64 protein-coding genes, 2 pseudogenes and 1 other annotated feature (2 of these 67 only partly in view) are annotated in these 57,461 nt (G+C 43.0%); of the genes and pseudogenes, 56 read left to right on the forward strand and 10 right to left on the reverse strand.

Annotated elements, in window-relative coordinates; translation table 11 throughout:
• From J7E37_RS08150 to J7E37_RS08205, 12 genes are all read left to right on the forward strand, one after another.
• Positions 1-350: the 3' portion of a TetR/AcrR family transcriptional regulator gene (locus tag J7E37_RS08150; RefSeq protein WP_214778839.1), read on the forward strand. The gene continues 214 nt to the left of window position 1, outside the view; 350 of the gene's 564 nt are visible here — the last part of the coding sequence; its start codon lies off the left edge, out of view; its stop codon occupies positions 348-350.
• 104 nt (positions 351-454) lie between these two features.
• A complete protein-coding gene (locus J7E37_RS08155; protein ID WP_214778840.1) occupies positions 455-856 on the forward strand; it encodes an acyl-CoA thioesterase in 402 nt (133 codons plus the stop codon).
• Positions 857-892: 36 nt separating this feature from the next.
• Positions 893-1,672, forward strand: a complete 780-nt coding sequence (locus J7E37_RS08160; RefSeq protein ID WP_214778842.1) for an SDR family NAD(P)-dependent oxidoreductase — start codon at positions 893-895, stop codon at positions 1,670-1,672.
• Positions 1,673-1,711: 39 nt separating this feature from the next.
• The gene (locus tag J7E37_RS08165; protein ID WP_214778844.1) at positions 1,712-2,503 is read left to right on the forward strand and encodes an enoyl-CoA hydratase/isomerase family protein; all 792 of its coding nucleotides are present in this window, start codon (positions 1,712-1,714) and stop codon (positions 2,501-2,503) included.
• A gap of 11 nt (positions 2,504-2,514) precedes the next feature.
• Positions 2,515-3,489, forward strand: a complete 975-nt coding sequence (locus J7E37_RS08170; RefSeq protein WP_215023475.1) for a quinone oxidoreductase family protein — start codon at positions 2,515-2,517, stop codon at positions 3,487-3,489.
• Between the two features lie 15 nt (positions 3,490-3,504).
• Complete coding sequence (locus J7E37_RS08175; protein WP_214778848.1) at positions 3,505-4,503, forward strand: phosphotriesterase family protein; 999 nt, start codon at positions 3,505-3,507, stop codon at positions 4,501-4,503.
• Positions 4,504-4,611: 108 nt separating this feature from the next.
• A complete protein-coding gene (locus tag J7E37_RS08180; RefSeq protein WP_215023477.1) occupies positions 4,612-5,499 on the forward strand; it encodes an MBL fold metallo-hydrolase in 888 nt (295 codons plus the stop codon).
• Positions 5,500-5,560: 61 nt separating this feature from the next.
• Complete coding sequence (locus J7E37_RS08185) at positions 5,561-7,039, forward strand: class I adenylate-forming enzyme family protein (RefSeq protein WP_251009557.1); 1,479 nt, start codon at positions 5,561-5,563, stop codon at positions 7,037-7,039.
• Positions 7,040-7,063: 24 nt separating this feature from the next.
• Complete coding sequence (locus J7E37_RS08190) at positions 7,064-7,957, forward strand: R2-like ligand-binding oxidase (protein ID WP_215023479.1); 894 nt, start codon at positions 7,064-7,066, stop codon at positions 7,955-7,957.
• Between the two features lie 39 nt (positions 7,958-7,996).
• Complete coding sequence (locus tag J7E37_RS08195) at positions 7,997-9,526, forward strand: aldehyde dehydrogenase family protein (protein WP_214778854.1); 1,530 nt, start codon at positions 7,997-7,999, stop codon at positions 9,524-9,526.
• A 34-nt stretch (positions 9,527-9,560) separates the two neighbouring features.
• On the forward strand, positions 9,561-10,775 hold the full coding sequence (locus J7E37_RS08200) for an iron-containing alcohol dehydrogenase (protein WP_215023481.1): 1,215 nt from the start codon (positions 9,561-9,563) through the stop codon (positions 10,773-10,775).
• Between the two features lie 87 nt (positions 10,776-10,862).
• Positions 10,863-12,077: an acyl-CoA dehydrogenase family protein gene (locus tag J7E37_RS08205; RefSeq protein WP_214779334.1), complete on the forward strand. Its 1,215-nt coding sequence runs from the start codon at positions 10,863-10,865 to the stop codon at positions 12,075-12,077.
• 92 nt (positions 12,078-12,169) lie between these two features.
• Here the strand turns inward: J7E37_RS08205 and J7E37_RS08210 are convergent, their stop codons facing one another.
• A complete protein-coding gene (locus J7E37_RS08210; RefSeq protein ID WP_215023483.1) occupies positions 12,170-13,219 on the reverse strand; it encodes a M42 family metallopeptidase in 1,050 nt (349 codons plus the stop codon).
• Between the two features lie 146 nt (positions 13,220-13,365).
• On the opposite strand from J7E37_RS08210, the gene J7E37_RS08215 reads away from it, so the two are divergent.
• The 21 genes from J7E37_RS08215 to selB all read left to right on the forward strand — a co-directional run bounded on the left by J7E37_RS08215 (position 13,366) and on the right by selB (position 34,790).
• Entirely contained in the window at positions 13,366-14,265 is a 900-nt protein-coding gene (locus tag J7E37_RS08215) for a superoxide dismutase (RefSeq protein ID WP_215023485.1), read from the forward strand.
• A 175-nt stretch (positions 14,266-14,440) separates the two neighbouring features.
• Positions 14,441-14,752, forward strand: a complete 312-nt coding sequence (locus tag J7E37_RS08220; RefSeq protein WP_215023486.1) for a DUF3892 domain-containing protein — start codon at positions 14,441-14,443, stop codon at positions 14,750-14,752.
• Positions 14,753-15,019: 267 nt separating this feature from the next.
• Positions 15,020-16,195, forward strand: a complete 1,176-nt coding sequence (locus tag J7E37_RS08225; protein WP_215023487.1) for an acyl-CoA dehydrogenase family protein — start codon at positions 15,020-15,022, stop codon at positions 16,193-16,195.
• A gap of 48 nt (positions 16,196-16,243) precedes the next feature.
• Positions 16,244-17,008: a beta-ketoacyl-ACP reductase gene (locus J7E37_RS08230; protein ID WP_215023488.1), complete on the forward strand. Its 765-nt coding sequence runs from the start codon at positions 16,244-16,246 to the stop codon at positions 17,006-17,008.
• A gap of 17 nt (positions 17,009-17,025) precedes the next feature.
• The gene (locus J7E37_RS08235) at positions 17,026-17,475 is read left to right on the forward strand and encodes a MaoC family dehydratase N-terminal domain-containing protein (protein WP_214778869.1); all 450 of its coding nucleotides are present in this window, start codon (positions 17,026-17,028) and stop codon (positions 17,473-17,475) included.
• The gene (locus J7E37_RS08240; RefSeq protein ID WP_214778871.1) at positions 17,472-17,879 is read left to right on the forward strand and encodes a MaoC/PaaZ C-terminal domain-containing protein; all 408 of its coding nucleotides are present in this window, start codon (positions 17,472-17,474) and stop codon (positions 17,877-17,879) included. Before J7E37_RS08235 ends, J7E37_RS08240 begins: the two co-directional genes overlap by 4 nt.
• A gap of 273 nt (positions 17,880-18,152) precedes the next feature.
• Entirely contained in the window at positions 18,153-19,298 is a 1,146-nt protein-coding gene (locus J7E37_RS08245; RefSeq protein WP_215023490.1) for an acyl-CoA dehydrogenase family protein, read from the forward strand.
• Positions 19,299-19,347: 49 nt separating this feature from the next.
• Positions 19,348-20,553 carry an acyl-CoA dehydrogenase family protein gene (locus tag J7E37_RS08250; protein ID WP_215023492.1) on the forward strand — a complete coding sequence of 402 codons (1,206 nt, stop codon included), beginning with the start codon at positions 19,348-19,350 and terminating at the stop codon, positions 20,551-20,553.
• Between the two features lie 13 nt (positions 20,554-20,566).
• Positions 20,567-21,340 (forward strand): SDR family oxidoreductase, encoded by a 774-nt coding sequence (locus tag J7E37_RS08255; RefSeq protein WP_215023494.1) that lies wholly within the window; start codon positions 20,567-20,569, stop codon positions 21,338-21,340.
• Positions 21,341-21,355: 15 nt separating this feature from the next.
• The gene (locus tag J7E37_RS08260) at positions 21,356-22,525 is read left to right on the forward strand and encodes a thiolase family protein (protein WP_215023496.1); all 1,170 of its coding nucleotides are present in this window, start codon (positions 21,356-21,358) and stop codon (positions 22,523-22,525) included.
• A 30-nt stretch (positions 22,526-22,555) separates the two neighbouring features.
• Complete coding sequence (locus tag J7E37_RS08265; RefSeq protein WP_215023498.1) at positions 22,556-23,611, forward strand: phosphotransferase family protein; 1,056 nt, start codon at positions 22,556-22,558, stop codon at positions 23,609-23,611.
• 34 nt (positions 23,612-23,645) lie between these two features.
• Positions 23,646-24,359, forward strand: a complete 714-nt coding sequence (locus J7E37_RS08270) for a 2-phosphosulfolactate phosphatase (RefSeq protein ID WP_251009558.1) — start codon at positions 23,646-23,648, stop codon at positions 24,357-24,359.
• 34 nt (positions 24,360-24,393) lie between these two features.
• Positions 24,394-25,347, forward strand: a complete 954-nt coding sequence (locus J7E37_RS08275; RefSeq protein ID WP_215023500.1) for an alpha/beta hydrolase — start codon at positions 24,394-24,396, stop codon at positions 25,345-25,347.
• An 18-nt stretch (positions 25,348-25,365) separates the two neighbouring features.
• Positions 25,366-27,042, forward strand: a complete 1,677-nt coding sequence (locus tag J7E37_RS08280; RefSeq protein WP_215023609.1) for a long-chain fatty acid--CoA ligase — start codon at positions 25,366-25,368, stop codon at positions 27,040-27,042.
• 44 nt (positions 27,043-27,086) lie between these two features.
• Positions 27,087-27,950, forward strand: coding sequence for a branched-chain amino acid ABC transporter permease (locus tag J7E37_RS08285; RefSeq protein ID WP_192472044.1), 864 nt, complete (start codon positions 27,087-27,089; stop codon positions 27,948-27,950).
• The gene (locus J7E37_RS08290; protein ID WP_215023502.1) at positions 27,950-28,975 is read left to right on the forward strand and encodes a branched-chain amino acid ABC transporter permease; all 1,026 of its coding nucleotides are present in this window, start codon (positions 27,950-27,952) and stop codon (positions 28,973-28,975) included. Before J7E37_RS08285 ends, J7E37_RS08290 begins: the two co-directional genes overlap by 1 nt.
• A gap of 2 nt (positions 28,976-28,977) precedes the next feature.
• Positions 28,978-29,742 (forward strand): ABC transporter ATP-binding protein, encoded by a 765-nt coding sequence (locus J7E37_RS08295; RefSeq protein WP_215023504.1) that lies wholly within the window; start codon positions 28,978-28,980, stop codon positions 29,740-29,742.
• Complete coding sequence (locus J7E37_RS08300) at positions 29,693-30,442, forward strand: ABC transporter ATP-binding protein (protein WP_251009559.1); 750 nt, start codon at positions 29,693-29,695, stop codon at positions 30,440-30,442. Before J7E37_RS08295 ends, J7E37_RS08300 begins: the two co-directional genes overlap by 50 nt.
• A gap of 88 nt (positions 30,443-30,530) precedes the next feature.
• On the forward strand, positions 30,531-31,730 hold the full coding sequence (locus J7E37_RS08305; protein ID WP_214778892.1) for an ABC transporter substrate-binding protein: 1,200 nt from the start codon (positions 30,531-30,533) through the stop codon (positions 31,728-31,730).
• Between the two features lie 282 nt (positions 31,731-32,012).
• A complete protein-coding gene (coaW, locus tag J7E37_RS08310) occupies positions 32,013-32,819 on the forward strand; it encodes a type II pantothenate kinase (protein WP_215023508.1) in 807 nt (268 codons plus the stop codon).
• Positions 32,820-32,906: 87 nt separating this feature from the next.
• Entirely contained in the window at positions 32,907-34,790 is a 1,884-nt protein-coding gene (selB, locus tag J7E37_RS08315; protein WP_215023510.1) for a selenocysteine-specific translation elongation factor, read from the forward strand.
• Positions 34,791-35,018: 228 nt separating this feature from the next.
• Here selB and J7E37_RS08320 read toward each other — a convergent pair whose 3' ends face one another.
• The gene (locus J7E37_RS08320) at positions 35,019-35,528 is read right to left on the reverse strand and encodes a DUF3231 family protein (protein WP_215023611.1); all 510 of its coding nucleotides are present in this window, start codon (positions 35,526-35,528) and stop codon (positions 35,019-35,021) included.
• A 145-nt stretch (positions 35,529-35,673) separates the two neighbouring features.
• Here J7E37_RS08320 and J7E37_RS08325 point away from each other — a divergent pair, with 145 nt between their 5' ends.
• A complete protein-coding gene (locus J7E37_RS08325; RefSeq protein WP_215023512.1) occupies positions 35,674-35,856 on the forward strand; it encodes a hypothetical protein in 183 nt (60 codons plus the stop codon).
• Between the two features lie 55 nt (positions 35,857-35,911).
• On the opposite strand, the gene J7E37_RS08330 is transcribed toward J7E37_RS08325, so the two are convergent.
• On the reverse strand, positions 35,912-36,115 hold the full coding sequence (locus J7E37_RS08330; RefSeq protein WP_215023514.1) for a YbbN family protein: 204 nt from the start codon (positions 36,113-36,115) through the stop codon (positions 35,912-35,914).
• Between the two features lie 237 nt (positions 36,116-36,352).
• On the opposite strand from J7E37_RS08330, the pseudogene J7E37_RS08335 reads away from it, so the two are divergent.
• The 6 genes and pseudogenes from J7E37_RS08335 (at position 36,353) to J7E37_RS08360 (ending at position 40,704) form a co-directional block, all read left to right on the forward strand.
• A pseudogene (locus tag J7E37_RS08335) lies at positions 36,353-36,949 on the forward strand (class I SAM-dependent methyltransferase).
• A 115-nt stretch (positions 36,950-37,064) separates the two neighbouring features.
• Complete coding sequence (dnaN, locus tag J7E37_RS08340; RefSeq protein ID WP_215023516.1) at positions 37,065-38,186, forward strand: DNA polymerase III subunit beta; 1,122 nt, start codon at positions 37,065-37,067, stop codon at positions 38,184-38,186.
• A 26-nt stretch (positions 38,187-38,212) separates the two neighbouring features.
• The gene (locus J7E37_RS08345) at positions 38,213-38,923 is read left to right on the forward strand and encodes a class I SAM-dependent methyltransferase (RefSeq protein WP_214778900.1); all 711 of its coding nucleotides are present in this window, start codon (positions 38,213-38,215) and stop codon (positions 38,921-38,923) included.
• 28 nt (positions 38,924-38,951) lie between these two features.
• A complete protein-coding gene (locus J7E37_RS08350) occupies positions 38,952-39,353 on the forward strand; it encodes an HIT family protein (protein WP_251009560.1) in 402 nt (133 codons plus the stop codon).
• Positions 39,334-39,804 (forward strand): NUDIX domain-containing protein, encoded by a 471-nt coding sequence (locus J7E37_RS08355; RefSeq protein ID WP_215023518.1) that lies wholly within the window; start codon positions 39,334-39,336, stop codon positions 39,802-39,804. The genes J7E37_RS08350 and J7E37_RS08355 overlap by 20 nt, the downstream gene beginning before the upstream one ends.
• Before the next feature lie 294 nt (positions 39,805-40,098).
• A complete protein-coding gene (locus J7E37_RS08360) occupies positions 40,099-40,704 on the forward strand; it encodes a LysE/ArgO family amino acid transporter (RefSeq protein WP_215023613.1) in 606 nt (201 codons plus the stop codon).
• 61 nt (positions 40,705-40,765) lie between these two features.
• On the opposite strand, the gene J7E37_RS08365 is transcribed toward J7E37_RS08360, so the two are convergent.
• Both J7E37_RS08365 and J7E37_RS08370 read right to left on the reverse strand, forming a co-directional pair.
• A complete protein-coding gene (locus tag J7E37_RS08365; protein ID WP_215023520.1) occupies positions 40,766-41,203 on the reverse strand; it encodes a hypothetical protein in 438 nt (145 codons plus the stop codon).
• Between the two features lie 98 nt (positions 41,204-41,301).
• On the reverse strand, positions 41,302-41,439 hold the full coding sequence (locus J7E37_RS08370; protein ID WP_214778904.1) for a hypothetical protein: 138 nt from the start codon (positions 41,437-41,439) through the stop codon (positions 41,302-41,304).
• Positions 41,440-41,639: 200 nt separating this feature from the next.
• On the opposite strand from J7E37_RS08370, the gene J7E37_RS08375 reads away from it, so the two are divergent.
• The 4 genes and pseudogenes from J7E37_RS08375 (at position 41,640) to argS (ending at position 45,102) form a co-directional block, all read left to right on the forward strand.
• Positions 41,640-41,840 carry a hypothetical protein gene (locus J7E37_RS08375; RefSeq protein ID WP_215023522.1) on the forward strand — a complete coding sequence of 67 codons (201 nt, stop codon included), beginning with the start codon at positions 41,640-41,642 and terminating at the stop codon, positions 41,838-41,840.
• Positions 41,841-41,852: 12 nt separating this feature from the next.
• Positions 41,853-42,110 carry an OsmC family protein gene (locus J7E37_RS22470; protein WP_353050001.1) on the forward strand — a complete coding sequence of 86 codons (258 nt, stop codon included), beginning with the start codon at positions 41,853-41,855 and terminating at the stop codon, positions 42,108-42,110.
• A 525-nt stretch (positions 42,111-42,635) separates the two neighbouring features.
• Complete coding sequence (locus J7E37_RS22055) at positions 42,636-43,112, forward strand: GNAT family N-acetyltransferase (protein ID WP_214778908.1); 477 nt, start codon at positions 42,636-42,638, stop codon at positions 43,110-43,112.
• A 39-nt stretch (positions 43,113-43,151) separates the two neighbouring features.
• Positions 43,152-43,365: a binding site (T-box leader), on the forward strand.
• 40 nt (positions 43,366-43,405) lie between these two features.
• Positions 43,406-45,102: pseudogene (gene argS, locus J7E37_RS08390) on the forward strand (arginine--tRNA ligase).
• A 37-nt stretch (positions 45,103-45,139) separates the two neighbouring features.
• Here argS and J7E37_RS08395 read toward each other — a convergent pair.
• The gene (locus J7E37_RS08395; RefSeq protein ID WP_214778912.1) at positions 45,140-45,436 is read right to left on the reverse strand and encodes a HesB/YadR/YfhF family protein; all 297 of its coding nucleotides are present in this window, start codon (positions 45,434-45,436) and stop codon (positions 45,140-45,142) included.
• 328 nt (positions 45,437-45,764) lie between these two features.
• Positions 45,765-46,916, reverse strand: a complete 1,152-nt coding sequence (locus J7E37_RS08400) for a TIGR04053 family radical SAM/SPASM domain-containing protein (protein WP_251009561.1) — start codon at positions 46,914-46,916, stop codon at positions 45,765-45,767.
• A 260-nt stretch (positions 46,917-47,176) separates the two neighbouring features.
• Here J7E37_RS08400 and J7E37_RS08405 point away from each other — a divergent pair, with 260 nt between their 5' ends.
• The 8 genes from J7E37_RS08405 to J7E37_RS08440 all read left to right on the forward strand — a co-directional run bounded on the left by J7E37_RS08405 (position 47,177) and on the right by J7E37_RS08440 (position 52,078).
• Complete coding sequence (locus tag J7E37_RS08405; RefSeq protein ID WP_214778916.1) at positions 47,177-47,647, forward strand: hypothetical protein; 471 nt, start codon at positions 47,177-47,179, stop codon at positions 47,645-47,647.
• Between the two features lie 132 nt (positions 47,648-47,779).
• A complete protein-coding gene (locus J7E37_RS08410; RefSeq protein WP_167832543.1) occupies positions 47,780-47,983 on the forward strand; it encodes a DUF1657 domain-containing protein in 204 nt (67 codons plus the stop codon).
• Positions 47,984-48,042: 59 nt separating this feature from the next.
• Positions 48,043-48,246, forward strand: a complete 204-nt coding sequence (locus J7E37_RS08415) for a DUF1657 domain-containing protein (RefSeq protein ID WP_214778918.1) — start codon at positions 48,043-48,045, stop codon at positions 48,244-48,246.
• Between the two features lie 11 nt (positions 48,247-48,257).
• The gene (locus tag J7E37_RS08420) at positions 48,258-49,118 is read left to right on the forward strand and encodes a DUF421 domain-containing protein (RefSeq protein WP_214778920.1); all 861 of its coding nucleotides are present in this window, start codon (positions 48,258-48,260) and stop codon (positions 49,116-49,118) included.
• Between the two features lie 103 nt (positions 49,119-49,221).
• Positions 49,222-49,656: a hypothetical protein gene (locus J7E37_RS08425; RefSeq protein WP_215023524.1), complete on the forward strand. Its 435-nt coding sequence runs from the start codon at positions 49,222-49,224 to the stop codon at positions 49,654-49,656.
• A 378-nt stretch (positions 49,657-50,034) separates the two neighbouring features.
• Positions 50,035-51,051, forward strand: coding sequence for a C40 family peptidase (locus tag J7E37_RS08430; RefSeq protein WP_214778924.1), 1,017 nt, complete (start codon positions 50,035-50,037; stop codon positions 51,049-51,051).
• A 264-nt stretch (positions 51,052-51,315) separates the two neighbouring features.
• Positions 51,316-51,672: an STAS domain-containing protein gene (locus tag J7E37_RS08435; RefSeq protein ID WP_041965776.1), complete on the forward strand. Its 357-nt coding sequence runs from the start codon at positions 51,316-51,318 to the stop codon at positions 51,670-51,672.
• A gap of 4 nt (positions 51,673-51,676) precedes the next feature.
• Positions 51,677-52,078: an anti-sigma regulatory factor gene (locus J7E37_RS08440; protein ID WP_214778926.1), complete on the forward strand. Its 402-nt coding sequence runs from the start codon at positions 51,677-51,679 to the stop codon at positions 52,076-52,078.
• Positions 52,079-52,277: 199 nt separating this feature from the next.
• On the opposite strand, the gene J7E37_RS08445 is transcribed toward J7E37_RS08440, so the two are convergent.
• Positions 52,278-52,412 (reverse strand): BA3454 family stress response protein, encoded by a 135-nt coding sequence (locus J7E37_RS08445; protein WP_214778928.1) that lies wholly within the window; start codon positions 52,410-52,412, stop codon positions 52,278-52,280.
• 192 nt (positions 52,413-52,604) lie between these two features.
• Between J7E37_RS08445 and J7E37_RS08450 the strand changes: the two genes are divergently transcribed.
• Both J7E37_RS08450 and glsA read left to right on the forward strand, forming a co-directional pair.
• Positions 52,605-52,754, forward strand: a complete 150-nt coding sequence (locus J7E37_RS08450; RefSeq protein WP_214778930.1) for a hypothetical protein — start codon at positions 52,605-52,607, stop codon at positions 52,752-52,754.
• Positions 52,755-53,074: 320 nt separating this feature from the next.
• Positions 53,075-54,001: a glutaminase A gene (glsA, locus tag J7E37_RS08455; RefSeq protein ID WP_215023526.1), complete on the forward strand. Its 927-nt coding sequence runs from the start codon at positions 53,075-53,077 to the stop codon at positions 53,999-54,001.
• A gap of 322 nt (positions 54,002-54,323) precedes the next feature.
• Here the strand turns inward: glsA and J7E37_RS08460 are convergent, their stop codons facing one another.
• Both J7E37_RS08460 and J7E37_RS08465 read right to left on the reverse strand, forming a co-directional pair.
• Positions 54,324-54,698, reverse strand: coding sequence for a hypothetical protein (locus J7E37_RS08460; RefSeq protein ID WP_214778934.1), 375 nt, complete (start codon positions 54,696-54,698; stop codon positions 54,324-54,326).
• Between the two features lie 5 nt (positions 54,699-54,703).
• Positions 54,704-55,894, reverse strand: coding sequence for a ParM/StbA family protein (locus J7E37_RS08465; RefSeq protein WP_215023528.1), 1,191 nt, complete (start codon positions 55,892-55,894; stop codon positions 54,704-54,706).
• 203 nt (positions 55,895-56,097) lie between these two features.
• Here J7E37_RS08465 and J7E37_RS08470 point away from each other — a divergent pair, with 203 nt between their 5' ends.
• Together J7E37_RS08470 and J7E37_RS08475 are read left to right on the forward strand one after the other, a co-directional pair.
• Positions 56,098-56,871 carry a CsxC family protein gene (locus J7E37_RS08470; RefSeq protein WP_214778937.1) on the forward strand — a complete coding sequence of 258 codons (774 nt, stop codon included), beginning with the start codon at positions 56,098-56,100 and terminating at the stop codon, positions 56,869-56,871.
• A gap of 321 nt (positions 56,872-57,192) precedes the next feature.
• On the forward strand, positions 57,193-57,461 hold the beginning of the coding sequence (locus tag J7E37_RS08475) for a CsxC family protein (protein WP_214778939.1). It continues 508 nt past the right edge of the window; 269 of the gene's 777 nt are visible here — the first part of the coding sequence; the start codon lies at positions 57,193-57,195; its stop codon lies beyond the right edge, outside the window.

The following is a 57,461-nucleotide window of genomic DNA, read 5'->3' on the forward strand; positions in this document are numbered from 1 at the left end:
CAAGCAAGCAAAAATTGTTTGACATCGTTTATATGCTGATCAGCAGCATTAAGTCAAAAGGGGCATCCGCAAAAATCTTTTTCAGGGAAATGCGTCACTTAAGTGATGACAGGCTGGCACAGATTGTCGCAAAGCGTGATCAATTCAGATCGAATGTGGAACGGCTGATTCGCGAAGGAATTGACAGCGGCGAGTTCCGAAAAGATTTGAATCCCATCATCGTCACCTTTGGCATACTTGGTGCCGCAAACTGGAGCTACCAGTGGTTCAATCCAATGGGAAAGGTATCTGACCGGGAAGTGGCCGAGATTTTTGTCGAAATGATCCTGAAGGGAATCGAAGTCAATTGAAGAAATATGTAGGGAGAGGCTTATGAAAGCCAAGCCTCTTTCTTTATTTTTTACATACCAACCGGTTAGTACGAAGAAATTCCGAATAGAAAGTGGGGAGACAAATGCAGGAAATCCAGGTACAGGCACGATTTGGCGAGACGGACGCGCTAGGACATATTAACAATACCAGTTATTTTGTCTATCTGGAGGAGGCAAGGATCCGCTTTTTTGAAACATTGGGCTACCGCATGGAATTGAACGACTGGAAATTCATTTTAGCTTCCACCAAATGTGATTTTGTCAGCCAGGGGTATTTCGACCAGCTGTTGACGGTAAAAACATTTGTATCAAGAATTGGTTCGAAAAGCTTCCAGCTAGAACATGACATTGTCTGCACGCAGACGCAGCAGTTGATTGCAAAGGGCAATGCAATCATTGTGTATTATGATTTTACAAATCAACAGAGTCAGGTTTTACCCGAATTGCTAAAAGAAGGGCTGAAAAGCTATTTGCTGCCCGCATAAATAACAGAATATTCCGTATATACAGGAGGTGTCGGAGTGAGATTCCAAGAAACAGTGGTTCTTGTTACAGGAGCGGGGAGCGGAATCGGAAAAGCGACAGCCGCTCGGTTTGCCAGTGAAGGGGCAAAAGTAATATTGGTTGGGCGGACGAAATCTAAGCTTGAGATGGCAGCAAAAGAAATAAATGAATTGCATGAGCTTCCTAGGGCTGAAATCTTTCCTGCTGACGTAACAGATGAAGATGATGTCAGCGAGTTAGCATATTACATGGAGGAGCAATTTGGCGACCTGCATGTCCTTGTGAATAATGCTGGAGGTTCTGTCCACTCAAAAATCATGGACACCTCAGCCAGTGATTGGGACTTTGTACAAAATACGAATTTAAAAAGTGTTTTCCTGGTCTCGAAAACGCTTGGGAAGCTCATGGCAAAAAGTTCAGAGAAGGAGGGAGATTTTTCTCAAAACCGTTCAATCGTCAATGTAGCCAGTTTATCCGGACACCAGGCAGGTGCGCATATCCCCCATTACAGTGCTGCTAAAGCTGGTGTCATCAATTTTACAAAATCAATGGCATTGGAATTGTCTCCTTACGGGATAAGAGTCAATTCAGTATCACCTGGTTTTGTGGAAACTCCCCTGACTGAGAAGGGGATGAAGAATGAACAATTTGTTAAAGCAATCAGAAGAAATACAGCTCTAAGGCGAGCTGGCAATCCCGATGAAATCGCGAATGTGATTGCTTTTGTCGCATCAAGTGAAGCTTCTTACATGACGGGTTCAGACATTCTCGTTGATGGCGGCTGGTTGATTAAATAGGTTTATGATTCTATTAAAATCTGAGAAAGGGTGAACGCTATGACGAATGTTAAGACGAGTGACCATTTAATCATCAACAAAAATGGGGCAGTACTTTCCTTGACCTTAAACAGACCAGAAAGCTTGAATTCCTTCAGCCCGGAAATGATTCTTACACTGACGGAGGAATTAAGAGAGGCACAGAACAACCCAGAGGTAAAGGTAATCGTTTTGTCCGGTGCCGGCCGGTCGTTCAGTGCTGGCGGCGATGTAAAAACAATGGGCGAGGCACAAGCGACAGGCGTATATGACCATATCGGAAGGCTGAATGAGTGTATTCTTGCCATGAAAGCTACAGAGAAGCCAATCATTGCAGCAGTTCATGGTTTTGCTGCGGGTGCAGGATTCAACCTTGCCCTTGCTTGTGACTTGATTGTCGCTGCCGATGACAGTAAATTTGCGCTGAGCTTCTCGCAGGTTGGCCTCGTCTCTGACGGCGGTGGTTCCTATTTTGTCCCAAGACTAGTTGGACCGCATCTGGCAAAACAATTCATGTTCACTGCAGAACCAATTCCGGCAGAGCGATTATACCAGTTGGGCGTAATTAACTATCTCAAACCTGTAACAACTTTACAGGAAGAAACACTGAAGCTTGCCACTCAGCTGGCAAATGGGCCGACCAGAACATATGGGATGATCAAGAAGCTGGTTGACCATTCAATGACAGCAACTCTGGAAGAAATTCTTGAGCAGGAACGTATCACACAGACCATGATGGTATCAACTGAAGACCATCAAGAAGGCATTGCAGCCTTCAAGGAAAAAAGAAAACCAAAATTTACAGGCAACTAAGGAGGCAATTCATGAAAGCAATCCAACTGAAAGAATATGGCGGTCCGGAGGTTCTCCTATTGGCAGAGATGGAAAGACCAGTACCTACAGATCATCAAGTATTAATTGAAATCCATGCGATCGGAGTCAATTATGCGGACACAGCAAGAAGAGAAGGACTGTATGTCATTCCTACTAAACTGCCGTTTATACCTGGAGCAGAAATTGCGGGAATTGTAGTTGAAACAGGAGAATCCGTAACAAATGTTCAGGCCGGCGACCGCGTTGTTACCTTAATCGAATCTGGAGGTTACGCTGAATTTGCCCTTGCTGACAGCCGCGGGCTCATTCCTTTGCAGGACCATATGGAATTTGAACAGGCAGTCGCTCTCCCGCTTCAAGGTCTAAGCGCATATCACATACTGAAAACGATGGGACGGCTGGAAAAAGGTGAAACAGTGCTAGTCCATGCAGCAGCTGGAGGAGTAGGCACTTTGGCTGTCCAATTAGCAAAGCTATCAGGTGCAAGCAAAGTAATAGCAACCGCTAGCACTAATGATAAACTCTCTTTAGCCGCTGAAATGGGAGCTGATGTACTTGTCAATTACACTGAACAGGGATGGGAAGAAAAGGTTTTGGAAGCAACCGGCGGTAAAGGTGTGGATGTTGCCCTAGAAATGGCAGGAGGGGAAATTTTCAATAAAACGTTGAAATGCCTTGCCACGTTCGGTCGGCTGGTTATCTATGGAGTTGCCAGCGGGGAGCAGAGCCGCTTTTATCCATCATCCTTAATGGCCAGAAACCAGTCAGTCATCGGGTTTTTCCTGCCGCAAATCATGAGAAAGCCGGCGCTGATCCAATCAAGTATGGCTGAAATGCTTGGATATTTATCGAAGGGCCAATTAAAACTGACAATTGGAGGCGTTTATTCGCTTGAGCAGGCAGCAGAAGTCCATCGCCTTTTGCAATCACGGCAGACGAAGGGAAAACTGATTCTAAAACCTTAATAAGGGGTGTGCTGAATGGCAAGTATTAATACGGTAACTGGTCCTATTAAAGCGGAGCAATTGGAGAAGACGCTTATTCATGAGCACTTTATCTTTGGGTATCCTGGCTTCCAGGGTGATGTGACATTGGGTGGATTTAATGAAGAATCAGCTCTCGAAGAGGCAATCAACATTGCCAGGTACATGCAGAGCTTTGGGGTAAAGACAGTCGTGGATCCGACCCCAAATGAATGTGGAAGAAATCCAGAGTTTTTAAAGAAAGTCTCGGAAGCTACCGGTCTCCAGATTATTTGTGCCACTGGCTATTATTACGAAGGGGAAGGAGCAACCCCTTATTTCAAGTTCAGGCAGGCATTGGGCACCGCGGAGGAAGAAATCTATCAAATGTTCAAGAAAGAGTTCACCGAAGGTATCTCAGGTTCGGGCATTAAGCCTGGAGTGATCAAACTGGCGTCCAGCAAAGGTGAAATCACAGAGTATGAAAAGATGTTTTTCCGCGCGGGCGCCCGTGTACAACAGGAAACAGGCGCAGTAATCCTCACCCACACCCAGGAAGGAACAATGGGTCCTGAACAAGTAAGGTTACTGATTGAACACGGAGCAGATCCTGGAAAAATCATCATCGGCCATATGTGTGGAAATACCGACCCCGAATATCATAAACAGGTTCTGGACCAAGGCGTCCGGATTGGCCTGGACCGTTTCGGCATCCAGGGTATGGTAGGTGCACCTTTTGACCATGAACGGGTACAGACTCTGCTGGCATTACTGACTGAAGGGTACGAAGATCAAATTTTACTTGCACATGATACCGTGAATATCTGGCTCGGCCGCCCGCCTGTTATGCCGGAGCAGGCCGCGAAGATTATGGAAAACTGGCAGCCAGGCCATATTTTCAACAATATCTTGCCACAGCTTAGAGAAAATGGAGTGTCAGAAACGCAAATTGATAAGATGCTCGGCGGAAATGCTGTTGGACTTTTCACTGGGGCTCCGGCAAAGGTAGTATCCTAGAAACAGTTCTCAGAGCTGATTCAAGATTCTAGTAGAAAGGGGCGATGACCTATCCAAACAATTATACCTCTTACGCTGGATTCGCCTTTTTCTGAAGGGATCGTGGTAGTGTATGCCGTTCTTGGTGAAACAGCAACACTTATAGATACAGGCAATCCAGGCGAGAAATCCTTTTACCAGCTGAAATCACAATTAAGAGAGCATAATCTCAGTTTTAAAGACTTTGACCATATAATCGTGACCCATATGCATACGGACCATTGTGGAGGAGTCAGCCTGATCCAGCAGGAAGCGAGCCTTCCCGTGTATGTACATGAGCTTGCAAGGCCAGTGATCACTGGAGGAGAACCAGAGTTTAATAGAATCAATCAGTTTTTTAGTGATTTTCTAAAGGAATGTGGTGCTGACCCTACTGTTCATCAGCATGCACGGAAATACAAAGAAGAAATCTGGCAGAATGTCCAATATGTCAATGAAGGCGATGAAGTACACATAGGAGGAAGACCCTACAGTGTGTTGCATGTTCCCGGACATAGCCAGACAGATATCCTTCTGATTGATGAGGAGCAGGGGATTACATTTGTCGGTGACCATATCATTCCCGAGCTGGCCGTCAACGCCTTTATTGAGCCTCCGGTACCAGGGGGAAAGCATCGTCCGTCTCCATTGATTCAATACAGGGAATCCCTGATTCGGTCAAAGGGGAGAAACCTGGGAAGATGTTATTCAGGACATGGACTTCCCTTCACACAGCACATTGAGCTCATTGGTAAAAGATTGGCTCAGCAGGATGCACGCTGTCAGCAAATACTTCAGGTTTTAAATGAGCGTGATAAAAAAGTTTTCGAGATTTGCCAGGAGGTCTACCCGCACTTGAAGGGGGAAATCGTTTTTCTTGGGCTCTCACAAATACAGGGGCATCTGGATTTGATGGAATCCCGAAATGAGGTGATGAAAGAGGTACAGGATTCAATTGTTTCTTATAAGCTGATCTGATAGTTGCCAAGGCTTCTTATACTTTTAACAGGAGAGGATTAAATGAAGCTGAAAGAGCTGCTTGAAAATAATATCAGTAAATACGGGGAATATCCATCAATATACAAACATTGAAACGAGGCAGTACGCTGACCGGATAGCGAATGGTCTCCAAAAGCTCGGAGTGGGAAAAGGCGACCGAATTGTCGTCTGTATGCCAAATAACCCAGAAGTGATATTTTCCTATCAGGGCATTACCAGAAGCGGTGCCATCATTGTTCCAATTATGTTCACCCTTCATCCGAAAGAAATTCAGTACATCATTAAAAATTGTGAAGCCAAAGTTGTCATTGCCTCTTCCTATACAGCAGAAAATTTGAAAAAGGCGTTAGAAGCCCTGGAAGTCAAACCAACCCTGGTCGTTACAGATCTTCCTGGTAGTAATGATTTTTTAAACCTCTATGATCTGATGTCTTCGGAATCAGCTGACTCCGAGGATGATTCTGACGAAAACGAAACCGCCGTGATTTTATATACCTCAGGAACGACTGGAAATCCGAAAGGCGTTCTATTGACCCACAAAAATCTCTACACCAATGCAGTCAACTCCGCAGCCCATAATGAAACCGAAAGAGGCGTTACGATTGGCGTCCTTCCGTTAGCGCATGTATATGGTCTTACCATATCGAATACGTGCTATATAACGGGAAGTTCAGTTGTTGTTTTCGCCCGGTTTGATCCAGAAGAAATTTTCAAAGCTATTGAGACTTATAAAGTAAAAGCTTTCTCCGCAGTCCCTGCTATGATTCATGCAATGGTTGGCAGCCCAAAAGCCGACCAATATGATACATCCTCCCTTGAGTGGATTGGCTCAGGGTCCGCACCGCTGCCTATCGCGCTCCTGAACGGTTTTACCCAGAAGTTCGGCGCGAAAGTATTTGAGGGTTATGGATTATCAGAAGCAGCCCCAATCGTAACAGCGCATAATAAAAAAATTGAAATAAAACCAGGTTCAGTCGAAATACCGATTCCAGGGGTCAACATAAAAATTGTTGATGATCAGGGAAGTGAAGTCCCTGCAGGAAAGGTTGGCGAATTGATTGTCTCAGGTGACAATGTTACCCGGGGATACTACCAGAATAGTGAAGAAACAAACAAGGTAATCAAGGAAGGCTGGCTTTTCACCGGTGATATGGCCAGAGTTGATAACGAAGGCTATCTCTATATTGTCGACAGAAAAAGGGATTTGGTGATCAGGGGCGGCTTCAATGTATATCCTCGTGACATTGAAGAGCTGCTGAACGCCCATGAGTCTGTCTCGGAAGCCGCGGTTGTCGGTATACCTGACGAAGTGATGGGCGAGGAAATTGTTGCATGTGTCGTGAAAAATGCGGGCGCATCACCAACAGAAGAAGAACTGATCCTTTACTGCCAGGACAATCTGGCCAAAAACAAAACACCGAAGCGGATTGTTTTTATGGAAGCTATGCCACGGAACGGAGTCGGCAAGATCCTCAAGACCCGTCTAAGAGAAACAACTGCTACTATCATCACAAAATAAGCGATTTACCGAGGAGGAGTGCAAGTGGAACAAAGAACAATATTAACAACCAGCAAGCGGGGGTTGCAGACGGACTCATTCCCATTCCGTCTCTATCAAAAAGCGAAGAAATTCGGCATCTGGAACCCTGCTGACATTGATTTTACCCAGGACCAACAAGACTGGAGGCAGCTTGACGCCGAACAGCAAAATGATATTCTGCGCCTGATTTCACAGTTCCAGGCTGGTGAGGAAGCCGTTACCCTCGATTTGCTGCCGCTGATCATGGCCATTGCTAAGGAAAACAGGCTGGAGGAGGAAATGTTTTTAACCACCTTCTTATTTGAAGAAGCCAAGCATACAGAGTTCTTCCGGCTTGTCCTGAATGCGCTGGGTGAAACAGGTGACCTATCAGGACACCATACAGCTACGTATAAAACGATTTTTTATGAAATCCTGCCGACTGCGATGGACAGGTTGCTTTTAGACCAATCACCTGAAGCTATTGCCGAAGCAGCGACTGTTTACAATATGTTCGTTGAGGGAGTCCTTGCTGAAACAGGCTACTACTCATTCTATCAAAATCTTGAAACACTCGGTTTGATGCCAGGACTGCTCAGGGGGATTGGGAATTTGAAAAGAGATGAATCCAGGCATATTGGCTATGGGACCTTCCTGCTGCAAAGATTGATTTGTGAGCATCCACATTTATACGAGTTTGTTGAAGGTAAAATGCAGGAATTGACCCCGCTTGCCATCCGTTTGAACCAGGAGGGATTCAAGGGGAAGGATGTAAGTACTTTCGGAAATCAGATCGAAGATACAATGAATTTTACAATGAAACAGCTTTCTGTCCGGATGGAAATCCTCTCCCGTGCAAGGGGCAAGCGGATTGAAGAGATTTATAGAGTTACAGAAACCGAGATGGGTGTTCTATAAAGAAATAACCAATTTAAAAGAGATAGAGGAGGAAGCAAAATGACTGTAAATCTCGATGTAAAAACGTTCCCGTTATTCATTAATGGAAAATGGGAGGCGGCGAGCAGCCAGGAAACATTTGATGTTTATAATCCGGCGACTGGAGAACTGGTGGCACGAGTGGCAAAAGGGAATGCAGCCGATGTGGACAGGGCCGTTGACGCAGCACGTAAGGCATTTGATGAAACCGACTGGAAGGATATGAAGCCAAAGGACAGATCGAAAGTGCTTTATGCAATTTCCTATCAAATAGCTGCCCATGCAGAAGAATTGGCTTACCTTGAAGCGGTCAGTTCCGGCGGTACGGTGAGGAGAATTGGCGCAAATGATATTCTGCAAATGGTCGATTTGTTCCAGACATTAGCCAAGTTCGTTGAAGAATATGAATTCTCGGAAACGCTGCCAAGTCCGCCATTCCCGGGACCGGCACATAATTTTATCTGGCGCGAACCAATCGGAGTTTGCACAGCGATTACTCCTTGGAACCTGCCAATGGTGATCGCTACATGGAAAATCGCTCCAGCTTTGGCAATGGGAAATGCGGTTGTCGTCAAGCCGGCAAGCTACACTCCTTTATCGACTTTGAAGCTGGCTGAAATCATTTCACAGGTCGTCCCTCCTGGAGTCATTAATGTCGTGACTGGCCCTGGTGCTGAAGTTGGGGAAAAGCTGGCAAGTCACCCAAAAGTTGATAAGGTTGCCTTTACAGGGTCGACTGAAGTGGGCCGAAAGGTGATGCAGCTGGCCGCAGGGACAATTAAGAACACAACACTTGAGCTTGGCGGTAAGTCACCTAACATCATTTTGGAGGATGCTGACTTAAGCATCGCACTGCCAGGAAGCTTATTTGGAGTGTTCCTCCACTCGGGCCAGCTTTGTGAATCGGGCACGAGACTGTTTGTTCCGGATCATTTGCATGATGTGATCGTTGAAAATCTTGTCAAGCTGGCTGGGAAAATCAAGCTTGGCAATCCACTTGACCCTGCAACTGATGTGGGACCGGTCATTTCCAAAAAGCAAAAAGAAACGATTTTATCTTATATTGAAGCAGGAAAAGCAGAAGGAGCCACCCTAGTTTGCGGCGGAAACGAAGCTATGGTTGCTGGCTGTGAAAATGGACATTTTATTCAACCAACAATCTTCACAAATGTAACCAATGACATGAAAATTGCCCGTGAAGAAATCTTCGGTCCGGTCTTGTCTGTGATTCGATATACAGATGTTGATGAAGCAATCAAAATGGCGAATGACTCGATCTACGGTCTAGCTGCCGGCGTATGGACCAGGGATGTGAATAAAGCTTATGAGGTTGCCCGCAAGCTGCAGGCAGGTGTGGTCTGGATCAATGACTGGCATATGCTGCGCAATGATGCCCCATTTGGCGGATACAAGCAGAGCGGAATCGGCCGCGAAATGGGCAAGCATTCACTGGATGCCTACACTCAAGTCAAGCATGTGCATACCTCGATGGTTCCTGAAGCACATAAGCGAACATGGTATGGACTGCTTTTATCCAATACAGCTGAATAAACGATTTTCAAAAAATTCATATGAGGTGAAAAGGATGCAAACGACAACATTATCACAGTTCTCCCTTCGTTCAGCAATCTACAGTGGAACAAACTCTCGTGCAATGGTACCTGATTTGTTCAAGGGCTTAGGGTCTAAAAGAGTTGTTCTTTTTAGCGACAGGGGTCTGGAAAAAGCCGGAGTAGTAGATAAAGTCGCACAGATTTTCGAGTTGACAGGTAAAGGTACTGGACCTGAACTTGCTGGGATTTACGTCGACATTGCCCAGGATGCTGAAAGCCGTTCGGTGAATGAAGCTCTCCGGTATGCGAGGGAAGTGGGGGCTGACGGATTGCTCGCTGTCGGAGGCGGCAGCGTGCTTGACACAGTTAAGGGAGTAAAGTATGCCATGCATAAAGGGCTAACCGACATCAAGGAAGCGATCCCCGGCGGCTTTTTATTCGAGCAATTCCCAAAGGCAACCCATATCCCCATCCCGCACATTGCCATTCCGACAACTGCGGGAACAGGATCCGAGGTGTCGCCGATCGCGGTCATTTACAATGAGGACATCCAGATGAAAGGCAATATCATCAATCCTTTCCTCAGTGCGGACATTGCAGTGCTTGACCCTGACTTGACAGTAGGACTGCCGCCGGCAATCACGGCTTTTACCGGCTTTGATGCCCTCACACATGCAATCGAGGCATTTGCATCTCCGAGTGCTACAGCACTGACAGATGCCCATGCCTTGCATGCAATCAGGCTGATTGAAAAAAATCTTCCGATCGCAGTAGCAGAAGGTTCCAATCTTGATGCGAGAATGGAAATGCTTCAGGCCAGCTTAATGGGAATCACCGCCTTCAGTTTTGCCTTGAATGCCATTCCTGTCCATAACTTCGCCCATGCATATGGAGCCTTGTTTAGAATCCCTCATGGACTGGCAAATGCCATTTTCCTGCCTGTGGTGATGGAATATGTACCAAGCTTGTATCTTCCAAAGGTAAAAGAGCTAGCCTCAGCATTGCGGGTTGACTTTGATGCTCATGAAGAAAATGAGGACGTACTGGCAAAAGTGATTGAAAAGCTGCGCCTTCTTCAGCATAAGACTGGATTGCCATCGGACTTTACAGAATTCAATTTAACCGAGGAAGACCTTGAGCGGGTTGCGGGTGCCGTTGCCAGGGACCCTGCAGCCGTATCCTTCCCGATGCCAAAAGAACTGATCCAGGCTGTCGGCCAGCAGGTCGTCCCATTAGGTGTAAAATAAAATGGATATAAGAGGGGAATCCGTCTTTGATTCACCCTCTTTTTACAGTTTTCTAACAGCTAAAGTTTATAAAGGAGTGGTTAGATGATGAATTTTGATTTTACTGAGGAGCAAGAGCTATTAAGAAAAACGGTCAGGAGCTTTGTCGATAAGGAAATCATGCCTTATATAAAAGATTGGGATGAGAAACAGCATTTTGAAACAAGTATTTTAACAAGGCTTGCCGACCTGGGACTCATGGGTGTCTGTATACCAGAACAATATGGCGGCAGCGGCATGGATTATAATTCCCTTGCGATCGTATGCGAGGAACTTGAGCGCGGCGACACGGCCTTCAGGACAGCGGTATCGGTGCACACCGGGCTGAACAGCATGACCTTGCTACAGTGGGGGAATGAGGAACAAAAGCATAAGTACCTGGTTCCTCAGTCAAAAGGACAGAAGGGTGGAGCGTTCGGGCTTACCGAACCAAATGCAGGTTCTGATGTAGCCGCCATGCAGACAACGGCGCGTGACGCAGGAGATCACTACGTACTCAATGGATCAAAAACATGGATTTCATTATGTGATGCAGCAGACCATTTTCTGGTGTTTGCCTATACGGATAAAAGTAAAAAACACCACGGCATTTCTGCCTTTATTGTGGAGAGAACCTGGGAAGGATTTTCATCCAAAGCGATAAAAGGAAAGTTGGGTATTAGGGCCGGAAATACCGGTGAAATTTTCTTTGATAATGTAAAGGTTCCAAAAGAAAATTTGCTGGGGCAGGAGGGGGATGGGTTTAAAATTGCAATGTCTGCCTTGGATAATGGCCGCTTTACTGTTGCTGCGGGGGCTTGTGGCACAATTATGGCGAGCCTTGAGGCTAGTGTGAAGTACTGTCATGAACGAAGCACTTTTGGCAAAGAGATCGGCAGACACCAGCTCGTCCAGCAGATGATCGCCAAGATGGAAGCAGGATTGGTACAATCACGATTGCTCGTTTACCGTGCCGGCTGCCTTAAAAACCAGGGCAAGAGGAATACCCGGGAAACCTCGCTTGCCAAGTGGCAGGCATGCGACTATGCCTATGAAGCCGCAAATGATGCCGTCCAAATCCACGGTGCATATGGTTTCTCCAACGAATATCCGGTTGAACGGTATTTAAGGAACGCCAAGGCACCTGTCATTTACGAAGGAACACGAGAAATCCACACAGTCATGCAAGGAGAGTATGTATTAGGATATCGAATCGACAAGCCCTTGTCCAATATGCTTCCAGCCTGGCCGTTTGAGTCCGTTACCGAAGAGGCCGTGAAATAAAGAAACGGGAGAGAGTGAGAAGGTACCTCAGCTTTTACCAATATCTCATACAAAAAAGGTGATCACTTCATTGCAGTGATCACCTTTTACTCTTATAAAATCATGTCAGATTGGACGTAGTGGTACAGGAGTTTCGCTGTGTTTTCGATCGAATCCTTATGTGTTCTTTCGAAAGCGTGGGAAGAGTCAATACCCGGCCCGATAAGGCCATGGATGATATCATGTCCTGAACGGATAGCGGCAGATGCGTCTGATCCGTAGAATGGGTAAATATCGAGTTTGTAGCCGATTTCATTGTCGATTGCAAGCTGAGTCAGCCTTTTCCTCAGCTCGTAATGATATGGGCCACTTGCATCCTTTACGCAGATGGAGACTGTGTACTCATCGGTAGACTGGCCATCACCCATTGCTCCCATATCGACCGCCAGATACTCAACGGTTTCCGGCGTGATATTAGAATTTCCGCCATAGCCAATTTCTTCGTTATTGGATATCAAAAAGTGTGTTGTATAAGGAAGTTCGATGTTTTCTGTCTTAACTTGTTTGATCAACTGAAGCAGGATCGCGACACTTGCCTTATCATCAAGATGACGTGATTTAATGTATCCTGATGGTGACATTCGAACACGCGGATCAAAAGAAACAAAATCTCCTACTTCAATTCCAAGTGCCCTCACGTCATCCACGCTATGTACTTTTTCATCAATTCGAACTTCCATATTGTCCTGGTTGCGTTCTGCTTTGCCTGCATCCTTGTAGACATGCACAGATGTCTGGTGCATTAAAATCGTTCCAGTAAACTTTTTGCCGCTTGAAGTTTCAATTTCACAATACTCGCCTTCAATCGAGTTATACTTGAAGCCGCCAATCAAATCAAGCTTTAGGCGCCCGCTTGGCTTAATTTCTTTTACAATCGCTCCGAGAGTATCAACATGGGCTGTCAGCATTCTGTGGTTCTGCTGGTCCTTGCCAGGAAGAGTGGCAATCAATCCGCCTTTGCGGTTTCGTTTCGTTTCAACCTGTAGTTCTTTTAAATAATTTTCTACATATGTAATGACTTCATTCGTATTTCCTGAAGGACTTGGGATGCTGACCAATTCCTTTAATAAACTCAACGTTTCCTCTGTATAAGGATATGCCATAATCAAACTCCTCTCATAATAATCTTAACATTCATATTATAAACTTATTACCTGAATCAAAGGAAACATTTATCTTGTTTTACTGTAATCACCTATCAGTTCTGTTCATATTTTGATTATGGATGCAGTTTTGGGGAGGAGATAAAATGAACGGGTATTGGTACAAATATTCATTGCTGCAATGGTGCAGCGAGATGGAAGCGAGATTGGGTTCATATAAAGGGCAGCTCAGGGGATCGGGTGATGAGGCCATATTACAAAAATGGAAGGAAAACCTTCTGACATTGAAACAAGATGCGCAACACTCAGTCGATGACGAAGCACTGTATGCTCAGGCGAGAAACTTATATGACGAACTGGACAGTTATTTGGGTGGGTCTGACTTGGAAAGTGAGCGCCAGCAAGGCCAGAGACTTCAGCCTGTCCCTATAGGCGGCCACAGACTTCCTCCGTTGCCTTATGCTTATGATGCGCTTGAGCCTGTGATTGATCAGGAGATAATGAGACTTCACCATTTAAAGCACCACCAGAGCTATGTGAATGGATTGAACAAGGCTGAAAAAGAAATGCAAAAGGCAAGACAAACTGGGGATTTTGGTTTGATTAAACACTGGGAAAGAGAAGCAGCCTTCAATGGGGCTGGACATTATCTTCACACAATCTTTTGGAGCATCATGAGTCCAAATGGCGGCGGCACCCCAAAAGGACAGCTCGGAAAAGCGATCAACGACTCATTCGGCAGCTTTGATGCATTCAAAAAGCATTTTTCAGAAGCAGCGAAAAATGTTGAGGCTGTTGGCTGGGCAATCCTGGTTTGGTCACCGCGTTCCCATAGGCTGGAAATCCTCCAGGCAGAAAAACACCAGAATTTATCACAATGGGATGTTGTCCCTTTACTTGTCCTGGATGTTTGGGAGCATGCTTATTATCTGCAGTATAAGAACGAGCGGGCTAAATATGTTGAAAACTGGTGGAAGGTAGTCAATTGGAAAGAAGTCGAGCAGCGGTTCAATAAAGCCCGAACATTGGCATGGCAGCCTTTTTGAGGAGTGACTTATTGTCACCCTTTTTTTGTCTAGCTCTTCTGTTAAAGCCCAATGTTGTTATAAAGCCCTGTTGATTAGTGGACGGCGCAGAAAATCAACAGTCGATTTAAACAGAGCCTTTTGTATAAAAAACTCCTTATGGCGAACACTAAACATATGTTCGGGAGGTGTTTTTATGGAAAGTAAAGACTTTAACCAGATTTACAATGATTATAAGGAGCAAAGCCAGGAGCAAGCGGAACTGGAAGCCAACACACCACAATCAGGAAAAGAACAAATCGTTGCCGTCCGTAAAAATGATGATGGGGACCTGATTGCTTTTAAAACAGAAAGCGGAAGAGAGCTTGATTATATTTCCGCCCTTACTGAGGCTAAAGCGGGGAAACTGGCCCATGTGGATGTATTCCATAAATACGGCCGTGATATTCTCAGAAGCGAGCCTGATGGAATTAAAGAAAACAACCTCGATCATTTACCACATTTCTAGCAGGGAGTATTCCCTGCATTTTTTATTTTTAAGTAATTTATAAGATGATTTAGTTATGGATAACTACAGGTAGTTTTTCATAATCCAGCTCCAGCGCTTGTCGAGGCTGGACAAGGCGCTTACGCTTTTTGTATAAATAACTTGATTTTTCAGAAATTTCACTCTAAAATAAAACTAACATACCAACCGGTAGGTATGTAATGAGAAATCCAGACATATATTTTTAATAGACTTTCAGAATTGAAGAATACGATGGGAGTGACTTGAATGCATTTACGCCTTACAGAAGAACAAAAAATGGTGCAAAAGACCATTCGCCGATTTGTAGAAAAAGAATTAGTGCCGCTCGAAAATGAAGTGTTAAGAAATGAAAGAGAAGGACGTCCAAGCCTTCCTCCCGGAAAAATGCGTGAACTGCAGCTGAAAGCTAAAGAGGCGGGATTCTGGGGAATCAATACACCGGAACAATATGGCGGTGCAGATTTGGGCCAGATGATGATGGCCATCGTCCTGATGGAAGTTTCTAAAACGTTCGTGCCATTCCAATTTGGCGGTTCAGCAGACAACATTCTTTATTATGGAAATGAAGAGCAAAAGCAGAAGTACCTGATTCCAACCATCAATGGTGATAAAAAATCGTGCTTCGCGATGACAGAACCTGGGGCGGGGTCGGATACAAGAAATATAAAAATGACAGCTGTGAAGGACGGGAATGAATGGGTCCTGAATGGTGAAAAGACGTTCATAACAGGCGGAAACGAAGCAGACTTTGTCATGGTCATTGCGATCACTGATAAAGAAAAACACCGTGCCACAGGCCGTGACGGGGTAACCTGTTTTATCGTCGACCGTGAAATGGGCTGGAAATCAGAATTCATACATACGATGGGCGAATGGGGACCGGCGGGGCTGGTATTTGATAACGTCCGCGTACCAGAGGAGAATATCCTGGGCGAAGTCGATGGCGGCTATAAACTGGGATTGGAATGGATCGGATTCGCAAGATGGGTTGTTGGCGCCAGGGCGATCGGTGCCGCTGAGCGCTTGCTGCAAATGGCCATTGATTATTCCAAAGAGCGGATTACCTTTGGCAAACCGATTGCTGAAAGACAAGCTATCCAGTGGATGATTGCCGATTCAGCTGTGGAAATCGAAGCGGCAAGATGGCTCGTGCTTAATGCGGCTTATACACTTGATGCCGGTGAAGATAACAGACATATGGCATCGATGGCAAAATTGTATGGCTCAAATATGGGCAACAGAGTTGTCGACCGAGTCATGCAAATTCACGGCGGTATGGGCTACACAAGGGAATTGCCAATCGAGCGCTGGTACCGTGAAGCCAGACTTTGGAGAATTTACGACGGCACGGATGAAATACAGCGGATGATCATTGCCAGGGACCTATTGAAAGGGCATGTGAAGATTGGCCAGTTTGTATAACGGACAAATGAAAGCGTTAACAGTTCGATAGATAGAGGAGGAAATAGAATGGCAAGAAGATTTGAGGGAAGAGTTGCTTTTGTGACGGGAGGCAGCAGAGGAATCGGAAAAGGGATTGTTCAGCTTTTCGCCGAGGAAGGAGCAAAGGTAGCTTTTATTGACTTGAATGAGGAGGCATTGGCGGAAACAACAAACGAGTTGCGTGAGAATGGATATGACGTTTACTCCAAGGTAGCGAATGTGACGGACTCCGAGCAGGTTGAACAGGCAATGAAAGAAGTGCATGACACTTTTGGCTCTGTCGACATCCTTGTGAACAACGCCGGCGTTATCCGCGATAACCTGCTTTTTAAAATGACGGATTCCGACTGGCAAACCGTCATGGACGTTCACCTTAAAGGTTCATTCAATGCAGCGAAAGCAGCTCAGAAGTATATGGTTGAACAGAAATATGGCCGGATTATCAATATTTCCTCAACCTCCGCACTTGGAAACAGGGGCCAGGCAAACTATGCAGCTGCCAAGGCAGGTCTCCAGGGTTTCACTAAAACTCTTGCAATCGAACTTGGCCGTTATGGAATAACAGCCAACTCGGTCGCACCTGGGTTTATTGAGACAGAAATGACGAAGGAAACTGCAGCTCGCATCGGAATCTCATTCGATGACCTGATTAAACACAGTGTCGCTGGCATTCCGGTCGGCAGGAGCGGAAAACCTGCGGATATCGCCAACGCAGTCGCGTTCTTTGCTGATGAAAAATCGTCCTTTGTCAACGGCCAGGTCATTTATGTAGCTGGCGGTCCAAAAAATTAATGTGAGGTGACAAGTCAGTGTTCAAAGAGCATATTGGCAAACAATCCAATAAAGTAAAAAACTTTGTGGAACGCGGCGCTGTCAGGAAATTTGCCGAAGCCATCGGAGATCTGCATCCCATTTTCATTGATGAGGAAACAGGCAAAAAGTCACGATATAACAGGAACATTGCGCCGCCTACATTTCCAAGGGCTTTCGATTACGGAACAATACAGGGGCTGAATCTTCCTAATAAAGGTCTGATCCATGGGGAACAGACTTATCACTACGAGCGACCATTGCTGGTAGGTGAAGAAATAATCTGTTACTCGGTGGTCAAAAATTATTTCGAAAAGAAAGGAACCCAGGGTGAAATGGGCTTCCTGGTATTAGAAAGCTTTGGTGAAGACGAAATGGGGAAACTAGTCTTTTCCTCCACGCAAACGGTCATTATCACAGAAGCGGTAAGGAAGGTGCTGATCGGATGAGCAGTTTAGCAGGATTGAAGGCAGGAGAATCCCTGAAGGAGGTTCAGCTAGATCCGGTCGACCGGATTACCCTGATTAAATATGCCGGTGCTTCAGGAGATTACAATCCAATCCATACAATCGATGAAGAAGCGAAAAAAGCGGGGCTGCCGGGAATCATTGCTCACGGCATGTGGACAATGGGGAACCTGGCAAAGCTTTTCACCGAATTTTATGAGGAAGGATTCATTCAAGATTATACAATTCGTTTTAAAGGAATGGTCTTCCTGAATGACGTCGTCACTCTCAAGGCAGAACTGGCAGAGGAAAATGAAAACACCCTTAGGTTCAACGTTAGAGCAGTCAATCAAAATGGCAATGAAGTCATTAAGGGAGATGTCCTGTACCATCGGTATGCTTCTTAATAACCAAAACCCGGCATAGAATTGCTGGGTTTATTCCTATAGCGGAGGCTTGGATGCCATTTAGGAATATAACGGGATTTTTGAAAATAGTTTTCAGGATTAAAACAAAAATTTCAGGAATAAAGCCCCGAGTTTCAGGAATAAACACATATTTTCAGGAATAAAGCCGCGAGTTTAAGGAATAAACACAAATTTTAAGGAATAAAGAGGTTAGATTCTGTCCTAAACCCCTATTTCAATAATGAAATAGCAGAAACGAGGTGTTGAACCCAAGTGAACTTTGATTTTGACGAGGATTTACTGACGTTAAAAAGAAATGTCCGTGATTTCATCCAGAGTGAGATCGAGCCTGTTGCGATGAAAATCGAAGAAGAGGAAAAAATCCCGGAAAACATCATCCAGCTTTCCAGGGAAATGGGCCTTTTCGGATTAAGCATACCGGAGGCATACGGCGGGCTGGGTATCGGCATGGTGGAGAAATGTGCATTGTATGAGGAAATCGGCCAGACGCACAATGGCTATACGACTTTGATTGGTGCCCATACTGGGATCGGCACAGTCGGGATTGTCGAGCTGGGCAATGAGCAGCAAAAGCGAAAATATTTGCCTGCTATGGCCAGCGGAGAGAAAATCGGTGCCTTTGCCCTGACAGAACCTGATGCCGGTTCGAATGCAGCTAATTTAAAGACGACTGCTGTGAAAAAAGGCGATATATATGTGCTGAACGGTTTGAAGCACTATATTACGAATGCATTAGAGGCAAGTGTATTTACAGTGATGGCAGTGACAGACCAAGAAAAAGGAGCGAAAGGAATCACTTCGTTTATCGTCGAAAAGGACTTTCCTGGCTTCAAGGTCGGAAAAACGGAAAAAAAGATGGGCCTAAAGGGATCCCATTCTGCTGAATTGGTGTTCGAGGATTGCGAGGTTCCGGTTGAAAATGTTCTTGGGACTGAAGGGCATGGTTATGTAAATGCCTTGAAAATACTGGCCAATGGAAGGGCAGGCCTCGCGGCGCGTAATCTGGGGTCCTCCCAAAAGCTCCTTGACATGTCTGTTGCCTATGCCAAAGAGAGGATCCAATTCGGGAAGCCGATCATCATGCATCAGGCAGTAAGCCATATGCTGGCGGAAATGGCTGTTGAAATCGAAGCACTCAGGTCTTTTACATACCGAGTTGCCTGGATGGTTGATTCCGGACAGAAGGTCATCAAGGAAGCTGCCATGTTAAAGCTATATGGATCCGAGGTTTACAACAGGGTCGCCGATAAAGCAGTGCAGATTCACGGCGGTCTCGGTTATATTTCTGATTATCCGGTCGAAAGATATTTCCGTGATGCACGAATCACAAGAATTTATGAGGGCACGTCGGAAATCCAGAAAAACATTATCACTGCTCAGCTGGAAAAAGAATATTAGTACTTGAACATACCTACTAGTTAGTATGAAAAAGAAAGAGGTGGTATGGATGAATTTTAACCATACGGAGAAGGTCAAGGAATATCAGGCCAGGCTGACTGAGTTCATGGATGAATACATTTATCCAAATGAGAAGGTGTATAAAGACCAAATTGACAAAAAAGACCCCTTCTCCAAAGTTCCCCCAATCATGGAAGAACTTAAGGAGAAGGCGAAAGAAAAAGGGCTCTGGAATCTGTTTTTACCAGAGAGTGAATACGGTGAAGGTCTAACCAATCTGGAATATGCACCACTATGTGAAATCATGGGAAGGTCAAGTATTGCGCCAGAGGTGTTCAACTGTGCTGCGCCTGATACCGGCAATATGGAAGTCCTTGTACGTTATGGAACTGAAGAGCATAAGGAGCAATGGTTAAAGCCTCTCCTGGATGGCGAAATCAGGTCCTGCTTCTCGATGACAGAGCCTGACGTCGCTTCCTCCGATGCAACGAACATCCAGGCAAGCATCATCCGTGATGGAGATGAGTATGTCATTAACGGAACGAAATGGTGGTCTTCAGGTGCTGGAGATCCACGCTGCAAGATTGCCATTGTGATGGGTAAAAATGACCCCGATGCCCCGAAGCATGAGCAGCAATCTATGATTCTTGTTCCTCTTGATACAGCGGGAGTAACGATTAAAAGGATTCTGCCTGTATTCGGATACGACCACGCCCCTCATGGACACGCGGAAATAGAATACAAGAATGTGAGGGTGCCTGCCTCCAATATGCTATGGGGGGAAGGAAAAGGATTTGCGATTGCCCAGGGCCGTCTTGGTCCAGGCAGAATCCATCATTGCATGAGAACGATCGGTGCGGCTGAACGGGCACTTGAAGAGATGTCAAAACGGGTTCTGCAAAGAACTGCATTTGGTAAAAAGCTTGCCGATCAGGGCGTCATACAGGAGTGGATCGCGGAAGCAAGGATTGATATCGAGCAGGCGAGACTCCTTACTTTAAAGGCAGCCTACATGATGGATACAGTCGGCAACAAAGATGCCAAGGCCGAAATTGCGATGATCAAAGTGGTTGCGCCTAATATGGCCCTCAAAATCATCGACAGGGCGATCCAGGCATTCGGAGCGGCAGGTGTAAGCGATGACTTCACGCTCGCAGCTGCATGGGCGAATATCAGGACTCTAAGATTGGCGGATGGTCCGGATGAAGTACACAAACGAGCGATTGCAAGATACGAACTGAAAAAATACTTGTAAGGAGGATTCATCAATGCATGTATCTGAACTATTTTCACTAAAAGGAAAAGTAGCGATTGTCACAGGCGGAGGCAGGGGTCTCGGGGAGCAAATCGCTATTGGATTCGCAGAGGCAGGTGCGAATGTGGTCGTTTGCTCAAGACGTGTCGAAGCATGCGAAGAAGTTAGCGGGAAGTTGAAGGAAATCGGAGTTGACTCGCTTGCTTTGAAATGTGACATCACCAACCCGGAAGATGTGAAAAAAGTAGTAGAACAGACCGTCGAGAAATTCGGCAGGATCGATATCCTTGTCAATAACAGCGGAGCTTCCTGGGGAGCGCCGGCGGAGGAAATGCCGCTTGAAGCATGGCAAAAGGTCCTGAATGTCAATGTGACAGGAACGTTCTTAATGTCACAGGCGGCGGGAAAAGTGATGCTGGAGCAAAGGTCAGGCAAGATCATCAATATTGCTTCGGTTGCAGGGCTGAAAGGGTCCAATCCCAAAGTTATGGATGCGATTGGATATAACGCAAGCAAAGGTGCTGTCATTACTTTTACAAAGGACCTCGCAGCAAAATGGGGACCGCGAGGAATTTTCGTTAATGCGATTGCACCAGGTTTTTTCCCGACCAAGATGTCAAAGGGTCTGCTTGAAAAAGGCGGCCAGGCAATTCTTGAAGGAACACCGCTGCGGAAATTCGGATCTGACACTGACCTTAAGGGTGTAGCAGTATTCCTGGCAGCACCAGCATCGGATTATATTACCGGTGATGTACTGGTAGTCGATGGCGGAACACATGTACTGTAAAAGGAGGCAGCATCCATGAACAGAGATGCAGTGATTGTATCTGCAGTCAGGACAGCAATCGGGAGGCAGGGTGGAGCACTTACTTCGGTACCTGCCCATGTGTTTGGGGCAGAGGTTATCAAAGAGGCAATCAGGAGGGCAAACGTTCAGCCTGAAATGGTCGAGGATGTCATCATGGGGAATGTCATCAGCGGAGGCGGGAACCTTGCCAGGTTGACTGCTCTGCAAACAGGACTTTCACTTGAATTGCCTGCCTTGACGATCGACCGCCAGTGCGGATCAGGTATCAATGCAGTCAATCTTGCAGCCCAGGCAATTAGGGCAGGGGCGGGTGATATCTATGTTGCTGGCGGCATTGAAAGCATGAGCAGGGCACCTTATTTAATGGATAAACCGGAAAGACCTTACAGCCCTGTGCCGCCAGGTTTCAGGAAGTCCCAGCTGTCACCGAAAGAAATCGGCGATCCGCCAATGGGAATCACAGCTGAAAATCTAGTAACAAAATATTCAATCAACAGGGAAGAACAGGATCAATTCGCGCTTAAAAGCCAGCAAAAAATGGCGGCAGCGATGGCTGAAGGCCGGTTTGACGAACAGATTGTCCCAATCACAATACCAGTCCGAAAAGGTCCACCAGTTATTTTTAACAAGGATGAGCATCCGAGACCGCAAACGACTTTGGAAGCCCTGGCCCAACTTAAGCCAGCTTTTTTACCGAATGGGTCGGTCACAGCCGGAAGCAGTTCTGGCTTGAATGACGCTGCGGCAGCGTTAATTGTTATGTCAAGAATGAAAGCACAGGAATTAGGTGTTAAACCAATGGCGGTCGTGAGGGAGCAGGCAATAGCCGGGGTGGATCCAAATATCATGGGCATTGGACCGGTACCTGCAGTCAGAAAAGTACTTGAAAAGTCTGGTCTGACTCTTGATGACATGGACATCATCGAGATTAACGAAGCATTCGCTGCGCAGGTGATCGCCTGTGACAGAGAGTTAAACATGAATCATTCTAAAGTCAATGTCAATGGCGGGGCAATTGCCCATGGACATCCATTGGGAGCAACAGGAGCGATCTTGATCACAAAAGCGGCTTATGAGCTTGAGCGAAGAGGCGGACGTTACGCCCTCATCACTGCTTGCATTGGCGGCGGCCAGGGAATCGCCACAATCATAGAACGCGAATAAATATTTCATCTAAAAGGAGGAATGGTACTTATGGCTTCTGATACGATTCCAATCAGACAAGGGGAAGAACTTGATACCAGAGCGATCGAAAATTACTTAAGGGAGCATTTACCGAATCTTCCTGAAGTAAACCTGTCGATACAGCAATTCAGCTTTGGAAAATCAAATTTAACCTACCAGCTGAAGATGGGTGACTGGGAGGCGGTTTTACGGCGTCCCCCGCTTGGTCCTGTGGCACCAAAAGCGCATGATATGGAAAGAGAATATAAAATCCTGAAAGAGATCAGCCCTCATTTCGATGCTGCTCCGGAACCTTTTCTATTTGCTGATGAAAGTGTCATCGGAAGTCCATTTTTTGTGATGGAGAGAAAGCGCGGGATTGTCCTTGACACTGATTTTCCTAAAGGCATTACGCCTGGCAGAGAGATATGCAGGTCTTTGTCAGACACAATGGTCAACCACCTTGTAGAGTTGCACAGCATTGATTATACAAAGACAAGGCTTACGGAAATGACAAAACCCGACGGCTTCATGGAAAGGCAGGTCATAGGGTGGATTCGCCGGTATGAGCGAGCGGAAACGGATATCGTTCAAGGCGTTGAGCAGTTAAAGCAATGGATGCTGAAGAATGTGTCTGAATCTGAAACGCCGGCAATTATCCATTATGATTACAAATTGAACAATGCCATGTTCAATGAGGAAATGACCGAAATGGTTGGATTATTCGACTGGGAGATGACAACTGTAGGTGATCCGCTAGCTGATTTGGGTGTTGCGATGAGCTATTGGATCGAACCCGACGACTCCGATCTTTTGAAAAAAGGGTTGGGAAAGCCTCCGGTCACGGTAACACCCGGGTTCATGACTCGTGATGAATTTTTGGAGCATTACGCAAGAAAAAGCGGCAGGGATCTGACTAACATGAATTTTTATCAAACATTTGCTTATTTCAAGCTTGCAGTCATTTGTCAGCAAATCTATTACAGGTGGAAAAAGGGACAGACGAAGGATTCACGGTTTGCACACCTTGATAAGTTTGTCAGCAGCCTGATCCAATATGCCCTTTACACTGCAGAAAAAAAATGACAGAAAGGGCTGAAGGATGATGAAGGTCCACCTTTTGCTAAAAAAAGAGGACATCGATAAACAGAAAATGGCTGACAACAAAATCGCTGTTGTTTTCGATGTACTGCTGGCAACATCTACTATCGCGTCAGCACTTCAGTTCGGCGCGAAAGAAGTAATCCCAGTCCTGGATGGAAAGGCTGCTGAACAGGAAGCTGCCGGCAGGGATAAAGACAGTTTCGTTCTCGTTGGTGAATACCAAGGAAAAACGATCGACGGGTTCCTTTCTCCAAATCCTCTGGAATTGAAAGAAAAAATTGACGGGAAATCTGTCATACTATCTACCACCAATGGGACGGTCGCGCTCAAGAATTCTGCAGAAGCCAACGCAGTATATGCTGCGTCCCTGTTGAACTGCAAGGCAGTTGCCAACCATATTATAAAAAGATATCAGGGTGAGACGATCGTAATTGTCTGCTCAGGTTCTTCCAATGAATTTAATGTAGAAGATTTCCAGGGAGCGGGCTGCTTTATTGACGCCCTCATCAAGCAATTCGGCGGCGAGTTCTTTCTAACTGATTCAGCCTATGCTGCGTACAGTTTCTACCATGGGCACAATCAAAATAGTGATGATATTTTAAAAGCCTCCCGAGTTGGACGGATGCTGAGCAAACATGGGTTTGAAAAGGAGCTTGAATTCGTTTCCCAGCAAAATATATTTAAAAAGGTTCCTATGCTTATAGATAAAAAACGGATCATCGCGGTATAAAATGATAGCGTTTACATAAAGAGGAGGAGAGTATATGCAATTAAAACCTGAAGTAAAAGCGCTTCTCGAAGCATTCGCCAACAACCCTGTTCCGCCACTTGAACAGCTGCCATTGGAGGAAGCCAGAAAGGGATTTGAACAATCTGCTAAACAAATGAGCAGAGCTGAAAAACAGGCAAAAACAGAAGACCGGAAGATTACTGGATTTAACGGAGAAATAAAGATCAGGATCTACAACCCTGCGGAAACTGGAGAGTCGAAGCTGCCAGCCATTGTTTACTACCATGGAGGCGGCTGGGTGATCGGCAACATTGAAACACATGATGCCCTCTGCCACACCTTATCAAATGAAGCTGAATGTATAGTCGTTTCTGTGGATTACAGTCTTGCACCTGAAAGCAAATTTCCAGTAGCAGTTGAAGATTCATATCTAGCTGCTAAATGGGTGTTTGATAACGCTGAAGAGCTGAATATCGATGAAAACTTTATCGCAGTCGCAGGTGATAGTGCAGGAGGAAATCTTGCAGCTGCTGTCAGCTTTCTTTCAGTAGAAAGGCAGACACCGTCGATTGCTTACCAAATGCTGTTTTACCCGTCTACAGGCTTTGAATATACGCCATCTTATGAAAAATACGGCGAAGGCTATTATTTAACAAAGTCCACAATGAACTGGTTCCGTGAACAATACCTGAACACACCAGCCGATACACAAAACCCTCTTGCCGCACCTTTGCTGATTCCTGATGATGTAACTGAAAAACTTCCGCCAGCTTTTATTATGACAGCAGAGCTTGACCCTTTATGCGATGGCGGTGAACACTTTGCCATGAAACTGAAAAATGCCGGAGTAGAAACAGAATATGTGTGCGTTCCAGGAATGCTCCATGGTTTCCTGGGAATGACTGAATTTCTGCCAGACGGCAAGAAATCAATCAAAGATGCAGCAGAAGCCTTTAAGAACAGAAGATCCCTTAAACCAGTTGAGTAAAAAAAGGAGGAATGAATGATGCCTAATCTTCATTTTGAGCATTGGCCGAAAATCTCTAAATCTCTGAAATTGCCAGAAACATCACTCTATGAAAATTTAAAAGTCAGTGCAGCGAGATATCCTGATCAGAGTGCGATCTACTATTATGGCAATGCAATTTCCTATAAGGAGCTCAATGAGGAAGTCAACGCCCTTGCAGGCTTCCTTCAGCAGAAGCTGGGAGTTGCAAAAGGGGAAAGAGTCCTGTTATTCATGCAGAACTCCCCGCAATTTGTGATCGGATTCTATGCTATTTCAAGAGCCGATGCAGTCGTTGTGCCCATCAATCCCATGCTTACTGCAGAAGAGCTGAGCTTTTATATCAAGGATTGCGGCATCAAATCCGCACTCGTCGGCCAGGAGCTTTATGACAAGGTCGAGCCGCTCGTAGGAACAACTCCATTAAATAATGTGGTGGTTGCGGCTTATTCTGATTATAAAGGGGATGGTTTCAACGGAACAGTGCCCCCGGAGGCAGAGGCAGCAAGAAAAACTTACGGCCAGTCGGGACATTTCCATTGGAAGGAAGCCATCGAGGCACATTATGAACCTGAAAAGCATACGACCGGGGCAGATGACCTTGTTGTGCTGCCTTATACTTCTGGAACAACCGGGCTGCCAAAAGGCTGTATGCATACGAACCGAACTGTGCAGGCGAATACAATCGGCGCATATCACTGGTCTAGTTCTACCACAAGTTCTGTTCATTTAACCACTCTGCCATTGTTCCATGTTACCGGAATGGTCCACAGCATGCATATGCCGATCTATTCAGGCAGCACAATGGTGCTGATGACAAGATGGAACCGCGAGGCAGCAGTTGAATTGATTCAATCGCAGGGATGCACGCACTGGGTGGCAATTGCAACAATGATCGTCGACTTCCTTGCAAATCCTAAACTAAAAAAAGAGGATATCGCAACGTTAACCTCGATATCAGGCGGCGGTGCAGCGCTCCCAGAGGCTGTTGGAGAAAAACTGTACAAACTTACAGGCCTGAGGTTTGTGGAAGGCTACGGACTTTCAGAAACAATAGCCCAAACCCACTTCAACCCGCCTGACAGGCCTAAGATGCAATGCCTTGGAATCCCGTCTTTTGATGTCGATGCAAGAGTCATTGAACCGTCAACCGGAAAAGAACTTGGGGCAGGAGAGATTGGTGAAATTGTTGTGAATGGCCCTCAGGTAATGGTTGGCTATTACAACAGGGAAGATGAGAACAGGAATTCATTTCTAAACATAGACGGCAAAAAGTTTTTCAGGACAGGGGACATAGGCCGCTTCGATGAAGAAGGGTACTACTTCATGGTCGACCGCGTCAAAAGGATGATCAATGCCTCCGGTTATAAGGTATGGCCAACTGAAGTGGAATCGTATCTTTACAAACATCCGGCGATACAGCAGGCGGTGGTTGTTGGTATCCCAGATCCAAGAAGAGGGGAATCCGTGAAGGCCTTCGTCATACTAAATGAGGGGTACGATGGTGCAGTAAGTGAAGATGAAATAATTGAATGGTCCAAACAGCATATGGCGGCGTACAAATATCCGCGTGAGGTCGAGTTCCGGTCACAGTTCCCAATGACAAGCAGCGGCAAGATATTATGGCGTAAATTACAGGAAGAAGAACGGGAAAAGGCTGAAAAGCAGGTCAGGTAAAAAAACCCGTCCAAGGCAGCTATCAAATTTTAAGGAGGATCTTGATGGAGATTTTGGTTCAACAGCTATTCAATGGGCTTACCATAGGAAGTGTTTATGCACTGGTGGCCCTTGGGCTGACTCTAGTTTACGGTATCCTTCATATCCCGAATTTCGCCCACGGTGCCCTGTATATGATGGGTGGTTATATCACATTGATGATGATGGTCCAGTATGGCCTTCATTATTGGCTGGCAATCCTTGTTTCTGTCATTGTTGTCGGACTTATTGGCGTGCTGATGGAACGATTGGTTTTTTACCCATTACGGCACGCACCGCCGATACACGACAAAATTGCGGCAATTGGAATTCTGTTGTTTCTGGAAGCTTTTGCTCAGTATGTCTGGGGAGCGGACTATCAAACAATGCCAACTCCCTATGGCCAGGTCATCCAGTTATTCGGTTTGACCTTTACTATGCAAAGACTGCTCATCATCATTGCGGCGATAGCTGTGATGGTTCTGCTTTATCTTTTCCTGAAAAAGACGTATACAGGGGCATCCATCATCGCCATGTCACAGGACCGTGACGGAGCTAACCTTGTGGGCATTAATACCAACCGGGTCGCGATGCTGACGTTTCTGATATCCGGAGGGCTTGCGGCGATTGCCAGCTCTCTGGCTGCGCCTATCAATCTGGTTTTTCCCGGCATGGGACAGCTCGTCATCTTAAAAGCATTTGTTATCATCATTCTTGGCGGTATGGGCAGCATTCCAGGAGCCATCATCGGCGGTTACATTCTAGGTTTCAGCGAAAGCCTGGGGGCAACGTATATATCAAATGATTATAAAGATATTATCGCGTTCATCCTGCTGGTGATCATTCTATCAGTAAAACCAACAGGTCTCTTTGCAAAGGGGGGACACTAGTGGTGAAGATTATCAATAAACGGAATATCATTCTGGCCCTTGTGGTTTTTGCCGTCGTTTTTCCATTTGTGACGCAAAATGACTATTTCATCCATATTATGACTCTCTCTTTCATCTGGATGATTGGTGTCTACGGCCTTAATCTATTGGCCGGATATACAGGGTATCTATCATTGGCACATGCTGGTTTTTTTGCTGTTGGTGCGTATTCCCTGGGACTTTTGACAGTAAAAGCGGAGATGAATTTCTGGCTGGCTTTTGTTCTCGCCCTGATCATCACCAGCATTCTTGGATTTTTGGTTGGATTGATTGCACTAAGGACAAAAGAGCACTTCTTTGCCATTTATACGCTTTGTGTAGGGTATATCCTTTACCTTGTCATTGATAAGTGGGACAGCTTAACAGAGGGCGTCCGAGGACTTATTGGGATTCCGGCACCGTCAAATATCGGACCGATTTCCTTTGAAACACCCTTATCACAATATTACCTTGTCCTCGTCATCCTGCTTGTTGTCATCCTGATTGTTTACCGAATTGTGCATTCCCTTACAGGAAGGACTTACATTGCAATACGCAATAGTGAGGATCTGGCGCAAACCATCGGTATATCCACTATGAAAAATAAACTTGAAGCATTCGTACTCTCAACTTTTTTTGCAGGATTATCAGGAGCACTCTATGCTTCATTCATCCGCTTCATCGGCCCTGATATCGGCAATATCGTCATCACATTTGATTTGCTGACCTACCTGTTGATTGGCGGAATCGGCACGCTTTCAGGTCCCATCGTGGGGACTGTTTTGGTCGTCTGGATATCACAGCAGCTGCAATTTCTCCAGGATTACCGCATGCTTATTTTTGGGCCGATTCTTACACTGCTGGTGATCTTTTACCCCCGAGGTATTGCAGGTTCGATTGCTGGATGGAATGCAAAACGTGCTGAGAAAAATCTTGCACAAGCCCAGCTGGACGAACGGTTTTCACAAAGCACAATTGCTGCAGAAAATCAGGTGAAGGAGGGATAAGGATGTTCCTTGAAACTAAGAGTCTAACAAAGAAATTTGGCGGGTTAACAGCAGTTAATAATGTTGATTTTTCAATTGAAAAGGGTAAAATCAATGCCATCATCGGACCTAATGGTGCCGGAAAGTCTACTTTTTTTAATTTAATCAGCGGCTTCCACCCTCCGAGTTCAGGCAGCATTATGCTGAAAGGTCTGGATATCACCAATATGCCTCCTAATAAAATAGCTGAATTGGGAATCGCGCGCACCTTTCAAACAACCAATCTGTTTGAACAGTCCTCTGTACTTGACAATGTAATCGTCGGTCACAGGTTAAGAACAAAATCAAATTTGCTGGATGCGGTTTTTAGATCAAAGAGGTTGAAAAGAGAAGAAGAACAATGCCGCGAAAAAGCTCTTGAAGTGATTCGTTTTACCGGTCTGGAAAAGGTTGCCGGGAAATTGGTTGGCAGCTTGACTCAGGAAGAGAAAAAGCGGACGGCCTTTGCGCTGGCCCTCGCGACAGAACCAGAGATTGTTTTTCTTGATGAGCCTGCGGCCGGCGTCAACCCTGATGAAACCGAGGGGCTGGCTCAATTAATGAAGAAAATGGTTGATATCGGGATTACTGTCTGTCTTATTGAGCACAAAATGCAAATGATCATGAAGCTGGCAGATAAAATCATGGTTCTCAACTACGGAGAGAAAATCGCTGAGGGTACAGCGGACGAAATCAGGAATGATCCCGTTGTCATCAAGGCTTACCTGGGAGGGAGCGCCAGTGCTTAAACTGCAGGATGTTTCAGTAAAATATGGAAGCTTCACAGCTGTCCATCATGTTCAACTTGAGGTTCATCCTGGTCAAATCGTTGTTTTACTAGGGGCAAACGGGGCAGGGAAAAGCACTATTTTCAAGACGATCAGCGGGCTGCACAAACCATCTACTGGAAGTGTCGAATATGAAGGCGAAATCCTTAACAAACGCTCTCCTGATAAAATTGTCCAATCAGGCATTGTCCAGTGTGCAGAAGGACGCAAACTGTTCCCTTCAATGAAAGTAGAGGAGAATTTGAAGATGGGAGCCTATGTCCATAGAAAGCACAAGAAAGGGATAAAGCAGTCGATGAAACACGTATTTGAACTTTTCCCTATTTTAGAAGAGAAGCAGGATGATATGGCTGGTTCACTTAGTGGGGGACAGCAGCAAATGCTTGCGATTGGCAGAGCGCTCATGGCAAAACCGAAGCTGATGCTTCTCGACGAACCTTCGATCGGACTCGCTCCGTTGATTGTTGAACAGATGTTTGATGTAATTAAGACCATCAATCGGGAGGGCACCACGATTCTGCTTGCGGAACAAAATGCCAATGCTGCGTTGAAAATTGCCGATAAAGGATATGTTTTTGAAAATGGGGCTATTGTGCTGGAGGGTACTTCAGAGGAGCTGTTCGCAAATGATGAGATTAAGAAAGCTTATATAGGTGCTTAATACAACTTCTGTCTATAGGGAGGTGGTTGCGAAGCGGTTTATGATGATATTTCTGAATATTAAGAAAACAAATTAAGGGGGAAAGCAAATGAAGAAGTCTAAACTGTTATTAGTCTTAAGTGTGATGTTTGCTTTGATTTTCAGCCTTGCCGCTTGCAACAACTCGAAAAAAACAGATACAGGAGGAACAGATGCTGAAGCTCAATCAGGAGAAGGAACGATTAATATTGGATATACAGGACCGTTAAGCGGACCTGCAGCCTTTTACGGAGAACGTACATTGAATGGCGTAAAAATGGCAGCCGAAGAAATTAACAATGCTGGCGGAGTCGAAGTAAATGGCAAGAAATATAAATTCAATGTCGTCTCCCTGGATGACAAATATTTGCCAAATGAAGCTGGAGCGAATGCCAAGAGACTGATGCAGGAGAACAAAACGCCGATTATTTTCACACCGCACAGTGGCGGAGTAGCCGCAATGCAGGTGTTTAACCAGCAGGAAAAATTCATCATTGGCGCCTATACAAGTGAACCTAAGGTAACAGAAGGCGGCAATAAATTAACGGTCAGAATACCTCCTCGTTATGATGGCTATCTTGAGCCATTTACAAATTATACAATGGAGAAATTCGGCAAGAAAATCGCCTTCCTTCCGACTGCTTCACAATACGGGAAGGATTGGGCAGAAAAGCTGCAGCCTCACTGGGAAAAGGCGGGCGGTAAAGTCGTGTATAACTCTTCGATCGACTTCGCGAAGGATACTGATTTCTTCACGATCATTACAAATGCACTGAAGGAGAAGCCTGATGTATTATTTATTGGCGGACCGTCCGAGCCAACTGCAAAAGTTGCCAAACAAGCGAGAGAACTTGGCTTCAAAGGCGGATTCATTGTCATGGACCAGGCAAAGTTCGATGAAATGAAGAAGGTTACCGGCAGCTACGATGTCCTTAATGGAGCAATTGGAGTTATGCCGCTTGTTGATTCTGACAGTCCAGGTATTCCAGAATTCGTGAAGAATTATCGTGCCAAGTATAATGAGGACCCCGGTTCAGAAGCTGGCTTGAATTATATCGCGATGTATGTTTTTGCGGAAGCGATAAAAGCGGCAGGCTCTGTAGACGACCCTGAAAAAATCATGGCGCATATGCAGGATGGCCTGGATAATCTGCCAGAAGACAAGAAAGTATATGTCATTCCAAAGATTGACCCGAACGGCGGATTTGAAGGCGAACTGATTGTTGCAGCGATTGAGGACGGAAAAGTCGTTCCGATCAAGGCTGAATAAAAAGTACTCCAAGGACCGACAGGAGTGTTAGCGGCTAAATTGTTACAGGTCTCCTGCCAGTTTATTATCATTACAACCCATAATACTGGCATGGTACTCGCAATTAGCACGATCTGCTGGTCAACCCGTTTTTGTTTTATAGCTAATGAGCGGCAAGACAGCTAATGCTAGAAGCGGCAGTTTAAAAGGAACTGCCGCTTTTTCATTGATTTCAGGTTTTCCGGAGTCTTACAATAGGAAGTAAAATAAACCTTGGGTTATATTCCTGAAAGGAGATTCCTCATGAATCATAGTATTGGCATAGACGCTGGAGGAACTTTAATAAAAATAGCTTATGTAGAAAGGGGCAGAATGCATTTTCGAAAGCAGTCGGTCAGTGAAATGGATGATGCTTTTGAATGGTTGAAAATTCTTTCCTCAAACAAGACAATCGTCCTGACAGGCGGGAGAGCAGGTAAAATTAAAAAAGATTTTTTTCCTGAAGCAGAGATTGTCGATGAATTTACGGCAGCATGTGAAGGTGCGAATTATTTAATGATGAAAGAAGGCTTGAATATTGGCGAAAAGTCCCTGCTTATAAATATAGGTACAGGCACTTCATGGTTTAAAATTGAAGGGGAACATTACGAGAGGGTTTTTGGCAGCGGAGTCGGCGGTGGTACTTTTATGGGATTTGGAAAACTTTTAGCCGATTGTAGTGATTTTCCAAGTCTAGTGAGTTTGTCTGCATCAGGAGAAAGAGGAAGCGTGGACCTGCTGGTGAAGGATATTTACCATCCAGAAGAACCCCCGATTCCTGGCGATTTAACTGCGAGCAACTTCGCAAAGTCAGAAGCAGTCATCTCAAGCTCCTCGGCTGATAAAATGGCCTCAATTTTGAATATGGTTGCAGAAACCATAACACTCCTAACTGTACAAACAGCAGCTAATCACGAAACAAAAAAAGTCATTTTCATAGGAAGTACGCTGGCAGGAAATAAGCCATTGCAGGAAAGCCTGGATTTTTATTGTAAAATGTCAGGTCTCGATCCGTTTTTTCTGCAAAACGGGGAATTCAGCGGAGCAATTGGAGCAATGCTGAACAAGTAGCCCGATTTGTTCAAATTTTCATTGCTTGAACTATTGTTATTTTAAAGTTAGAGTTATTTTATACATATTAAAAGAAGGTGTCAGCATTTGAGCAAGAGGTATTTTACCATCGGGATGGCTGGACATATTGACCACGGGAAAACGTCACTAACTAAAGCGCTGACGAACGTGGACACCGACCGCCTTAAAGAAGAAAAAGAACGGCAAATTTCCATTGAACTTGGCTTTGCGCCATTATATGAAGATGAGGAACTTCAAATTTCCGTCGTGGATGTGCCCGGACATGAGCGTTTCATCCGCCAGATGATTGCCGGTGTTGCTGGAATCGATCTTGTAGTACTGGTAGTTGCAGCTGATGAAGGTGTCATGCCTCAAACAAGGGAACACCTGGATATTCTAGGGTTCCTGGGAATACGTTCAGGTATTATTGCAATTACCAAGATTGACCGGGTTGAAGAAGAATTCGTTGAACTTGTGAAGGACGACATCCTTGGTGAACTTGAAGGCACAGTATTTGAGAATGCCCCTTTTATGATGGTTGACAGTCTATCTAAAAAAGGAATCCATGAATTAAAAGAATTGATCATAGAAACGCTGAAAGAGCAGGATATGCGTGATGCCAAGGGGGCATTCCGGCTGCCGATTGACCAGGTATTTACGGTCAAAGGACAAGGTACCGTTGTCCGAGGGACTGTTTACGAAGGGACAGTTGAAGAGGGGCAGTTGTTAAAAGTCCTGCCATCCGGACTTGAAGTCAAAGCGCGTCAGCTGCAAGTTCATCATCAGCCGGCAAAAACCGCATATGCAGGGCAGAGGGCAGCCATCAATCTGTCCGGTGTTTCAAGAGATGATCTGGAACGTGGTGAAGTCCTTGTTTCATCTGAACATTTTATCGTAACGAATACGATTGATGTCGCAATCAGAGTGGTTGAGGACCTTGAGCATTTGGTAAAACAAAGGACGCCTATTAAGTGTCATATTGGCACGGCTGAAGTAATGGGCCGGATAGTCTTTTTTGACCGAAATGAACTAAAAGAGGACAATGGGGAAATCCTTTGTCAGCTGCGTCTTGAGGAAAAAATCGTCACGAAGCGTGGAGACCGGTTCATCGTCCGCAGGCCAAGTCCGCAGGAAACGATTGGCGGCGGATGGGTAATTGATCCGCGTGGAAATAAATATCGATTTGGTCAGCAGACGATTCAAGAGCTGGAGAAAAAGAAGGCAGGCACTCCTATTGAACGAATTAACGCCGCTTTATATGAAGCGAAGAGTTTATCTGTCGAGGAACTGATAAAGCGAACTGCTCTTGATGAAGGATCGATTTTGGCCAATATGAGTGATGATCAATTCGTCCAGATTTCGAATAAGGAATACGCTCTTGCAGCTGTTGTCGAAGTCATTGAAGAAGATATCAAGGACCGGCTGGAAGATTATCATCAGGAAAACCCTATGAGAGCTGGGATAAACAAAGCAGAATTGCTACAATCACTGCAAAAATCTTTTTCTAAAACCCTGCTGGAATTCATTATCGATAATGGAATCAACAAGGGGTTATTTAGAAGGAAAGAACAGTATATTTACCTGGCAAACTTTGTACCCCATGTCCCGAAAAACTGGGAGAAGCGTACAGAGAATATGCTTAACGAACTAAAGTCAGATGGCCTAAAAGTTGCTTATCTGAACGATTATATAAAAAATGCCGGAATCCCGGATTCCATAGCAGTTGAGTTGAAACGGTTCCTAGAAGACCAGGGTGAGATTGTCCTGCTTGATGATCAATATGCCTGGTACGGAGCTCTTTTTGCGGATGCAGTTGAGAGACTAAGAAAACATACAGGGGATGAGTTTGAGGTATCCCAGGCTAAGGAAGCAGTGGAGTTATCGAGGAAATACATGATTCCTTTCCTGGAGCGTCTCGATGCACTTGGATATACCAGGCGAGTCGAGAACAAGAGGGTATGGAAGAAATAATTCAGGTGATTTAACATTGGTTGTTGCCCTTAGAGCATTCCTGCAAACACAGCCTTCAAGTTGTAGTCATCTTTTCGAGGCAGCTGCTAAATGCTATTAAAGCAGCCGTAGTTTTGTCCGTACCTGAGTAGACTTCGGACAACTTAAGGTCAATCATTTTGTTCAATCTTAAACAGCAGATCCTCAGGGATCTGCTGTTTTCCTCATGTTAAAGTTACAAAATATTATTTAACTCTCTGTGGATTTAACTTGCAATGGAGGAGGTATTAGCCAACCTTTAGTTTTATTCAATTTGAGCATCTTAGCTCCGAATGTCGCTTTGGCCATATGGAACTGCCCATACATTACTGCAATGTCCTCCCTGATGGCTTGACCAATCATCGTGCTGGCAGCAACTAAGCCTTCTGCAACATCCTTCGAAACAGCTGCCGCAATTTCAGGATCACTGAATCTTGCCCCAGGAGGGATATCTTCCAGGTGGGCAACCGGGCGTTCCGGCAGCGCAGGAGGAAGGCCAATCCCATTTGCTTTAAGTAATTCCTCAACCTGCTTGTTTTCATCCTGCATTGTTTCAATGGCTTCCTGAACAAGCTTTTTCAGATCCTCATCACCGATATGATTGATAAACGTCTGGTAAGCTGCAATTAGTCCGTGATTGACGGATAGATGGCTCCATGTGCCGTATACCTCACCATAATGCATTGGTTCATCTTTAGGATTACCGCTTAATATACCCATGATTGCACTCCTTATCGTTTCTATATTCATGTTATTTCTCCTTATGAAAGGAAGTTGGTCCCATTGATTATTTTGGTTTACACAAAGGTATTTATACCTTAATCCAAATGGAAATTTATACATGTTGTAAATGCAGTCAATTTTAATGGATGATATCCAGCCGGAAATCGAGAAGATTATTCTAGAGGGTAACAATGGGGAGTATAATGCCGAAATCATAACAAGCAATAGCAGGAAATACTGGTACCATCAATCTGATGTTGTAAATGCCCAAAGCTTTGCGACTAAAAATCTCTGCATATTCAACAGAAGGAAAATTAATATATAAAGATTACCTAGGCTTGGAAGAATGAAAAGGAGCTTGGTTTTTCCCAAGCTCCTCCTCATTCACCGAAAAAACCTTCATAAATTTTGCTGAGGTCTTCCCTTAGCTTTTCAACCTGGACAAACCTGGCTTCCCTTAAATACTCTCGCCCATCTGCATAGAGGACGAGCACGGGAACGGTGAAGGCCATCAGGAAACCCGCAATTTCTTCGACCTTTCCAGCATTGACCAGACCGGTTTCAATTTTCGGAAAATCTTTCATCACTTCCTCAACCTGAGGAAGCAAACCATGGCAGACGCTTCAACTGTCGGTTAATACATAAATAAAGCTTAACTCATTGTCACTAATCAAGCTTTTAACCTCGTCCATCGACATTAATTCTTTCAACTTATTCCACCTCCTTATCTTTTTTACCCAATAAAAAATAGGTTAGCCTTATGTTCTTTAATCATACTAAAAAAAGGGTATTGGGTATAATAATTAGGAAGGAGTGAGAGTATGGAAAATTCATGGCATGAGCGTTTTAGCTCTGAACAATATGTTTATGGTGAAGAGCCGAACCTTTTTATAAAAAAGCAGGCAAACAGGCTGGAGAAGGAAAAAAAAGTGGTATGCTTCGCGGAAGGAGAAGGCAGGAATGCTGTTTACCTTGCCAGACAAGGTCTTGAAGTTACAGCCTATGATTATGCGCTGAATGGCTTAAAAAAAACTGAAGCACTGGCTGATCGTTATGGAGTCGATATCACAACAAAACAAAAAGATTTAATCCAAGATTAGGTCCCAGTTGAGGAATTTGATGCAGCCATTATGGTTTTTGGCCATTTTTCCAAGCAAGACCAAAAAACAGTATTTGATAAATTAGTATCTGCTGTTAAACCTGGAGGCATAGTGATGCTTGAAGTGTATTCCGAGGACCAGGTAAGATATGGTACAGGCGGTCCAAAAAAAATAGATATGCTATACGATCCAGCAGACCTTTTACAATGGCTGAAAGGGTTTAAAATAATGCATTTCTTTTACGGAGAACAGGAACGAGTTGAAGGTCAATTGCATACCGGAGTAGGCCATGTGATCCAGGTTATTTTGGAAAAATAAAGATTTTTACATTAAGCGATTCTTCTAAAAAGAAGGTCGCTTTTTTCTGTTTTTACAAGGATTTTCCAAAGATTTGTCGAATTAACTATAAAGGTGGAATGAAGGGAAAAAGGTCATGAAATTTAAAATTGATAGAGACAGTTTTTATGAAGCATTATCTGAATTAAGCAGAAGTATATCAGCTAAAGCAGAACCGCAAATCATGAATGGGATGAAAATGACAGCTCATGCTGAAGGGTTGACTCTTATTGTCAGCAATCATTTATTTTTTGTTGAGAAAACCATCCCGTTCGGGGCTGAAGGGAAGTTGACTGTTAATGAAACAGGAAGCGTTGTGGTTCCTGCCAAATATTTAGTTGAATTGGTGAAAAAGCTGCCAGAAGAACTGACGGTCGAGTTAATTGATCTGCATAAACTATCAATCAAGACTGAGGAAATCTCTGTAGTGTTGAGCAGTTTCGACGTTGAGGCATATCCTAACACTCCAGTACTGGTCCATGGTAAGAGTGTCAAAATACCTGGCCTTCTTTTAAAAGAAATGATAAGCCAAACGGCGTTTGCTGCTTCGTCAATTGATACCCGCCCAGTTTTGACCGGGTTGCTGGTCACTTTACAGGAAAACAAAATCATCTGTGCAGCCACTAATTCCCACAGATTAGCGATGAGAGAAAGCGAAGTTGAAATTGATATCGAAGGTTCCTATGTGATACCGCTAGCATCAGTTAAAGAATTTATGAGACTATTCAACAGTGCTAATGACTTGATTACTGTATATGTTAGTGAGAATTATCTCGTATTTAAAACTCTTAATCTGGCAATGTACACAAGATTAATTGAAGGAAATTATCCTAATCTTAACAGTCTCATCCCAGCACATCCAAAGACAATGATTACAGTCCACACATCCAAATTTTTAAAAGGAATCGACCGCGCCAGTTTATTTAACCGGGAATCAAGGAACAACAACGTTAAATTGGAATTAATAAATGGAAGCACCGTTAAGATTACCTCCTATTCCCCGGACTTTGGAAAAATTGAAGAAACACAGCAAATCATTGAATTATATGGTGATAAGGAATTATCACTATCGTTGAACAGCACCTTTTTAATCGATGCGCTAAAAGCTTTTACGGAAGAAGAGGTTACGTTGAACTACTCGGGGTCGATGAGGCCGATATTGATCAAGCCAAATAGCAACAAGCGTCACTTCCACCTTATTTCACCGGTGAGAGGATAAATAACAGAGTATTGGGGAGGTATGTTATGAAAGAAACAATACATAGTTATGAGGATTTATTAACAATGCTAGATCATCTTCTGAAAGAAGAAAGTCAATTTAATTGGGATAATTTTTACTCTGACCGAGAAAGAAAAGTACCTTTTTTTGAAAACCATCCCGACGAGAATTTAGTGGAATATATCGAAATGAAGAGACTTGTGGCGGGCAAAGTGCTGGACTTAGGCTGTGGACCCGGAAGAAATGCAATCTATCTGGCCAGGAATGGCTTTCAAGTGGATGCAGTCGACCAATCTTCAGAAGGACTGGAATGGGCTAAAGAAAGGGAAAAAGAACAAAAGGTACAAGTGAATTTTATTCAACGAAATATTTTTGAAATGGAAATTGAAGAAGGTACATATGATCTTGTCTATGATTCAGGGTGCTTCCACCATATCCCGCCACACAGGAGGATGAATTACATAGAGTTGGTTAAGAGAGCTTTAAAGCCTGGTGGTTTATTCGCGCTAACCTGCTTTGTCGAGGGGGGTGAGCTGGGCGGAGCAGCTATTTCTGATTGGGAAGTGTATAGAGGTAAAAGCATGCGAGGCGGTTTAGGATTTACTGCTGAAAAACTTACGAGGATTTTTCACGAATTCACAGCGGTTGAAATCCGGAAAATGAGTGATATGGAACATGAGACCAAACAATTTGGAAACTCAGCGTTAATAGCTGCGTTATTCAAAAAAGAAACTTGAGCTCATTGTCCCTGAGTGGAGAAAGGTAATGAAAAGAGGTGTTCAAATGATCGCTGAACAAAGATGGGAAGATTTCTATTGTGATGAGGTATTATCCGGCAATACCCAGGTGGAAAAGGTGTTTGAAACGGAGCACACTCTCGCGTTTTATCACACTCGGCCATATTATGAGGTACATATTATTGTCATTCCCAAAAAACATATTTTATCTTTTTTATCAGTATCCAATGAGGAAGCCGAGATAATGAGTGATGTTCTTCAGGTAGTAAAGCAGGTTGCCTCTAAGCTAGAAAAGGAGTATGGGGCCTGCACGCTTTCTACGAACATTGGAAACTACCAGAGCAATAAGCATATGCACTGGCATGTCCATTTCGGTGCGAGGGTACGTGACGAACAAGGACGATTGCTACATGGTCACGAAACAAAATAATGGTTTTAAATTGAAAGAAATTCTAGAAATAAAAGAAATGGATATGTGGCAATACCAGCCGCTGGCAGGATCGTATGCCATTATCAAGGTGAAGGGGAGATACCTGATTGGATACAACTCCTTCAGGCAGCAATGGGAAGTTCCGGCTGGAAAGAGGGAGAAAGGTGAAACACCTTTAGATTGCGCTCGAAGAGAACTTCTTGAAGAAACAGGACAATCCGTCGTTGATCTTAAATTTGTTGGCCTGGCATGGGTGAAAAATCTTCTGAACGGAGCCGAAAAGTTCAATCCGTTATACTATTCGACAACTGATTCTCTGCGCCCCTTCCAACAAAACGAAGAAATGTCTGATATAAGACTCTGGGACCTTAAAGACGCTGTACACATCGACCAGGTAGATTTGGCAATATTAGATTATGTGAGTCTATTAAAATCAAAGGGGTTAAAATGAAAAAAAAATTAAATTTCCCTCAGGTGCTTTTCACGAGCTTTTTTGTCGCTACAATCCTAACCTTTTCCAATCATATCATTACTTGGGAAAATAAAATTCACTCTGGTATTTTTGCGTTTATTATCAGTATAGCTGTTTTCAGTATCTCACAGAAAATATTTAAAGTTTAATTGAAAAAGGACTTAAGGCTAGGTCCTTTTCTGTTGTAAGTGAACTGTTTATATAAAATTGGCATGGCAGTGGATGGCTGCCTTGGAAAAAATTCATGTGGATGGCAGAAGGAGAAGAAGACTTATGCTAGCAGCAGGAATTCATGGTTTCATCCTTGCTTTCGGGCTGATCCTTCCGTTAGGAGTCCAAAATGTGTTTGTCTTCAACCAGGGATCGATACACAAACAATATAGGAGAGTATTGCCCGTTATTCTTACAGCTTCGATAAGTGATACACTCTTGATCACTTTGGCTGTTTTAGGAATATCGGTAATCGTTCTGCAGATTGCCTGGCTGACTGCATTGCTTTTAACAGCTGGGATACTATTTTTAATCTACATGGGTTATTTAACCTGGAGAAGTAAGCCATCTGAAGTTACAGCAAAACAGGAAGCCTTTTCCGCCAAAAAACAAATAACCTTTGCTGCTTCAGTTTCTTTGCTAAACCCACATGCGATCATGGATACAATCGGAGTGATAGGAACGAGTTCACTGACATATTCGGGACCTGCGAAAATCACCTTTGCTCTGGCCTGTGTTTTAACTTCCTGGATGTGGTTTTTCGCCCTTGCTTTTGTTGGCCATCAAGTGGGGAGGTTAAGGAAGTCAAATGGTTTTCTCGATATCTTAAATAAGATATCCGCTGCGATTATGTGGGGAACCGCTATCTATTTGGCACTGACTTTTTAAAAATTAAGCTCTTCCCGCACAAAAATAGAGTTCTTCATTGAATGAAGGACTCTACTTTTATTCACCGTCTCCTCCTTCGTTTAAGATATTGGACAGTTTCCTCAAGTTCTTCTAAACGTTTGTTTTTTTCTGCTAACTGCGTTTTGGTTTGGTTCAGTTCCTCCCTAACTTCGTTCATTTCGGCAGAAAGCTGTTCAACCTTATGTTTTAAGCTGGAACTTTTGGAATCTTCTTTTTTCAATTCTGATTGATTCAAGGTTTTGGAAAGCAATGATAAAGTAGCTGGATTTAAAAAGCTTTGAGCAGATGCCACCAGTGTATCAAGTGTGTCTGCATTCAATTGATTATTCCCATCTGCTTTAATATGATCTGTTACTTTTCCCTCGTCCGGTTTTTCTGATGATTTCTTAAGGACCGCCTGTGTAAAATTAAGGATTTCATTCAATGAAGGATCTTTTTTTAAACGGTCAATATGCGGCTTGATATCATTCTCATTCATAAAATACACCCTTTCTATCTAAAATTAAGATCTCCCCGGCTAATACCGGTATAGCCAGGGAGATTGTAAGGAACTTCAGGTCACAAATCTTTCAGAGATTAAGCAGCACCGTTTTCGGCAGCAATTACTTCGCCGATGCAAGTGTAAAGGACATCAGCAAGTGCGTCTTGGTTCAACAGAATTGCAACGACCAAAGCAAGTGCCAGCAAAAGAACAACAATCGCAGTGATTAACATCTCTTCACCTCCTTCCTTTAAGAAGATAGGTAAGATCCGAACCTTACAACAACATCATATGAAAAAATATCGGACGAGCATCAGCTTGTATCATAGATTAAAAAAGTCGGGCTGCCTATTTTAAAAAATTAGGTTATTATTTGAAAAATTGCACAGTTTCTTATATGGTGGAGTTAGAAAATCGAGGAGGGATCGTATAATTGTCCGAGCCAATTGCGCTAACGAAGATAACAGTGCTCCAAAAGGATACTCCCAATAAAATCAGGGAGGCTTACATTGATGGTTTTAGTGAGCCTTTGATTTTTGGCGTCCATGGTGGTGTGAAGCAATTTTATGGTGTGAATCCAGAGGTAGAATATCCGTCAACGCTAGACCATATTGTTTCTGCAGCAGGCGGCTGACTGGTAGGAACCCTGTCTGGCGCGCTGGAGGCGCGTAAAATACCTACTTCACCTGATAAGGTCAAGGCAAACGTCCAAGGAACAATTGAAGCACCGGAAGGAGTCCTAAAAATCACGAAAATCAGCTGTCACTATGAATTGAAGGTCCCTGCCGGAAAAAAAGAAGCTGCCGAAAGAGCATTGAATGTTTTTGAACGAGGATGTCCAGTCGCACAAACATTAAAGGGCTGTATCCAGTTCACACATACTTGGCAAATAGAAGAATATTAGTATAATGAGTCCTTATCTAATTAGATGAGGGCTCATTTTCACTTTATAAACAGGGTGATTTTAAGATCATTTTAATGATAGGCTGTTTTTGTAAAGATTGTTGTTAAAATCCTAAAGCCGATTTTAACTTAATGTAAAGCCGTTTTGCAGGTCGGTATTAAGTTTGCATGCTCTTTTCTAACAATAGATTCAACTTTGCGGACTAAAACAGGTCATTCAATCCTATTTTGTAGTCAATCGAAACAATGTTTGAGAAAAGAGCCTAATGATAAAAAGGATTTTCGGTTAAATGCACGAATTCTTAGTCATAACTTTTAAAAAAGGCTGTTTTCGTAAAGATTGTTGTTAAAATCCTAAAGCCGATTTTAACGTATTAAAAGGCCATTTTGCAGGTCGGTATTAAGTTGGCATGCTCTTTTCTTACAAAGGAGTCAATTTTGCGAAGAAAAATGGGTCATTTAATTTTATTTTGTAGTCAAAAGCAACAAAGTTTGAGAAAAGAGCCTTAAAAAAAGGGGAGTCCATGTGATTGATTTAGTGCGTGTTAAAGAAGAGGATGAAGCAACTCTTCAAAATTTAGTTCAATTTTATATTTACGAATTTACCGTCTTTCAGGATATCAAGCTTGAAGTGAATGGCAGCTTTGCTCCATTTGATTTACAACCATATTGGACTGAAGCTGATTTACATGCCTTTTTTATCATGCATGATGGGGAACTGGCGGGTTTTGCAATGGTCGAAAGTGGAGTTCCCAATGTCATCCTTGAATTTTTTATCATGAGGAAATTCTACCGGAAAGGATTTGGGACGGATGCGGCCGTCAAGCTGTTTGACTTATTCCCTGGGAACTGGAGTATTACCCAGGTTCAGAAAAATGAGCCGGCCAGAAACTTCTGGCGCAAAGTGATTGGCGATTATAACGGCGGCAACTATATTGAAAAGTACGATGAACACAAACGTTCGATTCAAGAATTTGATTCGCTTTTGACAGTGAAAAATTGATTGCAAAATGTCTTCTTGATTGTTTATAATGGTAAAAATATCAAATCGATGAAAAAGAGAGTAATTATTCTATATTTGCTATAGCGAGCCAGGGACGGTGGAAGCCTGGTGCATATGAATGATGAAGCGCACTTTTGAGATGCTTGCCTCAAATCGAGTAGGGCCGGCCGGGATTTACCCGTTATCAATGAAAGCAGGTTCCTTATGCTGGAACAATTTGAGTGGTACCGCGGGATTTACTCTCGTCTCTTATATAGAGGCGGGAGTTTTTGTATTTATAAGGGGGTTTTTTAATGGAATATGTAAAACTTTACTCAGAATTGCTTGCCGCTGTGTTGGAGGAAGTTCATACTTCTTATGAGATAGAGCGGTTAATTGAGAAACCAAAATTTTTGCAGCAGGGAGACTTAGCTTTTCCATGTTTCCAATTGGCGAAAACGACGAGAAAGCCACCACCTGAAATTGCCAAAGATTTATGTTCCCGCTTGCAAAGCGGGGTCAAAGGACCATTCGATCGTTTTGAAGCAGTTGGCGGCTATATAAATGCGTTCTTAAATAAGGGGCAAGTTGCCAAAGAACTATTAAATGAAATACGGCAAAAGAAGAATCATTATGGTGATCTCGACATTGGTGAAAGTCAGACTGTAACAATTGACCTTTCCTCGCCAAATATCGCTAAACCATTTTCCATGGGTCATCTGCGGTCAACCGTTATTGGAAATTCGCTTTCGCTTATTTATGAAAAATGTGGATACAGAACAGTCAAAATCAACCATTTAGGGGACTGGGGTACTCAGTTCGGCAAACTCATCACGGCATATAAGCTGTGGGGCACAGAGGAAGAAGTAAAGAAGAACCCGATACAGGAGCTGCTTGAGCTTTATATAAGATTTCATGAGACCGCAGAAAGTCAGCCGGAGCTTGAACAAGAAGGCCGCGACTGGTTCAGACGCCTGGAGAATGGGGATGCTGATGCTCTTGAGCTTTGGAAATGGTTCAAGGATGAATCACTGAAGGAGTTTAAGAAGATATACGATCTTATGGGGATTGAGTTTAATTCATATGCAGGGGAAGCCTTCTATAATGATAAGATGGAACCAATCGTGGAAATACTGCAAGAAAAGGGACTGCTTGATGAATCCGATGGGGCACAAGTAGTCAAATTGGATGACATAGAACTTCCACCTTGTCTTATAAAAAAATCTGATGGCGCCACCTTGTATGCTACAAGAGATTTAGCCGCGGCCATGTACAGATTCAAAGAGTATTCTTTTGTTAAATCATTATATGTGGTTGGCAATGAGCAAAGCCTTCACTTTAAACAGATAAAAGCAGTGCTTGCAAAAATGGATTTCCAGTGGGCGGACGGTATTACTCATGTTCCATTTGGCATGATGTTAAAGGACGGGAAAAAAATGTCCACAAGAAAAGGCAAGGTCGTTTTGCTTGAAGATGTTCTCACTGATTCAATTCAGCTGGCAGAAAAAAATATTGAGGAAAAAAAACCTCTTTGGACAATAAAATAGATATTGCCAAAATGATTGGTACCGGTGCCGTTGTATTTCATGACCTTAAGAATTTTCGGATGAATGATATTGAGTTTTCCCTGGAAGAGATGCTAAAAGTCGAGGGCGAAACAGGACCTTATGTTCAATATACAAATACCCGGGCACAATCATTGTTGAAAAAGGGGGCACTTGAAGATACGAATGGGGACGAAGAGCTGGCTGCTGTTGCTGAATGGCCAGTGATCACTGAGCTGCAAATGTTCCCGGATACAATCAAGAGAGCGCTTGAAAGAAATGATCCCTCCCTAATTGCTAAATATGTTCTTAATCTGTCCCAGGCGTTTAATAAATACTATGGAGAAGTGCGGATCCTTGGAGATGATCCGGAAAAGAATGCGCGGCTCCATTTGGTCCATGCTGTCAGCATTGTCCTCGAGGAAGGCCTTAGAATATTGGGGATCAAAGCTCCGAAAGAAATGTAAAAAGAGTCCCGGGTCAATGCCTGGGACTCAATTGGGATTAATTTTGTTCTATATAATTGGCGAATATTTCACCAGCGGTGTCGCTGTATTTAAGTTCAACATCTGTCTCATCAAAAAACCAAGTATCATTCGCTTCTACATAAAAGGTAATTCCGTCAATCTCCTGCTGTTCGGCGGCAATGGCAGGTGCTTCAAGCGAGAAGGCCAGGCTATAGCCCTTGTTCTTATCGCCAAACCCGGCATATTGAGGGTAAAGGCGGATGTGAAACGGTTTTGGTGTATCAAATTCATTTTCAAACCATTTGTATGCGTTTTGATCAATCTTGATTGTCATCTTTGCACCATCCTTTCGTTAGTTTTATTGTAAAACCTGAAAGGTACTGACTGCCGTGCTTTATGTCACAGTTTTGGCGATGTCATGAAAGTGTCAAAATATAAGGCTGTTTTCGTAAAGATTGTTGTTAAAAAATCCTAAAGCCGATTTTAACGTAATAGTAGGCCATTTTGTTGGTCGGTATTAAGTTTGCATGCTCTTTTCTCACAAAAGAGTCAACTTTACGAAGAAAAATAGGTCATTCAATCCTATTTTGTAGTCAATAGCAACAAAGTTTGAGAAAAGAGCCAAATATAAAGACCAGCTCCGGCAAAAGGAGCTGATGATGTTAAACTGTTGTTTCCTTTTTACGAATTGCTTCCGGAATATAGACACAGAATTGTTCGCTGTCCATATAGTCTCCGGTCACTGCGTATGTTCTTGAGCGTGAACCCCCGCAGACAAAGCGGAATTCGCATACACCGCATTTGCCTTTATATTTGTCAGGGCTTCGCAAGTCCTTGAAAATAGGGGAGTTTCGATATATATCAGCCAAAGGCTTTTCGCGGACATTCCCGCCGACAAGCGGCAGCAGTCCTGAAGGCATGACCTCACCAGTATGGGAAATAAATAAAAATCCATTTCCGTCATTTACTCCTTTAGGTGCTCGCTTCAAGCCATCAGTCATAGAGGCCATATCTTTAGTCAAGGTATCCTCATACCGGATCCCATCTTCTTTATTAACCCTGTTTTCCCGAGCCTTTTGTTGAAATACTACACGTCTGTAATGCTGAGCTGCAGTAGTTTTAATTTCGTATGGTGCGGTTTTGCTTAGTTCATAAAGCCACCGGAACACCTTTTCATGTTCAGCTGGAGTCAGGCAGGCGTCCAACTGCCCGCGGCCTGTAGGTACCAGTAAAAAAATGTACCACATCACGACCTTGAGTTCTTTCATTAACTCCGCCATTTGTTCAAGATGGTTGTAATTGTAGCGGGAAATAACTGTATTAAGCTGTAAAGGCATGTTTAAATCATTCAAGTATTTTACCTTTTCAATTGTAAGGTCAAACGATCCAGGAGTGCCGCGAAAATGGTCATGGATTTCAGGGGTAGGACCATCAATGCTGAAAGCCCATCTAGAAAGTCCGACCTCCTTGGCTCTTTGCATTTTTTCTTTAGTCACATTATCTGTGGCGCTTGGTGTCATGGAAACCCGCATTCCTTTTTTTATTGCATAGTCCGCGAGATCAAAGAGATCCTCACGCATCATACAGTCTCCACCAGTAAATACGAGCATGGGATTTCCTAAGTCAAAAATTTGGTCAATCAGGTTTATACCTTCTTCAGGTGTCAATTCCCTTGGGTCAGGCTTATTCTGTGCATCTGCCCTGCAATGCAGACATTTAAGCTGGCAGGCCCTAGTCACTTCCCAGATAACGATGTAAGGATTTACATCAAAATCAACCACAGCAGGATGTCCAGAAAATCGAACTTCATGCATATTCATCACCAACTTTTTATCAATTATTTATTCATTATAAAATAAGAGATTCTATCCGCATGTAATGAATGTTACATAATATCGAAATTGGTTACGAATTAACGGATAAGAATATATAAGTCTCCCCCTATGAACCTTAGAACGCCGAAAAGCCAAACACAAAACATTCATTTAAATTAATCGAATAATTTGAAACTTATCCTCAGACCTCAACGTCTATATATAGGGAGCAATCAGGATTCGGGAAAAGGGGGATATCAGTGAAAAAGTCTGTTCCGTGGATCACCTTGTCTATATTGGTTATTTTCAGCTTATCGAGCTGGATCACTTATACCCGTTATAAACCTGTCCCTCCCGAATTAGAAGTTGTTGCAGCCAAACATGCTTTGGAGGTACAGCCTGTAACTTATTCCTTAAGGAAGTGGGGAAGGACTGCTTCAGCAGATATCAATACTGAACCAGCTGTCCTGGTAAGAGAATCCACTCCACTCATTGTTGATCCAAATGACAACATCGAGCTTTTATTTAATCACTCACCTGATTCGGTTAAATGTTATTTATGGGAAATGGACACGGGAAAACTCGCTTATAAAGAACTGACGGCATACCCTTTAAACTTAGAGGCGTCTAATATAGCTTCTGGGGATTACGCCTTGGAGGTTCGTGCCAAATGGGAAAATGGCTATGTACTGTATAACGCAAGAATTATTGTAAACGGTGATGAACATTGACCAGCCATGGGCCTGCAGAAAAGCATACTCATGGCTTTTTACATTATGGATCTTTATGTAGCCTCGAATAATTTATTTCAGCCATGCCATACTAAAACAGTACCAATAATTCTGTAGAAAGAAGGGACCATGCTGACAGTTGGAGCGCAAGTAAAACAAACAATTGCTGGTCTTAAAAGTGCTCAGGCAAGTTTGGAGACTTTTGCACTTGGTACGGATAATCAACAAGCCAAGCAACTTTATCAGACAGCTGCTCAACAAACACAAGCAGTTATTGATAGCATTCAACCTCGTCTGCAGGAAATTGAAAAAGAAGAACCACAATATAAACAATAAAATGCAGGGAGGGGGGCAGGTTGAACCAGCCCTTTTCCTTTTTATAGAGGTGATGAAAATTGACAGTAGCATCCGACATTAATCAACTCCTTTCTACAATTAAAGGAATTGAAGCACAGTTATCATCAATGGCGTTGAATACCAATATTCCTGAAGCGAGCAAAGTCTTTCATGAAACAATGTTGGTCATCGGGGAGATTAAAACCGACCTGCAAGACAGGAAGACACAGATTGAAATAGAAGAGCCCCAATATAAAAGCTAGAAGGTGAGACAATGAATGACTGGATTCACATTATAATATCGTCTGTGTTGTTTGTAGTGACATTATTTGCGATTACGAAAATGGGCGGGAAGAAGCAGCTGTCGGAGTTGTCTTTTTTTGAATATGTTTCGGGTATCACCATAGGAAGTATTGCTGGTGAAGTAATCATGGGCCTGGATGGGAATTTGTTTCATGGAGTATTGGCCATTGTAATATTTGGTACCTTTACATATTTGCATGACCTTCTTGGGATCAAGAGCAAGAAGTTCCGGGATTTAGTTGAAGGAAAGTCAACAGTAATAATAAAAGATGGAAAAGTATTAGAAGAAAATTTAAAAAAGGAAAAATATACTCTCGATGAATTGAATTCACTATTAAGACAAAAAAATGTTTTCAAAACAGCAGATGTTGAGTTTGCTGTTTTGGAGCCAAAAGGCGATCTAAGTGTACTGCTAAAAAAAGAATTGCAACCTCTATCACCAAAGGATTTAAACTTGTCTGTGGCCCCTGAAAAGGAATCCTACACTGTCATAATGGATGGAAATGTCTTGAACGACCAATTGGCATCGGCTGGTAAAAGTAAAGGATGGCTGGATATTGAGCTAGCCAATCTAGGAGTGACACTTGATAATGTGTTTTTAGCCCAGGTAGATTCTTTTGGAAAATTATCCATTGATACATACGATGACCAAATTCAGGTTCCATCCCCTCAACCGAGAAAACTTTTGTTGGCTATGCTTAATAAATGTCAGGCAGACCTAGAATTATTCGCTCTCGGGACAGAGTCTTCAAGTACTAAGGCAATGTACAATAAGAATGCAAAAAAATTGCAAGAAGCCATCCATAGATTGAAGCCATTTTTGAAAGAATAAACAGCTTTTTATGTAATCTTTTTCCGGAATATCGATCGGCAGAAATCAAATACTAATTGATGGGGGAGACCGACTCCTCTAATTCAAAAAGGGGTGCTGCCGTATGAATAGTAGAACTGCATGGATTTCTGCGTTAATGAGATCGAATATACCTCAAAACATGATGAAAATGTTCGGAAACAGACGTAAAAGAAATCGCTCCATGACGTATTCGATTATGGGAGTTGTAGCCAGTGCTGCTGCAGCGTATCTTTTTCGAAATCGAATGGGAGATGGAATGAGGCAGCTTTTCCAAAATTCCAATGCTGGAACAGCTTTTAACAAGCCCATGGCTGCAGGGATCACTGAATTTGCAAAAGAATTCACCTCTGGTCTAGATACAAATAAGGCAAATAAAACAACAGGTTTCCAATCGGCAACCTCGACAAATCCAGAGAGCAGTCAAATGATCAATCAAATTGCTTCAGCTGCTCAAGAAGCAGGCAATAGCCAACAGGTCGATCACTTAGCAAATCAATTAATTAAACGCAACCTCTAATAAATGTGTAACACCCCGCTAAGAAGCCAGCGGGGTGTTTTTGTATTTTTTTAACTACATATAAATGAAAAACATTGTTTGTTCAATTAATTAGTCCTTTTTTCCCTTGTTATACAGACAGGATAGGTAAACTGACATATCCAAAGAAAGTTACAGCCAGATTAAGCTTATATTTCATTCATGTAACAAAAAACTAATTTAAAAGGAAAAATGCGCCTGTATTCCCTGTAAATTAAGCGTTTTGGAGACCTACTGGCATGTAAACGGTATTTTCACCAAAGGAAAACTATTCCTCACAAACCAATATTTATAGATTCAAAACTAGTTTGGGAAACTCTACTATTAGTTTGTAATCGAAATCAAAGGAGTTGCTCTAACATGAAAAAACAGCTTTTGACGGTGGCTGCAACAGCCGGGATTTTATTTACATCATTAAATGGTTCAGCAAGTGCTCATGAAAAATTATACACAGTCCAATCTGGAGATTCTTTATGGAAACTTTCAAATATATATAACGTTGCTATAAATGATATTCAAAAATGGAATAATCTATCAAGCACTACCATCTATGTAAATCAGAAACTATCAGTTCTTGCACCTCACAGTCACACGACAGCACCAAACACAAGCGTAAGCACATCTTCTGATATTTATGTTGTAAAGTCAGGCGATACTTTATGGGGAATTTCAAAATCATATGGGATGTCCATCAGCGGACTTAAATCATTGAACGGACTTAAATCTGACGTTATCTATTCAGGACAAAGATTAAAAGTATCTGGAACTTCCGCTGCAGCTGCAGTATCAGCACCCGCCAGCTCATCCAGTACATATACAGTCCGTAGCGGTGACAATTTGTCAACGATTGCTGCTCGCCATAACTTATCGCTATCACAATTGATGTCATTCAATAACTTGAATTCTCATCTAATTTTTCCTGGACAGGTATTGAAGCTATCCGGTTCGGCTTCTACACCAGTTGCCACGAATGTATCAACTGCAACTGCTCCAGTGGCAGCAACATATGCATCAACTTCGAAGGTAAATGCATTGGTAACAGAAGCCAAAAAGTACATTAGCGTTCCCTATGTCTGGGCTGGCAGCACACCAGCAGGCTTCGATTGTTCAGGTTATCTAAACTATGTTTATAGCAAAGCAGGGATTTCGATCCCGAGAACAGTTTCGTCTATTTGGGATGCTACAAAGTCTGTTTCATCGCCGCGTGTAGGTGACCTAGTGTTCTTTGAGACGTATAAGCCAGGTCCATCACATGCAGGAATTTATCTAGGTAATGGCAAGTTTATTCATTCTGGTTCATCCAGAGGAGTAGAAATAAGTGACATGAGTAACTCATATTGGAAGCCGCGTTACCTAGGAGCAAAAACCACATTTTAATCTGGTTTTTTAGCCTATACCCAGCCATTTAAATTTTGAAACCTCCTTTTAGGAGGTTTTTTAATTTATTTTTTATTTACTGATATTTTTGGAATAACATATAGAAAGCGCAGCTTTTAATTTGTAAACCACTTTATATATAGCGTATAATCCAATTAAAATCTTATTTGCTAACGTGCAAGTGTTTGGATGCAGCCCATCTTGAATTAAAATTATTTGTACATAGTGAATTCTGGTGAGTTTAATGATTTGGAGGCATATAAAGTGAGAATTCCTATATTAAAATTAAAAGATTATTTATTAGTTTCAATTCAAGTAGAACTAGATGACCAGACGGTACTGACTTTTCAGGAGGACTTGTTAAACAAAATTAAAGATACAGGAGCAAAGGGCGTTGTAATCGATTTGACTTCTGTCGATATGATTGATTCGTTCATTGCAAAAGTATTGGGCGACGTGATAGTCATGACAAGCCTGATGGGCACTAAAGCTGTACTGACAGGTATCCAGCCTGCAGTCGCCATTACTTTGATAGAGCTTGGCATAACAATGGAAAATGTCCATACAGCTCTGGACCTAGAACAAGGAATTTCGATATTAAGCCAATTGTTAGAGGGTTAGCCAAATGACAGAACCGATTATTATTAATATTAATAATGAATTTGATATAGTGCTTGCCCGTCAGAAAGGGAGAGAGGTTTCGAAAGAACTCCTATTTGGTGGCGTTGACCAGGCAAGAATAACGACAGCGATTTCTGAGCTCGCAAGAAACATTTATTTATATGCAGGAAGCGGCCAGATTACTATTGACGTCTTAGAAGATAACGGTAGAAAAGGGATTCAGATTTCTGCTGCTGATAATGGACCAGGCATAAATGACATAAGGATGGTCCTCCAGGATGGTTTTTCCACTTCAGGCGGTCTTGGTGCAGGACTACCAGGAGTTAAAAGGTTAATGGACAGTTTTGATATTGATTCGATGCCAGGAACTGGTACAAAAATCACGATTACCAAATGGGCAAGGTAAGAAGATTTGCATGGAGATGAACAAAATACATCACGTCTCCATGAACTGCCAAGATTATGAAAAATTTAAAAAATTTCACAAAAGTTGTACCCCGTATTTTCATCCACTTTCCTTTCTTAAGTACAATCAATACTAAATTTCTAGCCTCAAAATTCAGTAAAAAGGATGTTCAGTACAAGCCGAACATCCTTTCCATTATTTATATTGTCCATTGCTTTAATACTTGTTCCCGTGCCTGCTCCAGAATTTCTTCCTCAGAAGTATCTCGATCTGCGATGACATTAGTTAAATAGTTTTTTCCTTTTAAATCCACTGTAACCGTAACTTCTTTCATATAACATTTTCCTTTCTTTTTGTTTAAGTGCTTAATTTTATGACTGTTATATTTATTACCTTCTAGAAGGATAGAGTAAACATCATGGACTTGCAATTTTTATCCTTCCGTCCCTATGGGTATGCTACCAGGTTTGCTCTTTACTCATGAGGGAATAAGACAAATATCATGCCTAAGGAGGGAAACATGCATATGAGCAATGAGAACAATAACAAGCAAAGCTTGGTTGATTATGAACGAGAGAAATTAGGCAATGGTAAAAAGGTAGATGAGTTCAAGGATCAGGGTAGAGTACCCGACCAGCAAAACAGATTGAAGGACCAAGAAAACCTCAGGAAATGATTTAATTGGTAAAGTGGTTGAAAGCACCTAAGTTTAGAAAAAAAACTGCACTAAAACAAGCTGGAATATACTCCGGCTTGTTTTTAGTGTGTTTTTTTATTCAATATAAATTTACTCCATTTCACTTTAATACAAAATTTTGGTTTAATTGTTTTGAAAGGAATGTAAAATTTTTCATTCACCGTTTCCAAGATAGAAATGAGGACAAGCAGGACTTTATAAGTTAATACACTAGTTGTCGTACGTGGTGCAACCGGTGCATGGATAAGATAAAAAATTATGGGTAATTGTTAAGTATATTACTTATTGGAGGAGTTAACATGCCTTGCAGAACGACTGATGAGTTGAATGAATTGGTAAGAAAAGCAAAGGATTATACTGGCGGCGGGAAGATAGCTGATTATATACCTGCGCTGGCAAAAGCGAATCCAGAAGAACTGTCTGTCGCTATTTTCCATGATGATGGTACATGTGTCTCTGCTGGGGATATACAGCAGAAGCTAACATTGCAAAGTGTCTCGAAAGTGTTAACATTGGCCCTTGCACTAATGGATTATGGAGAAGAAGCAGTCTTTAACAAAGTAGGGTATGAGCCGACTGGTGACCCCTTTAATTCGATTGTAAAGCTGGAATTCAGCCCATCCAAACCGCTGAATCCTATGATCAATGCAGGTGCACTAGCAGTTACTCATATGATTAAAGGAATCAGTGCGGAAGAACGTTTTGGGAGGATACTTTCCTTCATTCAACTGCTGGCCGGTAATTCCTCCATTGGGTATTCAAGAGAAGTTGCTCAATCTGAATACGAAACTTCCGATCTAAACAGGGCACTGTGCTATTTTTTAAAACAACATGGTGTCATAGATGAAGATGTAGAAGAATTATTAGAGGTATACTCGAAGCAATGTGCAATCGAGATGGATTGCCTGGACCTGGCGCGTATTGGCTGTGTTTTCGCCATGGATGGAATAGAACCTGTTACGAACCGCCGGCTCATTCCTGCGCATGTGGCCAGGCTATGTAAAACTTTCATGGTAACGTGTGGAATGTATAATGCGTCAGGTGAGTTTGCTGTAAGGGTTGGAATCCCAGCAAAAAGTGGTGTATCAGGCGGAATAATGGGCTCAGTACCAAATCGGTTTGGAATCGGAATTTTAGGACCTGCATTAGATGAAAAGGGCAATAGTATAGGTGGAATCAAATTATTAGAGATGATGTCCGCAAAATATAATATGAGCATGTTTTAAATTGATCATATTAATGGGTCCTCAGCGATGTAATTCGTTTTAAGTTTGCCTCTTTTCTTAAACTTCGTTGCTTACAGCTAAAAATCGGGACCTGGAGTTTTTACGAGTCTGAAAGCAATTCATGCTTTAAAACTTCTGCTTGAAAATAGCCTAATCCAAAAAGTAAAGGACGTGCACGAATGTACCGTCCTTACTCTTTTTGCACTGTACAATAGTATCTATCCCGATACTTGGCACTGCCAAAAGCTTATGTTGTTTGAGGTATATGGCTTAAAGTTTGAGCGGAAATACGCGTTGGACTAGGGCAATTCCGAGTTTTCGATTATCCTCCAAAGGCTTCAAGAATATCCTCAACTTCCTTCAAATTAAGCAGTTTTGCCGCATCTGTTGATTCGTTTACATGTTTTGGTTTTGCGGCAGGCTGTATCTGGTAAACCCCATTCTCTAGTATCGACCTTATTTCTGCAAGCTGCTGCAGGATTTCCCCTGAACCTCCATTAGATACAGGCTTTTGGTTCAAGTATTGATGAAGAGCTGATAAAACAAGGTGAATGAGTGTACTGTTATCAGCATGGTATTCTATCTGATCAATTATTTTGGATGAAACAGGGTGTGACTCACCAGTTTTAACATCAATATATCGTTCAGGGACAGTTATCGCAACTTTGTTCTCGTAATCCGTATATATGTTTGACATACCGATCATCCTTCAACGGAAATTAATTCCTCGGTATTCTCATGTTGTTTTTTTAGTTGATTCATCTTGGCTAAAATCATGAGTCCGAAGACATTCAGTTTTTCAAGATTTTCTGGAAAGGTGAGTTCGATGGGCCTGCCCTTTTCAGACCATCTGACTGCAGCTTCCTGGATCTGTTTTTGCGCAAGCTTTGCTGCACCACCGACAGCAATATAGCGCGATGCACCTTTGATTTCACTCGAACTGCTTCGGGCACGGTCAAAGTGTTCGAGGTATTTGATCGCCATGATTCTTAATTGCGGTATGACATACTTGCTAATGTCTTTTTTAACCCCTGCAAAGGGTTCTACATACCATTCCGACTGCCCAGCATACAGCTTTTCTTCTAGTTCTGATCTTGAATCAAAGGTGTATAGTTCATTCTTGCTTACTTTTTTTATAATTGTATCTAGGAACAAATTAATTCCAAAATGGTCACCTTCTACTGATGCAACAGGTTTATTATTCTTGATTCCTACAAAATCGACAGAGTCGCCGCCCAAATCGCCAATAATGATTCCCTTTTTAGAATCCTTCAAAAGGTTATCATCCTTAATTGCTAGTGTGTCAATGTCCCGTATCAAACCTAAATAAGCACAGGCTCCTTCGGCTCCAACAATTACATCTTTAACCTCAAGCTTTACTGTCAGCTCCTTTGGCTCTGGAATACCAGGGACTTTATGGAGTATGACAGTATGGCTTCCAGTAAGCCTCTGTTTTAATACTTCTTTTCTATCCTTATATTGTGTAGTTGGGAGGGATACAGCTAATTGGTCAATGCAATAAGTTATTTCAATATCATCAGGTTTGATGATTGATGCATGATAAGCAGCGGCAGCAAACAGAAGGATATACGTTCGATCCTCATCTGCCTTCTGATTGTTGCTTGCAGTCAAGCTGACGTTTCTCTGTTTGGCAGCTGATTTGCCTGCATAAAAAATTTCTCTTTTGTTAATGACCGCCGGGCTTTTTACCTCTACGATCATGTTTTCTTCGAGGTCAATATCTTCCTCGTCATAAGGCCTTTCGTAAAATTCATCATCATATAGTGCAATAGCGTTCGGTATATGGTATTCGGCAAGCTCTCCTTGATCAGAGGCCAAAACTTTATACCAGCTATTGCCTATATCGACAGCAAAGAAATTATAATTGTTCATTTTATCCTCCTCCTTTTGAATTCTATGCACAAGGCATGTTCAACTGTGCAAGTACCCATATTGATTAGGAGAATGGAATTTAAAGAAACGATTTCTTCTATCTTTATAAAAATCCGCATTTGTTCTGATTCATTTATCTATGCCAAAAAAACTAGTAGGAATAGGATAAATTGTACAAGAAATTTTAAAGGAGGAAAAAATGAATGACTAATGAGCATAAAGGTCCACGTGGTTGTGTGAATGTGAGAAAGTCTGCATCCATGAATGAATGCGCCAATACACCTGCAGTTACAGCTGGGGACTTTGCTAATATTGCTGTAACCTTAGCTGATATCAATGTAACGGATCATCTTGTTGCAGAAATCTCTTTTCCTGATCCAGTTCTAGAGATCAAGGATATTAAAAAGCGGGTGAAAATTGTTCAGTGCAGATTGCTTTTATCTCCGCTACCTGATAACGGCGATTTCCCTGCAACCGGAATTCCATTATTCATTAAGGGCTTCATTCGGAAGAATATTCAATACGCTACACCTTGCTATCATGCAAAAAGCGATTGTGTATCATCTGAAATGCGCTCTTTGACAGTGGATGTTCCATTTGAGTGTGTTACTATTCTTACAGCGGACGATTTCTTAAATCTGCCTGATTTCCCTTTATCTAATACTCGCGAAGAATTCGACTTCTTCAGGTCACAAAAGCTGGGCCATGGATACCCTGAAAAGGATCATTTATTGTCAAGTGACCTGTCACAGTTCCATCAAGTCAGCACACAATTCTACAATCAGATTCCATATTGTGAATTAGTGAGAAGCGATATTATTCAATGGGATGAATCCATCGACCGCTATCCGCTGGAGCACAATGCCCCATTTGAAGAAGGTACATTCCACACAATTGTTGAAAAAACCCTGCTCCAATTCCGAGTAAGAGTATACCAGAATCAGCAAGTAAACCTTAATGGATTTATAAATGGTTGATTCTCTTTAGAAAAACTAATTAAATGACAAAATTAAAAGCATGGCATAAGCCGGTAAGCCCCGGTAAATGCATGCTTTTTCTATTGTATAATTCATACATATTCCTGGCCGCATATGTTTGCAATACCAATAGAAGCAAAAAAAAAACAAAAAAATTTTTCTAAGCCTTGGAGCAAGTACAGTTCAAGTGAGATAAAGGGCGAAGAGTGGGTACTTGCCTAAAACCTGCTAATGCTTACGGGCATATGCCTAGACCCAATTTATCATAGTGCATAGGATAGAACATCTTCACTCTAAGGAGTTATAAGGAGGAGCCCAAATATGTTTGAATCAGATAAAAAGAAACCCGATTTCGAGTGTGCACCATCTAAGGATCATTTTGAATGCAAACCGCATCATCATCATCCACATGTCAGTCTTGGAAAGATGGTGACAAAGGTACCGGTAGTACTTGCCGAGCTAACCCTTCAGGCGAATGTTGATACGAAGATTAATTTTCCGGAGCCAGTGTTGGAAATCAAAGATATCAAGAAAAGATTGAAGTTAACACAGTGCCGATTACTTCTGCCGACAAGCAAGCTTTTTATTAA

Origin of the sequence: Bacillus sp. ISL-39 (assembly GCF_018613295.1) — a bacterium.
Classification (GTDB): Bacteria; Bacillota; Bacilli; order Bacillales; family Cytobacillaceae; genus Mesobacillus.

Coding starts and splice junctions, on each gene's coding strand:
- J7E37_RS08155 (WP_214778840.1), top strand. CDS start 455: ATGCAGGAAATCCAGGTACAGGCACGATTTGGCGAGACGGACGCGCTA.
- J7E37_RS08165 (WP_214778844.1), top strand. CDS start 1,712: ATGACGAATGTTAAGACGAGTGACCATTTAATCATCAACAAAAATGGG.
- J7E37_RS08170 (WP_215023475.1), top strand. CDS start 2,515: ATGAAAGCAATCCAACTGAAAGAATATGGCGGTCCGGAGGTTCTCCTA.
- J7E37_RS08175 (WP_214778848.1), top strand. CDS start 3,505: ATGGCAAGTATTAATACGGTAACTGGTCCTATTAAAGCGGAGCAATTG.
- J7E37_RS08195 (WP_214778854.1), top strand. CDS start 7,997: ATGACTGTAAATCTCGATGTAAAAACGTTCCCGTTATTCATTAATGGA.
- J7E37_RS08200 (WP_215023481.1), top strand. CDS start 9,561: ATGCAAACGACAACATTATCACAGTTCTCCCTTCGTTCAGCAATCTAC.
- J7E37_RS08205 (WP_214779334.1), top strand. CDS start 10,863: ATGAATTTTGATTTTACTGAGGAGCAAGAGCTATTAAGAAAAACGGTC.
- J7E37_RS08210 (WP_215023483.1), bottom strand. CDS start 13,219: ATGGCATATCCTTATACAGAGGAAACGTTGAGTTTATTAAAGGAATTG.
- J7E37_RS08215 (WP_215023485.1), top strand. CDS start 13,366: ATGAACGGGTATTGGTACAAATATTCATTGCTGCAATGGTGCAGCGAG.
- J7E37_RS08220 (WP_215023486.1), top strand. CDS start 14,441: ATGGAAAGTAAAGACTTTAACCAGATTTACAATGATTATAAGGAGCAA.
- J7E37_RS08225 (WP_215023487.1), top strand. CDS start 15,020: ATGCATTTACGCCTTACAGAAGAACAAAAAATGGTGCAAAAGACCATT.
- J7E37_RS08230 (WP_215023488.1), top strand. CDS start 16,244: ATGGCAAGAAGATTTGAGGGAAGAGTTGCTTTTGTGACGGGAGGCAGC.
- J7E37_RS08240 (WP_214778871.1), top strand. CDS start 17,472: ATGAGCAGTTTAGCAGGATTGAAGGCAGGAGAATCCCTGAAGGAGGTT.
- J7E37_RS08250 (WP_215023492.1), top strand. CDS start 19,348: ATGAATTTTAACCATACGGAGAAGGTCAAGGAATATCAGGCCAGGCTG.
- J7E37_RS08255 (WP_215023494.1), top strand. CDS start 20,567: ATGCATGTATCTGAACTATTTTCACTAAAAGGAAAAGTAGCGATTGTC.
- J7E37_RS08260 (WP_215023496.1), top strand. CDS start 21,356: ATGAACAGAGATGCAGTGATTGTATCTGCAGTCAGGACAGCAATCGGG.
- J7E37_RS08265 (WP_215023498.1), top strand. CDS start 22,556: ATGGCTTCTGATACGATTCCAATCAGACAAGGGGAAGAACTTGATACC.
- J7E37_RS08275 (WP_215023500.1), top strand. CDS start 24,394: ATGCAATTAAAACCTGAAGTAAAAGCGCTTCTCGAAGCATTCGCCAAC.
- J7E37_RS08280 (WP_215023609.1), top strand. CDS start 25,366: ATGCCTAATCTTCATTTTGAGCATTGGCCGAAAATCTCTAAATCTCTG.
- J7E37_RS08285 (WP_192472044.1), top strand. CDS start 27,087: ATGGAGATTTTGGTTCAACAGCTATTCAATGGGCTTACCATAGGAAGT.
- J7E37_RS08295 (WP_215023504.1), top strand. CDS start 28,978: ATGTTCCTTGAAACTAAGAGTCTAACAAAGAAATTTGGCGGGTTAACA.
- J7E37_RS08300 (WP_251009559.1), top strand. CDS start 29,693: ATGATCCCGTTGTCATCAAGGCTTACCTGGGAGGGAGCGCCAGTGCTT.
- J7E37_RS08305 (WP_214778892.1), top strand. CDS start 30,531: ATGAAGAAGTCTAAACTGTTATTAGTCTTAAGTGTGATGTTTGCTTTG.
- coaW (WP_215023508.1), top strand. CDS start 32,013: ATGAATCATAGTATTGGCATAGACGCTGGAGGAACTTTAATAAAAATA.
- J7E37_RS08320 (WP_215023611.1), bottom strand. CDS start 35,528: ATGGGTATATTAAGCGGTAATCCTAAAGATGAACCAATGCATTATGGT.
- J7E37_RS08325 (WP_215023512.1), top strand. CDS start 35,674: ATGGATGATATCCAGCCGGAAATCGAGAAGATTATTCTAGAGGGTAAC.
- J7E37_RS08330 (WP_215023514.1), bottom strand. CDS start 36,115: ATGAAAGATTTTCCGAAAATTGAAACCGGTCTGGTCAATGCTGGAAAG.
- dnaN (WP_215023516.1), top strand. CDS start 37,065: ATGAAATTTAAAATTGATAGAGACAGTTTTTATGAAGCATTATCTGAA.
- J7E37_RS08345 (WP_214778900.1), top strand. CDS start 38,213: ATGAAAGAAACAATACATAGTTATGAGGATTTATTAACAATGCTAGAT.
- J7E37_RS08350 (WP_251009560.1), top strand. CDS start 38,952: ATGAAAAGAGGTGTTCAAATGATCGCTGAACAAAGATGGGAAGATTTC.
- J7E37_RS08355 (WP_215023518.1), top strand. CDS start 39,334: ATGGTCACGAAACAAAATAATGGTTTTAAATTGAAAGAAATTCTAGAA.
- J7E37_RS08360 (WP_215023613.1), top strand. CDS start 40,099: ATGCTAGCAGCAGGAATTCATGGTTTCATCCTTGCTTTCGGGCTGATC.
- J7E37_RS08365 (WP_215023520.1), bottom strand. CDS start 41,203: ATGAATGAGAATGATATCAAGCCGCATATTGACCGTTTAAAAAAAGAT.
- J7E37_RS08370 (WP_214778904.1), bottom strand. CDS start 41,439: ATGTTAATCACTGCGATTGTTGTTCTTTTGCTGGCACTTGCTTTGGTC.
- J7E37_RS08395 (WP_214778912.1), bottom strand. CDS start 45,436: ATGACAATCAAGATTGATCAAAACGCATACAAATGGTTTGAAAATGAA.
- J7E37_RS08400 (WP_251009561.1), bottom strand. CDS start 46,916: ATGCATGAAGTTCGATTTTCTGGACATCCTGCTGTGGTTGATTTTGAT.
- J7E37_RS08420 (WP_214778920.1), top strand. CDS start 48,258: ATGAATGACTGGATTCACATTATAATATCGTCTGTGTTGTTTGTAGTG.
- J7E37_RS08425 (WP_215023524.1), top strand. CDS start 49,222: ATGAATAGTAGAACTGCATGGATTTCTGCGTTAATGAGATCGAATATA.
- J7E37_RS08430 (WP_214778924.1), top strand. CDS start 50,035: ATGAAAAAACAGCTTTTGACGGTGGCTGCAACAGCCGGGATTTTATTT.
- J7E37_RS08440 (WP_214778926.1), top strand. CDS start 51,677: ATGACAGAACCGATTATTATTAATATTAATAATGAATTTGATATAGTG.
- J7E37_RS08445 (WP_214778928.1), bottom strand. CDS start 52,412: ATGAAAGAAGTTACGGTTACAGTGGATTTAAAAGGAAAAAACTATTTA.
- J7E37_RS08450 (WP_214778930.1), top strand. CDS start 52,605: ATGAGCAATGAGAACAATAACAAGCAAAGCTTGGTTGATTATGAACGA.
- glsA (WP_215023526.1), top strand. CDS start 53,075: ATGCCTTGCAGAACGACTGATGAGTTGAATGAATTGGTAAGAAAAGCA.
- J7E37_RS08460 (WP_214778934.1), bottom strand. CDS start 54,698: ATGTCAAACATATATACGGATTACGAGAACAAAGTTGCGATAACTGTC.
- J7E37_RS08465 (WP_215023528.1), bottom strand. CDS start 55,894: ATGAACAATTATAATTTCTTTGCTGTCGATATAGGCAATAGCTGGTAT.
- J7E37_RS08470 (WP_214778937.1), top strand. CDS start 56,098: ATGACTAATGAGCATAAAGGTCCACGTGGTTGTGTGAATGTGAGAAAG.